The organism is Caminibacter profundus (genome assembly GCF_054657155.1).
Genome location: NZ_BAAHXC010000001.1, coordinates 1,100,001 through 1,157,671 on the forward strand (window position 1 = coordinate 1,100,001; position 57,671 = coordinate 1,157,671).

Genomic DNA, 57,671 nt, shown 5'->3' on the forward strand with positions numbered 1-57,671 from the left:
CTTGAATAGAAGTCTTTAGAAAATTATTTTGAAGTAAAGTGAAGTAAAGTATATATTTTAAGTAAAATAAAAAAGAAAGATTATTATTTATATCTATATGTAATTCTTCCTTTATCTAAACTATATGGATTAATTTCTACTTTTACTTTGTCTCCAGGTACTATTTTAATATAGTTCATTCTTATTTTACCACTAATGTGGCACAATACTTCTTTATCAAGTCCATCAAGTTTTACTTTAAACATTGCATTTGGCAATGCTTCTGTAACAGTTCCGTCAATTTCTAAAACGTCTTTTGCCATTATTCTTCCTCCGTTAAAATTTGTACTTTATTATCAATAATTGCAATTTGATGCTCATAATGAACACCTACTTCCATATCTTCACAATAAACATCCCAACCATTTTCAGCTAAAATTGGTTCTCCGCATTTATGACAAAGCATAGGTTCTAAACAGAAAACATGACCATTTTTAACTTTTTCTCCCTGATTAGCTTTACCTTCAACATAGTTTAATATCTGAGGCTCTTCGTGAGGTTTTCTACCTATACCATGACCACTATAACCTTTTAGTGGTACATATCCATGAGATGTTATATATTCCTCTAGAAGTTTACTAATTTGTTTATATCTCATTCCAGGTTTAATATTTTCTACTGCATAATAAATAGCATTTTTAGCAACTTCTATCATTTTCTTATAATCTTCTTTAATCTCACCTACACCTACCGTAATAGCTGCATCACCATACCAACCATTAATTTCCACCCCTACATCAAAACCTACAACATCACCTTCTTTTAAAGGTTCATTATCTGGAATTCCATGAATCACTACTCCATTACGACTAATACAAACACTATTTGGAAAATCATATAAACCTTTAAAAGCAGGTCTACCACCATTACTTCTTATAAAATCTTCAGCCATTTTATCAAGTTCAAGTGGAGTAATGCCTGGTTTGGTGTTAACTCTTAATAGCTTTAATGTCTTAGCAACAAGTTGTGCAGATTTTTTAATCTCTTCAATCTCTTTTGGTTTTCTGATAGCTATAGCCATATAAAAATTCTCCTCATAAAGATAAAGGGCTTAAAGCCCTGTAACTGATAAAGTATCATATTTTTGCATAGTAAGTTGAGCTTGTATTCTTCTCATAGTATCAATTGCAACTTGTACTACTATTAAAACGGCAGTCCCACCAAAATAAAAGTTAATTCCTATTAATTTCACAAGTAACCATGGTAAAACAGTAATTAGCCCTAAATATAATGAGCCCCAAAAAGTAAGTCTACTTGCAACTTCATTTAAAAATTTTGCAGTAGCTTCTCCTGGTCTAATTCCAGGAATGAATCCACCTTGTTTTTTAAGATTTTCAGAAATTTCTTTTGCATTAAATACAATTGAAGCATAAAAATATGCAAAGAAAATAACTAAGAAAAATTCTATAATATGAAACAAGTATCCATTTGGATTTAAAACATCTCTAATTTGTACTAATATAGGATTGCTAGTTCCACTAAGCACTGTTAATGGAAACATTAGAATAGCACTTGCAAAAATTGGAGGAATTACTCCACTAAGATTTAATTTTATAGGAATATAGTTCATTATTCTTTTAAATCTATTTTGCATTAATACCTTTTTTTGATAAGACACAGGAATACGTCTCTCAGCTAGCTCTACATAAATAATGAATGTAACTGTTGCAATAACAATTGCTAAAACTACTAATAGTCCTATTACACTAAGTTCTCCAACATCTACTAAATTTAAGATTCCTACAATTGCAGACGGAATTGCACTAACTATACCAGCAAAAATTATTAAACTAATACCATTACCAATGCCTCTTTCACTTATCTGCTCTCCTATCCACACAAGAAGCATTGTACCACCTAACATTGAGAATGCTGCTAATATTACAAAAGTAGTAGTATCAATCATTACAGCACTCTCACCCATCCTTCCAGTCATTGAAGTCAGACCCATTGCAATACCAATTGCTTGAATAAATGCAATAGCAACTGTAGCATATTTAATAATTTTCATATACTTTTGAAAACCTTGAGAGTCTTTTTTAAGCTCACCTAGTTTAGGAAAAGTTGCAGCAAGTAGTTCCATAATAATGGAGGCGGTAATATAAGGCATAACTCCTAGAGCAATAATACTCATTCTCTCAACCGCATTACCACTAAACATATTAAGTAAACCTAGCGCATCATTTTGATGGCCAGCAAAAAATTCTTTAATCACATCTATATTTACCCCAGGTACCGGTACATACGCAAGTACTCTATAAATAAGAAGGAAACCAAGGGTAATTAAGATTTTTTTAGCTATTGGATTCATACCCTTACTTTCCAGAAGTTGTTATGTTAGCGTCTTTTATTTTGTCTTTTAATTCTTTAGCTTTTGAACCAATTAATTTAATGTTTCTTGACTTAATTTTTACAATTTTACTTAAATTCTCAACAGTAATTTCATCTAGCTCTAAAATTGCACTAAATTTATCAACATTTATTGCTTGAGGTTTTTCTCTTTTACTTTTAAAACCTACTTTTGGTAATCTTCTTTGAAGTGGAGTTTGACCACCTTCAAAGCCTCTTTTTTTAGAAAATCCAGTTCTACTCTTTTGACCTTTTTGTCCACGAGTAGCAGTTTTTCCATAACCACTAGCAGGACCACGTCCTACTCTTTTTGTTTTATGAGTTGAACCACATGCCGGTTTTAAATTGTGTAATGCCATGATTAAGCCTTTTTACTTTTAATCATTTGCAGAGCTTTAATTGTTGCTCTAACAAGGTTATGAGGTTCATTTGAACCAAGTGATTTTGAAAGAATATCTTTAATACCAACAAGCTCTAGTACTGGTCTAACTGCACCACCAGCGATAAGTCCAGTACCCTCACTTGCTGGTTTTAATAAAATTTTTGATGCATTAAATTTTGCTTGAACATCATGGTTAATAGTATTCCCATGAATACCTTCAATTTTAACAAGGTTTTTAAATGCATCGTCAATTGCTTTTTTAATTGCATCTGGAACTTCTTTAGCTTTACCAGTTCCAACTCCAATTATTCCTTTTTTGTTACCAACAACTACTAAGGCGTTAAATCTAAATCTTCTACCACCTTTTACAACCTTAGTAATTCTTCCGATATTAACAACTACTTCTTCAAATTCTTCTCTGTTATAATCTCTTATTACTTGTTGTTTTTTAGCCATTTGCCTTTTCCTTTAAAGTTTTATACCATTTTCTCTTAGAGTATCTGCAAATGCTGCAACTACACCATGATATTTATATCCGTTTCTATCAAAAGCAACTTTTTCAATACCAGCTTCTTTTAGTTTTTGAGCAAAAATTGCTCCAGCTTTTTTAGCTCCTTCAATATTTGAAGGAAGTTTTTCTTCAAGATGAGCTGTATTTAAATGAGCTAATGTATGAGCTTTTGTGTCATCAATAGCTTGAGCAATAATATATCTATTTGATTTGTAAATTGTTACCCTTGGCATTTCAGCAGTACCGCTGATTCTCCCTCTTACTCTTCTTTTTCTTTTAAGTCTTCTTAAATCTCTCTTAGCTAATTCTTTACTTCTTCTCATCTCTCACCCTTATTTTTTAGCTGTTTTACCAGCTTTTCTAATAATATGCTCATCAACATATTTAACACCTTTACCTTTATAAGGCTCAGGTTTTCTAAAGCTTCTAATTTCAGCTGCTACTTGTCCTACTTGTTGCTTATCAGAACCTTTTACAGTAATAATATTTTTTTCAACAGTAATAGTGATGCCTTGAGGGATTTCATAATTAATTGGGTGTGAATATCCAAGTTGTAACTCTAATACATTACCTTTTACAGCTGCTCTATAACCAACCCCATTAATTTCAAGTTTTTTCTCAAAACCTTGAGTTAGTCCAATTACTGCATTATTTGCTAATGCTCTAACTGTACCCCACATTGCTTTTGCAAACTTAGTATTTACAGCTGGTTCAAATGTTAAAGTATCACCTTCAATGTTTACTTTAACAACACCTTTTGTATCAATTTCTTTTGTATCTTGGCCTTTTTTAATAATTAATTTATTCCCTTCAAGTTTAGCTTCAAGGCCAGAAGCTAACTTTACGGGTTGTTTTCCGATTCTACTCATTAAAGCTCCTTAAAAAATTTTACCAAATACTACAAATTACTTCGCCACCAACTTTAAGGCGATAAGCTTCATCATTAGGTAATACACCTTTATTTGTAGAAACAACTAAAGTACCAAATCCATTTTTGTAATTTTTAATATCTTGATATCCTTTATAAACCCTTCTACCAGGTTTAGAAATTCTTTTAACTTCATTAATAATAGAATTTCCATTTTCATCATATTTTAAAGTAACATTAATGAATTTTTTGTTTCCATCTTCAATAACTTTATAGCTTTCGATATAACCTTTGTTTTCGAAAACTTTTAATACATCTTCCATAAGTTTTGAATGGTTTAGTTTTGTAACTTCTAAACCTCTCATACTAGCGTTTCTAATTCTTGTTAATCCGTCTGCAATAATATCATTCATCATAGTGGCATCCTTTTACCAACTTGCTTTTTTAACACCAGGGAGTAATCCCTCGTTTGCCATTTTTCTAAGGCATATTCTACAAATTCCAAAATCTCTGTACACAGAGTGAACTCTACCACAAATAGAGCATCTAGTATATGCTCTAACTTTAAATTTTGGTTTTCTTTTAGCTTTAGCAATCATACTTTTTTTTGCCATTTTACTTTCCTTTTGTAAATGGGAATCCGATAAGTTCTAGCATTCTAAGAGCCATTTTATCGTCTTCAGTTGTAGTTGAAATATTAATATTCATACCATGAACTTTAATAATATCGTCATAATCAACTTCTGTAAATACTAATTGTTCGTTAAGTCCAAAGTTAAAGTTTCCTCTTCCATCAAAACCATTTTTATTTACACCTTTAAAGTCTCTAACTCTTGGAAGAGCAACAGAAATTAGTTTTTGTAAGAAATTCCACATCATATCGCCTCTTAGTGTAACTTTTACACCAACAGGCATACCTTCTCTAACCTTAAAACCTGCAACAGATTTTCTTGCAGGTGTAATTACAGCTTTTTGTCCTGTAATAATTGTTAAAGTATCAGCTACGCTTTGAAGGAATTTTTTATCTCTTGCACCTTCACCTACACCCGCACTTACTACAATTTTTTCAATATTTGGAATAAGCATAGGGTTTTTAATATCAAACTCTTCTACAAGTTTTGGTCTAACTTCTTTTAAATATTTCTCTTTTACCTCAAACATCGCATCAGCCTTCTACTTTTTTTACATTAGAGATGTGAATTGGTTTTTCAATATATTCAAACCCACCTTTTGGGTTTTGTTCAGTTGGCTTAACAGCCTTTTTAACAACATTCACACCTTTAACTATAACTTTAGCTTCTTTAGGAATAACTTTTAAAACTTCACCAATTTTACCTCTATCATCTCCAGCGATAACTTTTACAGTATCGCCTTTTTTAATCTTAAATTTAGGAGGTTGATTTTTTCTAGCAGCCATTATAGCACCTCCGGAGCAAGTGATGTAATTTTTTGGAAACCTTCATATCTAACTTCTCTAGCAATTGGACCAAAAATTCTTGTACCAATTGGTTCTTTTTTAGCATCAATAATAACTGCTGCGTTATCATCGAATCTAATTAAAGAACCGTTTTCTCTATGAATTTCTTTTTTAGTTCTAACAACAACAGCTTTTACAACTTGACCTTTTTTAATTTTTCCGTTTGGAAGGGCTTTTTTAACAGAGGCAACAATAATGTCACCTACTCTTGCATATCTTCTTTTTGACCCTCCCAAAACTTTAATACACATTATTTCTTTTGCACCGCTATTATCAGCGACTTTTAGTCTTGTAAATGGTTGAATCATTCTTATTCTCCTCTTTCAACAATTTCTTTAAGAACGAATGTTTTTCTTTTAGAAATTGGTCTATGCTCAATTGCTATTACAATATCACCAACTTGTGCTTCATTTTTTTCATCATGAACAAGATATTTTTTAAATTTTTTAACAATTTTGTGATATTTTGGGTGTAAAACTTTTCTTTCAACTAAAACGTTAATAGTTTTATCACCCGTTTTTTTTATAACTTTTCCTTGAATAACTCTTTTAGGCATTAGTTACCCCTTTTTTGTCTCATCGCAGTTTTAATTCTTGCGATGTCTTTTCTAATTTTAGAAACTAAAGATGTATCTTGTAGCTGCATAGTTTTAAGTTTCATTCTAGTTTCAAATAGTTCCATTTTTTTGTTTTTTAGAAGCTCTTGAAGTTCAGCTTCTGATTTTTGAACTAATTCTGCTACATTTAATTTAGTATAGCTCATTTTCACTCTCCATAGTTACAATTTTTGTTTTAAAAGGTAATTTTGCAGCTGCAAGCGTTAAAGCTCTAATAGCTGTGTCATTATCGACACCAGTAATTTCAAAAACAATTCTACCAGGCTTAATATTCATTACCCACTCTTCAACGCTACCTTTACCTTTACCCATTCTCACACCAACAGGTTTTGCAGTTAAAGGTTTGTCAGGGAATACTCTAATCCAAATTTTACCTGTTCTTTTCATAGTTCTAGATAGAGCTACCCTTCCTGCCTCAATTTGACGAGAATTAATTCTACCAAGCTCAATAGCTTTTAATCCATAAGTACCAAATGCAAGGCTATTACCTCTATAAGCCTTACCTCTATTTCTACCTTTTTGTTGCTTTCTATACTTAGTTCTTTTTGGCATTAACATTTCTGCGTCCTTTTCTTCTTCTTTGAGGCTTTGCCTCAGTTGAAGATTGTGCTTCTTTTTTTTGTAATACTTCACCTTTGAATATCCAAACTTTAACACCAATAATTCCATAAGTTGTTAAAGCTTCTGCAAATCCATAATCTATTTTTGCTCTTAAAGTATGAAGTGGAACTCTTCCTTCAAGATACCACTCAGTTCTTGCCATTTCGGCACCGTTAAGTCTTCCTGATACTTGAACTTTAATTCCTTTAGCTCCGGCTTTTAATGCATTTTGAATAACTTTTTTCATAGCTCTTCTAAATGCTACCCTTCTTTCAATTTGAGTAGCAACATTTTCAGCAGCAAGTTGTGCACTTAGTTGTGGTTTTCTCTCTTCTTTAATATTTAGAATAAGCTCTTTGTCTCCAACTAATTTTTGAAGTTCTTTTTTTAGAGCTTCAACTTCGCTACCACCTTTTCCAATAATAATACCAGGTTTAGCAGCGAAAATAGTAATTCTAACTTTCTTTGCAGTTCTTTCAATAATTATATCGCTTATACCTGCATAATAAAGTTTTTTCTTTAAGAATTTTCTAAGTTCATAGTCATTTAATACATTCTCAGGCATAGTATTATAGTTAATAAACCATCTACTTCTCCAGTTTCTATTAATCCCAAGTCTTAGTCCGATTGGATTCGTTTTTTGACCCATTAGCTTTCCTTTTCAACTTCTACGTAAATATGAGCTGTAGGTTTTTGGATTCTACTTGCCATACCTCTTGCTCTTGGTCTAAATCTTTTTAGATAAGGACCTCTATCAACTCTACAAGATTTAACTACAACCTCATTTGCATCAAAACCGCCATTTGCAACTGCACTTGCAATTACTTTTGCAATTACTCTTGCTGCTTTATTTGGCATAAACTCTAATTTTGCAAGTGCAACTTCTGCATTCATTCCTTGAATTTCTCTTGCAACAAGTCTTGCTTTTGTTGGGGATAGTCTTACAAATCTTAATACTGCTTTACTCATCACCTATCCTTACTTACCTATTTTCTTTTGAACAGAACCTTTATGGCCTCTAAAAGTTCTGGTAGGTGCAAATTCACCAAGTTTGAAACCAACATGTCTTTCAGTAATATATACTGGAATAAAATCTCTTCCATTATGTACGTTTATAGTAAGACCTATCATTTCAGGAACAATTGTACTTCTTCTTGACCAAGTTTTGATTGGTTTTGGGTTTTTTTCTTCTTTTGCTTTAAGAACTTTTTTCATTAAATGGTCATCTACAAAAGGACCTTTTTTTAAACTTCTAGCCATGAGCTATCCTTATTTCTTTCTTCTTGAAATTATATATTTATCAGATGGTTTTTTCTTTCTAGTTTTATAACCTTTAGTAGGCATACCCCAAGGTGTAACTGGATGATTACCTTTACTTCTACCTTCACCACCACCGTGTGGATGGTCAACTGGGTTCATAGCAATACCTCTTGTTTGAGGTCTAATTCCTAGCCATCTACTTCTACCAGCTTTACCAATAGTAATATTTTGGTAATCAGCATTACCAACAGTACCGATAGTTGCCATACATTCACCAAGAATTTTTCTCATTTCACCACTAGGAAGTCTTAAAATTACATATTTTCCTTCTCTACCCATAATTTGGCAGCTATTTCCTGCTGCTCTTGCAATTTGTCCACCTTTTCCAGGTTTCATTTCAACATTATGTACTACAGTCCCCACTGGGATATTTTTAAGTTTCATAGCGTTACCTGGTAAAATATCAAGTCCACCTTCTGCTGCCATAACAGTATCACCAACTTTTAGACCTTCTGGTTGAATAATATATCTTTTGTCTCCATCTGCATAAGAAATTAGACAAATTCTACAGTTTCTGTAAGGATCATATTCAATTGTCATAACTTTACCAGGTACACCGAATTTATTTCTTTTAAAATCAATAATTCTGTAAAGCTTTTTATGTCCAGCTTCTCTATGGCGAGAAGTAATTCTTCCCATGTTGTTTCTTCCAGCTTTTGCCGGAAGTTTAATTAATAATCTCCTAACCGTCGGTTTTGAAGTAATATCGCTATTATCAAGCGTTGTCATAAATCTTCTTGACGGTGTATACGGTTTATATGTTTTTACTGCCATCTTCTATCCTTATACACTTAGGCTTTCAAGTTTTGCATCTTCAGGTAATTTAACATAAAATTTTTTGTAATCTGGTCTTTTACCTTCAATACCTCTAAATCTTTTCACTTTACCTTTTTGTCTAAGTGAATTGATTTTGATAGGTGTAACACCGAAATACTCTTTAAAAATTTGTTTTAATTGATTTTTAGTAACTTTTGGCGTTGTTTGAACTACTAAAACGCCTTGCTCTTGTAAGTTTAGAGCTTTTTCTGTATAAACGATTGATTTAATATCTGTAATATCTGCCATAGCTTAGCCCTTTATAACTTTATCAAATGCAGCTTCATCAAATATAATTGATTTAAATACGCTTGCATAATATGCGTTTATTTCTTCCGGTGTAATAATATATACATTTGGAATGTTTCTAAATGCTAAAAATGTTTTTTCATCCATTTCATCAACTACAATTAAGTAGTCTCTTTCATTAAAATTATTTAGCCATTTTACAGCATCTTTTGTTTTACCAGATTCAATTTTGATATTTGGTACAACATAAATTTTTTCTTCATTAGCTTTTTCATTTAGTGCATATTTTAATGCAACTCTTTTTTGTTTTTTATTTAGTTTTTGTGACCAATCTCTATCATTTCTTGGTCCATGAGCTACACCACCACCTACAAAATGAGGTGCTCTAATACTACCTTGTCTAGCTCTACCTAAACCTTTTTGTCTAAATGGCTTTTTACCACCACCGCTTACTTCACCTCTTGTTTTTGTGTGAGCTGTACCTGCTCTTTGGTTTGCAAGATAAGCTTTTACATAAAGATAAAGGTTATGTGGATTAATTCCTTGAAAATCTTCCGGTAATTGATTAATTTTTTTAAATTCTACGCTCATTTCACAATCCTTACTTTCCCTAAGCTTCCATTTGCTCCAGGTACACTTCCTTTAATTACTAAAACACCCATATCTGGATCAAATTCAACTACTTCAGCATTAACTGTTACATTTTTATTTCCATAGTGTCCTGGCATTTTTTTACCAGGCATTACACGTCCTGGAAATTCACAGTTACCAATTGAACCAGGTGCTCTATGAAATCTACTACCGTGGCTTCCAGGTCCACCACCAAATCCATATCTTTTTACAACACCAGTAAAACCTCTTCCTTTTGATTTAAATGTAATTTTTACTTTTTTAGCTTCTTTTAGAGGTTCTACACTTAAATCTCCTGGCTCAGTATTTGCAACTTTAAGTTCAACAAATCTATTATATTCTTTGTCAAGCCCATATTTTTTTTGCATACCTTCAATAGGCTTATTGAATTTTTTACCTTGAGGATAAGCTACTAGAGCTTTTTCTCCTTTAATTTCACACACTTTTGCTGGTACTATTTTTAGTAGTGTAACAGGGATACTTTTTTCTCCTACTGTCCTACTCATTCCGATTTTTTCAACTATAAATTCCATTCAATTCTCCTTAACTTAATGCCCTAACTTCTACATCCACCTCTGGTGCCAACTCTAATTTCATTAGTTGGTCAACAGTATCAGGCGATGCGTTAACAACATCAATAAGACGTCTGTGAATTCTAATTTCAAACTGCTCTCTTGAATCTTTATTGATGTGAGGTGATCTTAATACTGTATATCTTCTGATTTTAGTAGGTAGAGGAATAGGTCCCTTTACTTCTGCACCAGTTCTTTTAATTGCATCTGTAATAATTAAAACCGCTTTATCAAGCACTCTGTGGTCATATGCTTGTAATTTGATTCTGATTTTTTCCATACTCTTTCCTTTTTAAAGATCTCGTGGATTTCCACGCTTTTGGAGTTGAAATTATAAGTGATTTTTAAGTTTTTTGCAAGAGAAAAATAAGGAATTTTTTCCTTCTAAAAAGGAAAATCAAAAGATATAAAGTAATTAAAAAAGCTTAATTTTTGGGTAAAGCAGATTCTTATGCATATATTCAACTGCCTCATTTACATCATCTGTAACGATAAATAATCTTTTATCTTTTTCATCAATATATTTATGTTCAAGCATTTTGTCAAAAAACTTCAAAAGTGGTTCATAAAACTCTTTTCCAAAAAAGACTACTGGTATTTTAGTCATTTTTTTTGTTTGTATTAAAACCAATACTTCACTAAGCTCATCTAAAGTTCCAAATCCTCCTGGCATCATTACAACACCTACACTATATTTAAGAAAAGTTACTTTTCTTGTAAAAAAATATCTAAACTTAATAGAAGTTTTTACATAAGGATTAATGTGTTGCTCGTAAGGCAAATCTATATTAAGCCCTATGCTAATTTTAGCACCCTTATTTGCAGCTTCCATAATCCCAGGGCCACCTCCTGTAATAATGGCAAATCCTTTAAAGCTCAGAGCTTTTGAAATTTCATAAGCTTTTTCGTAATAAAAGCTTCCTGGCTTCTCCCTAGAACTTCCAAAAATAGAAATTGCAGGTGGAATATCATCAAGTTCTTCAAAAGCATCTGTAAAATCACTCAAAACCCGAAACATCCTCCACATATCTTTTGTTAAATCCCTATTATCTAAAAACTCTTTTTGAATATCTTTCATTTGTTTCCTTTTGTTTAGTATATTTGTATATTGGTTATTGGTATATTGGTTGTATAAAAGGTTATAGAGGTTGTAGGTGTTAGTAGAAGTATTAGAGGTATAACTTTTATTAATACTAATTCTAATATGATTAGAAACTTAATCGGACAAGTTTTTCCATTTTTAATTGGCATAACCTCTACTACCTTTATTACCCCTACTACCCCTAATAACCTCTAATAACCTCATCTCCTCCATCAAGATTTGCTTTTAGGGTATAAAAGAAAATCTGTGAATCAATATAGTCTTTTTTGGCTTTAGATTCAGCTAACTTTGCAATAGCTTCACTCAAATCAACACTATCAACTAATCCTTCATTAAATTTTGATTTTATTTTTTCATAAAACTCAAGTCTTGCTTCAACTTCTTTAATTGCCGCTTTAAACTGATATTTTAGAGAAACTAAAGTATTAATGTCGTTTTGCAACTCTACTTTTGCTTGATTTAGATAATTTTTGTAATAAATTAATGCATTAAGTTTTGATATTTTTGCCATTTCAAGTTTAGCCCTGTCAGCTCCTCCATTAAATAAATTCCAATTAATCCCAACTCCAGCATAAGACTTATCAATATTTTGATAATCGTTTTTATTTAAAATAAAATTATCTGCTTCTCTTTTTAATCCTAATTCAAATCCTATTTTAGGATAAAAAGAAGACTTTGCGAGTTTTTTACTAATTTCTGCAATATCAAGATTTTTAGCAATTTCTTTGACATCTGGTCTATTTTTTGGGTTTAAGTTTTTTTTGAGTTTAATACTAGGAAGTAAACCTATACTAACTACCTTTTGATTTAAAAGAGATGAGAGAGTGTTTATTAAATTATTTCTTTTTGAGATACTTTGTTTTATTTTTGCCAAAATTTCATAGTATTTTGCATCAATTTCGTATACTTGAGATTTATCAACAAGTCCTTCATTAAAAAACGCCCTTACCTTTTCTCTTGCTGAATTTAAAGCACTCTTTGCAAAATTAAGTGCTTTTATTTCTTGGTTTAGTGCATAAATTCCTGCATACAATTTTGCAGTATTTAAAATAAGCACTCTTTTTGTATTTTTCAATTTAAGCTTTGTTTTTATTAGATTTATTTTTGCTTTTTCTATTGAGTTTACAATAGCAAATCCACTAAATAAAGGATATGAATATTTTATCTCACCAATATAATGGTTCTTATCACTCATAGGAAGGTCAGTATTAAATGTTTGATAGATAAGATGCGTACCATCTGGTGCCACTTCTACTGGTGTAGTAGTTGTCAATTTCATAGTAGGTCTCTCAAATGTATGAATAGCCATATAGCTTAAGTCTACTTTACCATAGTTTAAAGATTTTGCAACTTCAAGTGATTTTTTTGAAAGCTCAACCTCATTTTTAGATAGCTTATAAAGATATGAATTTGATATTTTTTTTACTATTTCATCAAAACTCTCAGCACTCAAAAAAATTGGCAACATCAACAAACAGAAAAATTGCAAAAACATACTTACTTTATTTCTTAATCCTACATTCTTCATCCTAAATCCTCCGTTATTAGTTATTAGTTTTTGGTAATTTTTTCAATTCTCCACTCTCCACTTGGAACTTGGCAACTTTTATATTCTAAATCGTATTATTTTTTGCTTTTAATAAACAACAACGAAAAAATAAAAACACTTCCAATAGCTCCCCATAATGCTGCATCAAGCCACACATACTTAAATCCATAGTTAAATGCCATAAACTCTTCTAAATTTCTAAAAATAACTTCACTAGCTTTTCCAAAAATATGTTCTAAATAGACTAAAATATCTTCTGTCATTCTATAATTTTGTAAGTTAGTCATCCCCTCAAACTCTTGTGTTTTATAAAACATCATATTATTCGTAGCTATTGCAGTCCCAAAACTTCCACCAATAAATCGCACATAGTCCATTGTCATAATACCTTGTTCGGTTTTTCCATTACTATTATTCATAACTAATACTGTAATAGGTGCGAAAAAAAGTCCCATTGCAATACCAAAAGGCATTGTTTTAAGAACGGCTTCATAAAAAGGAGTATAATAATTAATACTTGGAAATAAAACAAATCCACTCCATAAATAAATTATAGCAGCTACAATAAGAACTGGAACTGGAGAAAATTTATCACTAAGCATACCTGCAATAATACTAAATATACCAATCCAAATACCAAAACCTAGCACCCCTAAACCTGCTTGAATTGAACTTAAGCCCTTCAGATGCTCATAATACATAGGAATCAAATAAAAATACTGATACATAGAAAATCCAAGTAGTATAAAATAGACCAAAATTCCTATAGTGTAATAAGGGTTTTTAAAAAGTGTGTAATCAAATAAAGAATTCTTACTAAAATATTCACTAATTACAAAAAACAAAAAACTAACCCAAGCCAAAAATCCTAAATAAACAATAAAATTACTATTAAACCATCCATATTGCTGACCTTTTGATAATAATATTAGCAGCGAAACCGTAGCAACAGTTAAAAAAAACAAAGAAACAAAATTAAGTTTATACTCTTGCCTTTTTGAATTATCCGGCAATAACAAACTACCAAAAATAACCAAAACAATACCAATAGGTACATTTACAAAAAACACTGCCCTCCAACTAAACCATTCAGTCAAATACCCCCCAAGTGTTGGTCCAACAGCTGGAGCAAATGCAACTCCAAGAGCAAAAATACCCATAGCAATTCCCTTTTTGTCTTCAGGGAAAAAACTAAATATCATCATATGAGCAGTTACCATAATTAACGCTTCTGCAAACCCTTGAAAACTTCTAGCAATAACAATAGAAAATAACGAATTTGAAATTCCACACATAAAAGAAGAAAGTGTAAAAATAGCAACACTCGCAATATATACCCACTTATTTCCAAATCTCTTAATAAGCCATTCTGTAACAAGCAAACCAACTGCTGCTGCCGTCATATACGCAGTAATTACCCATTGAACGCCATATATATCAGTCGATAAAGGCCCTTTGAGTCTTGGGACAATAATATCAACTACCGTAGTATCTAAAACGGCCATAAAGGCACCAACTATTACTAATAGAATGGATAATGTAAAATGGAAAATAGAAAATGATTTAATTTGCATTTTTTACAATCTTTGATAGAATTTTTATAATTTCTTCTAAATCATCTAATAAACTTTTTGCTTGTTTTTGAGTTAAATATTCACTATCTTTTAACAATTTAATCCAATATCTACTCTCTACTGCTTCTTTTAGAACAATTGACATTTTATTTTTAAACTCCTTTTTTGATATAGCTTCTTGTGCTTCAGCTACATTTGCACCAATAGATGTCCCACTTTTTAATAACTGCTTTGATAAAACAAAATCTTTTTTCGCAGATAAATACTTATAAACTTTTACAATTCTCAATGCAAACTGATAACTTTTATCTACTATTACATTTTCCATTTTCCACTTTCCATTTTCCATTAGTGCAAATTGCACTTAGCAATTTGCACTTCTCCGCTCATTCCAACTTTTACTCCTTTTGGAACTTCTTTAAATTTGATTCTTACATAAAATCTTTGAGCAAGTTTTGTAAATTCACCACTGCTAATATCTCTTGGAACTAGTGCAAAAGTAGCAACACTTACTGGAAGAATTTTATCAACCACCCCATCAAAATCTTTATCTAATGCATCTATATGAATTTTTACTTTGCAACCAAGCTTAATACCTTTCATTTTGGTCTCTTCAAGCAAGTTTAAAACATACAAATCTTTTAAATTTACAATACTCAAAATTTTCTGACCTGCATTTACAACCTCGTGCGTTTTTGCAAACTTTTTAGCAATACTTCCACTAAAAGGAGCATAAATATATGAATCTTTTAAATTCTCTTCAATTAAAGCTAATTTTTCTTTTAGAGATTTTTCCTGAGATTTCATTGAACTAATAAGGAATGAAAGTCTATTTATTTCTTTTTTAGAATTTTTCGCTAATTTAAGTTTAATAAATAAAGCATTTTTATCTTCTAACATACTCTCAAGCGTTTTTTCATCTGCTTTTATTTCATCGTTTAAGGCAAAAAAAGCTGTTTTAATTTTTTCATATTTTTCACGAGAAATTTTTTTCTCTTTGAATAATTTACTAAATCTTTTATAATCATTTTCTAATTTTTTAAGCTGATACTTTTTAGCATTAATTGCATATGATTTTGCCTCTATAAGTTTTTCACTTTTTTTAATTTGGGTTTTTATTAAATTTATATTTTCATTTATATCAAAAGTTAGCTTTTCTTTTTGCAAAATAGTAGCTTCAATTTTTTTGCTTAAAGCATTAATATTAGCTTTTAATTCATTTCTTTGAATTTCAAGACTTTTGGTATCAAGCTTAGCAAGAAGCTCTCCTTTTTTTACCTCATCACCCTCATTTACATAAACTTTCTCTATTTTACCTGGTAGTTTGAATGAAAGGAAAGTGAGTGAATCTGATTTTACAAATACGGCATTGCTTGAAACAAAGTTTTTATTAAACTCAATATATTTATAAAGACCAACTCCACTAACAACCAATAATACAATAAAAATAATTAAAGCAATCTTTTTCATAAATTCTCCTATTTTTTAAACTATTTTATCACAGGAGAATTGATATGTCAACCAGCACTAACTAAATAAGCTTTTAACCTTTATGATTAAATTCAACAACTATTTCTTTTAATTTTTTAACAATTTCTTTTTTGTCTGTTAATTTAACTAATTCTTCAATATCTTTATTTAATTCTTCAATATCAATAATAGTTGGTTTTGCTATAAAGATTGATTCATATTTAGTTTTCTTTTCTGCTTCATTAATTAATAATTCTTCATAAAGTTTCTCTCCAGGTCTAAGTCCGATAAACTCGATATTGTTTTCATCTCTTCCTGATAACTTTAACATTTTTTTAGCTAAATCAACAATTTTAACAGGCTCACCCATATCCAAAATAAAAATTTCACCATTCTCAGCCATACTTCCAGCCTGCAGCACCAACTGACACGCTTCAGGAATTAGCATAAAATATCTTGTAATTTCCAGATGAGTTACAGGCAGTGGCTTATTTTCTTTTATAAGTTTTTTGAATTTTGGTATAACACTTCCACTACTACCAAGCACATTTCCAAATCTAACAGCAGAAATTTTTGTATTCTCAGCATCAACATTTTTAGAAGAAATTACGTTTTGAGCATACAACTCACATACTCTTTTAGTAGCACCCATAATATTTGTAGGTCTAACTGCCTTATCGGTAGAAATTAGAATAAAATTTTTGACTTTACATTCAATTGCCAAGTCAATTACATTTTTTGTCCCAATTATATTATTTAAAACAGCACTTCTTGGATCTTCTTCACACAAAGGCACATGCTTATATGCTGCCGCATGAATTACAATATCAGGTAGTTCTTTTTCAAACACTCTCTTAATCTCTTCAAATTTACTTACATCAACTAAATAAGGGTTTCTTTTTATTTTTAACTCTTCATTTATTGCATAAAGATTATATTCACTGCTATCAACTAAAACAAGCTCTTTTGCTAAATATCTCTCGCAAAGTCTGCATATTTCACTTCCTATACTACCACCTGCTCCTGTTATTAAAATTTTTTTACTCTTAACAAAATTTCTAATAGCATTTTGGTCTAAATCTTTTGCTTTTCTTGCAAGCAAATCTTCAATTGAAATATCTTTTAACCTCTCTTCAAAAGGATTATAAATTTTAATATCTTCAATTCCTTTTTCCTGTAAAAACTCAACAAGTTTATCAAGGTCATTTTGAGATAAATCTTTTGTTATTATTGCCGTTTTTATTTTCCCATCAATACTTGAAATATCTTCAACCTTATACCCATATAAATAAGTTCCAACTAAGTTTTTTTCATTATCATATATTTCTAGTATAGAATAAGGAATATTTTGCTTAAGAAGCGAAATTGTTTTTTCATTAGCTCCAATAATTAAAGCTTCGGTTTTATCAGTTGAGAGTTTTTCATAAAGTAATCTTTTTGAGATTCTAAAAAATCCTATAAAAAGAAGTGAGAGAAAATAATCAATTATAATTACACTACGAGGGAAAGGAACAAAAAAATCTCTAAAAAGTAAAAGCACTCCCCCACCCAAAATATAAGCTAAACTGGTCGCAAAAATAAGTGATTTCAATTCTTTAAGAGAAAAAAACCTCCAACTGACAAAATATAATTTGAAAAAATAATAAAAAGAAACTTTTGATAGTATTAAAACTAATGCAACCTCAAAAAATTTTCCTAAATAGTCTGAAGGAATTGCAAAATTAAATCTAAGTAAATAAGCCAAAAATAAAGTTATTATTGAAATTAAAACATCTCCTACAATAAAAAACAAAGCTCTTTTTATATTAGTAGGTCTAAACAGATTTGATAATTTCACAAATCTCCTTTACTTGATTTTTGTTAAGAGTTGTGCCACTTGGAAGACAAAGTCCTTTTTTAAATAAATTTTCACTTCTTCCGTTTAGATATGCTTTTGCTCCATTAAATAAAGGTTGCAAGTGCATTGGATTCCAAAGAGGCCTACTTTCTATTCTTTTTTCTCTTAATCTCTTCATTACTTCAAAAGGATTTTTATTTTTAAAAACGACAGTTGTGAGCCACCTTGTACCTCTTGTGTGAGGGAGTTCAGGCATAAACTCTTCATCTAAAAATTCTTGATACCACTCAAAAATTTCTCTTTTTTTAGCAATTCTCTCTTCAATAACTTCCATCTGACCAACACCAATAGCAGCAAGGATATTGCTCATTCTATAATTAAATCCAACTTCTTTATGCACATATTCTATAAACTCACTCTCCTTTGCTTGAGTTGAGAGATGTTTTACTTTTTTTATATATTCTTCATTGTTACTAACTAAAACTCCTCCACTGCTTGTAGTTAAAAGCTTATTTCCGTTAAAACTATAAACTCCTATATCCCCTATTGTCCCAGAATACCTCACTCGGAACTTAGAACCTGGAACTTGGCTACTCTTTTCAATTTCAACATTTTCCACTTGAAACCTAGAACTTGGAATTTGGCTACTTATATAATACGCCCCAAGACTTTCCGCCGCATCTTCAATTAAATAAATCCCGTTTTTCTTACAAATTTCTAAAATAGGCTCAATATCAGCAACTTGCCCATATATATGAGGTAAAACTACAGCTTTTATATTATTTTCTTTTATTGCTTTTTCTAGTAATTCTACGTCCATATGCCAATACTCATCTACATCTATAAAAATAGGCTCGTTTCTTTCATACAAAATAGGATTAACCGAACCAATAAAAGTAAAAGTAGAAACAGCCACTTGTGAATCTTTTATTCCTAAAACCCTAAGAGCTAAATGAAGTCCACTTGTAGCATTACAAAGAGCCACTGCTGCTTTTGCTTTTGTATAATTCCTAACTACTTCTTCAAATATATCTATAAATTCTCCTACCGGTGCTATAAAATTAGATTCAAACGCTTTTTTTACATACTCAATTTCTTTTCCTCTCATATGAGGAGGTGAGAGATAAATCATTTTCTAAATCTTTTAAATACTTCGTTAAAATCTATTTTTGTAGGACATTTAATATCTTTAATTTCTAATATTTCATTAGTAAAATCTCCTATTTTTTGATATAGATTATCCTTTAATCTATAAACCTTAGCTTTTAAAAAATCTGGATAAACTAACATATAATACTTTACTCCTTCATTTTTGTAAATTTCAAATTTTATAGTTTCATCTCTTTTTGCAGTTGAAGAGCTTACAACCTCTACTATTACTTCTGGGGCTTTTGTTATGAATTTATTAGTTTCATTACAAATTAAAGAAACATCTGGTTTTAAAACAGTATCTTCACTTATAATATAATCTTCTTCTAAAACAACTAAACACTCTTCACATTCTAAATTTTTTTTAATTTCAAATGCTATATTAAAAGCAACAGCTTGATGGATAATGACTGGACTTGGTGCCATTGCAATAGGAAAACCTTCTATTAATTCCCATTTACCTTCCCAATTTTTATAATCTTTATAGGTATAATATTCTACATATGCAAGTGGCATTTTAACTCCTTATAGTCTTAATAATATACTCAATATCCTTTTTTAAAGACCAATTTTTAATATATTCTTTATTAATTCTTACTTTATCTGGCCAAATAACTTCATTATTATACTTAATTGGATCAGAAACACCTGCTAAAATCTCTTCTTCATTTTTGTATTTTAAACTAGCAGGTCCTGTAATTCCAGGCTTAACTGATAAAATTATTCTGTCTTCCCCTTGTAACTTATCTGCATATCCCGGTACATCAGGCCTAGGACCTACAAAAGACATATCACCTTTTAAGACATTTATAAACTGAGGTAACTCATCAATTTTATATTTTCTAAAAATTTTGCCGCTTTTTGTTATTCTATTATCATTAGCAGTTGTAACAGTACTGCCATTATTAGGATACATCGTTTTTATTTTTATAATGCTAAATTGTTTTCCATTTTCACCTACTCTTTTTTGTAAAAAAAATCCATTCGATTTCGTCTCAATACTTGCAATAAGCCAGGCAATCAAAATTATTGGCCAGGTAATTATAAGCCCTACTAATGCTAAAGTAAAATCAAAAAATCTTTTAATTAGTTTGTCTTTTTTAGTCATTTTAAATTTTTACTTTATCTTATATATTTTCATTATAGGATTTAAAATAACCGGTTCAAAAAGGTCTTTATTATAATTTTCAAACACAAACATTTGAACGAAACTTGAATTATAATAATAATCATCTAAAAGCAATGCTTCGCCGTAACTTTGAAGAATAATCAAATTAAGGCCTCTATTTCTTATTTTTTGCTTTCTAACAAGCAATTTTCCAGACTTATCATATCCTACTAAATCAATCTCTTTAATAGGAATTCTATTACTAAGAACCATCTCAGCACTTCTTAAGTCTATTGAAATATTTCCTATAAATAAATAGTTACCTTGCTTTTTTATTCTGTTTTTATAAAAGAAATGATCTACATATACTTCGCCAGTATTCAAGTTTCTATTACTAAACATAGCAACAGTTGGAAAAATATTAAACATTCTATATGGAAGCATTAAATAAATATTTCTATCAAGTTTTGGAGCTTTGTAATTTTCACTTCCAACTTTCATTAAAAATTCTTCTACATTAATAGGTTTATTATTTTTAACAAAAATTTGAGGTGCTACTGTTTTATTTGTATCTACATAAGTTTTGATTGAAAGTTTTGAAAGACTTGCTGCTAAATAAGGATTTGATGTAGTTAAAATTTTTGAGACCAAAAAGTTATCTTGATTATGTTTACCACCATCAATTAGAGTATTTACATTTGCATAATACCAAATAGGATATCCATAATCCCACCAAGTAATTACATAATCTTTTGGATTTGATTTTTTTCTTAGTTCATCCAACACCGCAACTTCTGATTTTTTAAATGTAGTAGGCACTAAATAAGGATAACTTCTTAATGGATATATCTTTTCAATAGAAGCTAAAAATTCATTTTTTTCACAACACCCTACGATATGTGTAATGTTTGGTGCAATTAAAAATAAACTTCCTCCAATAGGAATTAACATTTTCCATTTTCCATTTTCCATTTTCCATTTTTCTTTTACCCAAAAGAAAAAATACACTCCACTAATAGCAGCAATAGCTACAGCATATACAGTAAATCTAAGCCCACCAATAAATGCAAAAAAACCTATTCCCCAAAGAGGCAGAGCTATTATAAATTCTTTATATCTTTTGACAAGTAAAACATACCCTATTAGCGCAATTATAATTCCTAATGTACTTCCAATAATTCTATCAAATACAACAAACCAAGGAATTTGACCTGCTTCTCTTACAGTTTTGTTTACATTTAAAAACTGCAGGCCTTCTGCTTTTTGAGTAAAAGTAGAGTATGATAAAACCTTAGCCAAAATAATTCCAAAAACATTCCCTGTTATAAAAAATCCTAAAAATAAAATTCCACTTAATAATTGCAAATGTTTAGTTTCAAATTCTTTTTTTCTAAATAGATAATAAAGTCCAACAACTCCTATTACCCTAACCTCCCAATAAATATTCATAAGAGCAAGTGAAAAAATAGCAATAAATCTATAAGTAAATTCATCTTTATAATGAAAAACAATTAAATATAAAAATGACATTATTCCAATTGCGTAAACAATTGAGAGACCCTGATCATAAGCCCAAGGATATATAATTGCAGTAAATGAAGCTAAAAGCACATAAAATAACGATCTATTCTTTATAGAAGCTAAAATAAAATACAAAATAAACATAGGAAGACTTGCACTAAACATATCAGTATCATAATACCCTGCAAGTGTTCTATTATAGTAACTCCATCCAATACTTCCTATAAGTGCCGCTAAAAATCCCCAAGTTAAATTATTATAAAGTCTTCCTATAAGTATTATTGGGATAACAACAATCGAAGATATTATAGCTGGAAGATATAGCATCAATGTATCAATACTTATATGTAAAAACTTAGCTAAATATGCAGTAATTACAGCTGTCCCAAACCTAAAAACATCCACAAGTCTTGGATTATCTATATGAAGTCCATCAAGAATTTTCTGGGCTCCACTACCATAAAAATATCCATCAACATTGTTTATCATAAGTTGACCATGCCATAAAAACTCTGGATACTTACTTGCCCAACTTATCCAGTATAAATGCATTAAATAACTAAAAGCATATGCTAAAACTATTAAAAAAAATGTTAATTTATTTTCCTTTAACATACTTTTCCTTTATTACTTTTTCAGTTTTTTAAACACACTATTAAAATCAACCATAACTCCACACATTTCAAAATCAAATACTCCCCTGCTAAAATCTCCTATTTTTTTAAATTCACCATCAATATTTTTATAAATTTTTGCAAATAATCCATCAGGGTATACCAATATTAAAAATTTAACTCCTTCTTTTTCATAAATTTTAAATTTATATATTTCATTTCTTCTTGCAGTAGATGGTGAAATTACCTCAAAAACTATTTCAGGTGCTTTTATCAAATATTCAACCCCCTCATCATCACAAGTTAAAACTACATCCGGTCTTAAAACGGTATTTTCACTTACTTTATAATCAACTTCGACTAATACTTCACAATTCTCACAATTTAAAGTTTTTTTAAGTTCAAAAATAATATTACTTGCCAAATATTGATGTTTTTTTAACAGGTTCAGGGACCATGCATAAGGAATTCCTTCTATTAACTCCCAATCCCCTTCCCATTTTTTGTAATCTTCATATGTATAATACTATGTATAATGTTCAATATAAATAGCTGCCATACTCACTCCTCAATAAAGATTCCAAGCTTTTCAGCTTCTTTTTTAAATTTTTTAATATCTTTTACTATAATTTTATTATCTTCTGCAATTAAAAACAAATCTTTAATCTCTTTTAATGCTTTTAAACTTTCTTCATCTACCTCTAAAACCGTAAAATCTACTTTTTTAATTTCTTTAAATTTTTTTAAAAGACTATTTAAATGATTTTTAAAATTTTTAGGAAGTTTCAATTTTTCAATTTCTTTTATTTTTTCTTTAAGCTCTTTTTTAGAAATTATGTTTTTTAATATTTTTTCATCATCTAAAAAGTAAAAATTTCCTTTTTTAGTAAAATATTTTTCAATTTTTGTTTTTAATACTAAATCATTTGCATCAAACATAATAGCTAAAATTTTATTAAATGCTTTTATTGTGGATTTTTTAATTGATGGTAGTTTTAAATGATTTGTATATCCACTATACCACAAGCCAATATTAGAAAGTTTTACTGCATAAATATTATCATAAAAAATCTCTACAACTAAATTACTTTTTCTTTTTTCAATTTCTACAAATCCTAATATTGACAATAAATTCAAATATCCCTTTAAAAAACAATAATTAAATTCTTCATAAAAATCAAATCTTCTAATATGACGATATATTCCATTTATTTTTCTTACTTCAAACTCATCTACTTTTAAATAATAATCCTTAAATTCAAGCTTATCAAAATCTCTTTCATTAAAGTAAAATAAAAAATCTCTTCTATATGCAATTGCCTCTTTTAGATTATAAATAGTTACACACTTTTCTAATTGTTCTACTAATTCATACAACTCATTATGCAAACTATAAAAACTATAATTTACCCTTACATTTTTTATATAAGGCATAATTAATCTAAAAAGTTCAATTTGATAATCATCTAACATATTTTTAAAAAAGAATTTATAAAACTCTTTTATATTTACTTTTTTATTATCTTCAAAATACCTAAAAGCCACATATAAAAGCCATTCAATTTCAGTATCGCTATAATGAGTGTTTGTTATTTCTTTAAACTTTTTTATATAAGTTTTTTTTACTTTTGATTGTGAAGTAAGTTCTACATTTAAATTTTGAATAATTTCTAAATGCTCTTTAATTAAATAATTACACTCTAAATTACTACACTCTATAATTTTTTGGCAGCGGCAAAATATCTTCTAAAAAGTCTATAACATCAACATTAATAGCATAATTATCAAAATAACTATTCTCTATTAACAAACAACATTCATCATATTTATCAATAATTTCCTTATCCTCCTCTGTTATTTTTTCTTTTAAAATAGCATTTTGATAAACTCTTATAATATCTCCATTTTTAAATAAATTTTTCTCTAAAATATTTTTATCAATCTTTTTAAACTCCTCTTCTAACTCTTCTTTTTTCTTTCTATAAAGTGAATTTTTAAATTTAGAGCTAAAATTATTGTTATAAACCATCAAAATTTTTACTAAATCTTCTTTTCTCATCTTAATCCCCTAAAATAAATTCTAAATCTTTTTCATCAAGATTAATTTCGGCTTGTGAATCAATTATATTTGAGAGGTCTTTTTTTATTTTTTGAAGTTCAAGGATTTTTTCTTCAATAGTGCCTTTTGTAATGAGTTTATAACTAAAAACTTTATTTTTTTGTCCTATTCTATAAACCCTATCAATCGCTTGATTTTCAGCCGCTACATTCCACCAAGGCTCAAACACAAAAACATAATCGGCTTTTGTGAGATTTAGTCCCACTCCCCCGGTTTTTAGTGTCATTATAAATAGATCAATATCTTCATTTAAAAACTTATCAACTACTGCCTTTCTATTTTGAGTGCTTCCACTCATTGTTACATAACTAAAACCTCTTTTTTCAGCCTCTTTTGCAATTAAGTCAATTGAATATAAAAAGTTTGTAAAGATTAAGACTTTGTGTTTATTGCTTATTATATCTTCAAGTTGTTCAAACATTACATCAAGTTTTGATGATCGGATATTTTCTTCTTCAATTTCAGGGATTGATGCAATTTGACGAAGTTTTGTAAGAGCTTGGAAAATGACCATTTTGCTTTTATTAAAGCCTTTTAGTTTAATGTTTTCTAAAATCAAGTTTTTATAATACTCTTTTTTAGATTCATAAACTTTTTTATGCTTTTCATTCATTTCAACTAAAATAGTAGCTTCTTGTTTTGGTGGAAGTTCGTCTAATACCAATTCTTAATTAGTTAGTTACTTTATAAATGTTTAAAATTTTCTTAATTTCAATACTTTTCATCATTTTCCATTGTCCATTTTCCATTGTCAATTGGTATTACATGATAACTATTCCCACTCTCCCACCAATAATTATCAAATATTTTGCTATCAAACAGTCTTAATATGTCAAAAGGATTATATATTCTATCTTTCAAAAAATAATACCAATTCTAATATAGTCATAGTTTTTAAATAGAAGTATATGCTTTAATTGGTTGTATTTGATTAACTAAGTTTTATTATACTGAAGTGTCTAAACATCTTGGAATTTGTATAAACATTTTAGGGTATCTAAAGATAGACTCTTTCCAAATCTTCTTGGTCTGCTTAAAAAAATATATCTGTATGAATTGATTAAATTATATATTTCTTTTGTCTTGTCAATATAAATATAATTTTCTTTTCTTATATCTTCAAATGTCTGAATTCCTATTGGCAGTTTCATTTTTTGTCCTTGCTTATTTCATCTTAAAAACTTATAAGCTAATTTTTTTAAACTTGGAGGTAAAAGATTTATAAAAAGCATTCCAACAGCATAAAAATAAGCTTCAAATCCGTAATCTAATTCTCTATTCACTAATAACCTATTTTTAAAATCATACCAAACTTTTTTTAAACTTCTTCTTCTATTAAAAAAATCTCTGCCAACTCTAACCTTAACTCCTATATAATCGATATTTGCAAATTTACATCCGTTTTTAAATCCTTTAAGCCACATTAATGTATCTTCATTTGTAATATGTCCGCTTTCAGGATAAAGTCTTGCCTTTTCAAAAAAACTTCTTCTAAAACAAACGCTCACATGAGCTAAAGACACCCTTTTTTTGAAAAAATCAAACATTTTTTGATGAGTTAGAGGATATTTTACTATTTTTTTATATTCAATCCCTTCTCCAAATTCTTCTATAAAAGTCCCGCATATATCAATATCCCTATTTCTTTCCATAAATTCAATCTGTTTTTTAAATCTATCAACATTACTTATATCATCAGCATCCATCCTAAAAAAATATTCATACTCTTTTTCTAATCCTACTTTAATTAGTTCATTCAAAGAAACCGCTAATCCCTTATTTTCTTTTCTTTTATCAAGATATTTAATATTGCCTTTTTCTTTTTCAGAAAAAAGAAACTCTTGTAAGTTTTTATCTATTTCTCCATCAATTTTTATAAAAATATCTGCACTTAAAGTTTGATTATATAAACTATTTAATGCTTCTTTTACATATTCTAATTTATCATTTTTATAAACAGACATAATTACACATCTCATTTTATTACCTCAAACTTATCATAAATTAAATTTTTAGGAGGTTTTAAATGATGCCATACACTCCTTAAAACTTTAGCCCATTCTTTTAAAGTAAGTTTAGGAAAACTTATTTTTGAATGAGTATCTAAAGATGTTAAAAATTCTGAATATATAAAAGAAGGCTTAATATTTAAATATTCAACATTTTCTTTTCGTGAAAGTTTTTTTTCATCAAATTCATTAATATTTTTAAAATTAACTATTTGGTTATTCCACCATACATTGAGCCATTCAGGTCTTTTATAAGGAGTAAATAAAAAAACTTTTTTACCTATATTATACGCATCCCATACAGATGTACTCCAACTGCTTCCAATTATATCGCTTGCTATTATCCATTCTCTAACCGAAAAATCTTTGTTTATTAAAATTTCAGGAACAAACCCTACTGTTTGTATAAAAACTTTTTTATAATCATCTTCACTAATACTTGGATGAGGTCTTAAAATAATTTCATAATCAAATCTCTTTTTTAATCCATTTACAAAAGCAATAAATTCATTAAGACATTTTTTAGAGTATTCCCTATATTCCCAAGCTTCCTTCTCAGGATATCCGTCTGCTATTTTTCTTTTGATTAAAGAATCTGTACTAAAAGCCCATCCGTAATTCATTGGTAAAAAAAGCCATTTTTTATTTAAATCCAAATGATACTTTTTTGAAAAATTTTCCCTCAAATTTTCTCTTTTATGAAGCTTGCTATAAAGCAGTTCATTTGCAACATTTCCACCTACTATTATATTTTTTTCAACAACCCCATTTCTCACTAAAAAATCCTTAAAACTCTTATTCCAACAAAACTGATAAACTTTTTTTTTCGTAAAGTTGTCTTTTGGTTTTTTATACCTTAAATTCACAGGGGCTAAAAGCTGTTCCCAATTCATATTGACATATGCCACACTTTCTTTATACATTCCATAGACTAGACTTACAGGCCAATCACTTTGTGATAAAAGATAAGGGAAAACAAATATATTTGCCTTGTATTTAAAAAGATAATTTAAATGATAATAAATAGATAAAATTAAAACTTTTTTTCCTTTTTCTTTTAGATGTGAAGCTATTAACTTAATACTTTCAAGTTCTCTATCTTTATGTTCTACAAAAAAAATTACATCGACTTCTTTCACTCAATTCCTTCTAATTTTATTTTATTTTCATTTATCAGTGTTTTTAGAAACAGATAATCCCATTCACTATCAATATTAATTAAAGGCTGTGGCATTATTAAAGGCTTTGTATTTTCAGGGAAAAAAGTTTTTTCTTTTAACAAGACTTCAGTTTTTATAAAATATATCGCTCCATTTAGAGCATAAACTTTTGGTAACTGTTGTCTTGGTATTTCTGAAGTTGTATTTTTTATAAAAGGTTTGAGTTTACTATTTTCTATAACTTTTAATTTATAAGGATGAGGCTCGTCAAATTCTACTACACTTACGACACTATCTGCCGTTTGTAAAACATCAAATGCATTTTTTATATCTTGCGAAGTTCTAAGAGGAGAAGTGGGCTGCAACAGCATCAAATATTTAGGTTTATTTTCAAATTTATTTAAAAAATCAATGACTACATCGATACTTTTTGCATTATCAGTTGCCAATTTCTTATCTCTTAATCCAAAACTTTTTGCTCCTGCTTTCAATGCAATATCTTCATAATTTTTACAATCCGTTGAAATATAAACATCATCTACAATATTGCTATTTTTAGCTACACTAATAGCAAGTTCTATTAATGTTTTACCTTTTATTTTAGCTATATTTTTATCTTTAAAACCTTTACTTCCACATCTTGCTGGAATTAATGCTATTATACCCATTTTAGTCCTAATACATAATTTTTTTATGAAATCTAAGTTTTACTTTACTTAAAATATCAGCAATTCTCTCTCCTGCTCTTCCATCTCCATAAATATATTCTCTTTCATATTTTCCATGTACTAATTGTTTATTTATTGCTTCTTTAATTAATTCCTTATTATATTCTCTCACATCAATAACATTTTTTCCTCTAACTCTTCCATCTTGTCTACTTCCAATATTTACTACAGGAACACCTAAAAATGAACATTCTCTAATCCCTACACTCGAATTTCCAATTAAACATAAAGAGTTATATAATAACTTTAAAAAATCTTGTGGCTCCATATTTTTCATAAATCTAATATTTTTAGGATTATACTTTTCCCTAAACTGTCTAATTCCTCTGCTTGTTCCATCGCTTCCTGCATCTACATTTGGCCAAAACCAAAAAGTTGGGATGTCTAAATCATTTACTGCATGTAATGTCTCTAATACATGCTCTCTTGCTTTTTCGTATTCGGTTGTAACAGGATGCTGCATTACAACTAAATATCCATTTTTATAATCAATTTCCGCTCCAACTCCCCCATATTTTTCAATAGGATCAAAATCAAGTCTTGAATTGTCTAAAATTTCTCTTGCTAAATCAATGGAAGGACATCCTGTATTAAATACATATTCCAGATCTTCTCCCATTTTTATGACTCTATTTCTTGCATCCTCACTTGCAACTAAATGAATATCAGCAAGCTTTGTATTTGCATGACGCACTTTTTCATCAATATTTCCAGTTACTTCTCCTCCTTGAATATGCACAAGTGGGATATTTTGATAAGCCGCTGCAATTGAAGTAGCAATAGTTTCAAATCTATCAGCAATAGTAACAACCATATCTGGTTTTAAATTATAAAAAGTAGTAGCAAGTTCAGTAATAGCAATTCCTGTAGTTTTTGCCATAGCGGCAGGAAATTCTCCTTCAATTATATTATAAATCTTTTCATCCACATTAAACCCATCCTTTTCTATTATTTTACTTACATTTCCATATTTATCTAAAAGAGCACTTCCTGCTAATACAAGTTGAAGATGTAAATTAGGATGATTTTTAATAGCTTTAAGAGCTGTTTTTACTCTACTATAACTTGGTCTTGCTGTTATTACTACACAAACTTTTCTCATTCTATATCTTCCTTTCTTAAAAAGTCCCATTTTTTCTTATCAACTTTTAATTTTTTTCCAATTACTTCTTTATAATCTTGCGCTGGAATCCCATATCCAAAAGGTTTTTTAGATTCTAAATCATCAAAAGTAATTACATTCCCTTTTTTTAAATCTTTATTTACTGCTAAACTTTTGCCAAAAATTTTTTTAAGTTCCTTAAACTCTTTTGAGAATTCATTTTTATCAATAAGATTACTTAATGACTCTTCTATAAATCTAATACCCTCTACAGCTTCTTTTATCTCATCAATTTCTAATGAAGCTCTACTATCAGGACCAAACATTCTTCTATCAAATACTGCATGAAATTCTAAAATCTCAGCACCAAGCGCAACTGCCGCTATAAGAGGCCATATTTTACCGGAATGATCAGATAGTCCAACTTTTACATCATATCTTTTTTTAAGTTCACTCAAAACATTTAACCCTATATCTCTTGAAGGTGTCGGATATTTTGTAGTACATTGAAGAATTGACACTTCATTTTTAAAAGGCTTTAAAAACTCTATCGCTCTGTCAATTTCTTCAAATCCGCTCATACCGGTTGACAGAATTATATCTTTTCCTGTTTTTGCTATTTTTTCAAGCATTAAAAAGTTATTTATTTCACCTGAGGCTATTTTATATCTTTTAACTCCAATCTCTTCTAACCAATCCACCGCTAAATTAGAAAAAGGTGAACTTATAAACTCAACTCCTACATCATCACAGTGTTTTTTTATCTCTTTCCACTGTTCTAAACTAAATTCCATTCTTTTCCAATAATCAAACCTTGTTTTGTCTTCATAACTAAAATTAACTCTAAAAGGCTCATACTCACTACTCTCAGCTTCTGCAATATGAGTTTGAAATTTTATTGCATCTACTCCTGTATCAGCTAATGCATCTATATACGAATGTAAAATACCTAAACTTCCATCATGGGCTTGTGCTATTTCTACTATTATAAAAGCCATTGTTTTTCCTTTATTTTTTTAGCAATATATTCTCCTATAATTTGTGTCCCATTTACCCATGGATGACAATAATCTATAAAAATAGTCTCCTTTACTACTTTTACGCTCTCTCTTGCATCAATATATTTAATTTTTTCTTTTTCAAAAAAGTTAATTAACTCATGATAAACTATCTTAAAACTTTTTCTAAGATTAGGAACAGTCAAATCTTTATTTAAAATTAGTTTCCTTTCATATTCACTTAAGTTTTCTTTATCAAATAAAGATGGTTCAAGTATAAAAATAGTATCACTTAACGAATTTATTTCTCTAATAATATTTTTAATAAAACCTAAGTTTTTATTTAATAAATTTTTATCAATATCAATTGGTTTCACTTTTTTAGAAATTCTTTTTACAAAATCTTTTTTTATAGCGTGCTTAATATAAAGTATATTTAAAGCCACAGATTTTGCAAAAAGATAGCTAATAGTTTTTAAAGACAAAGGTAAATTTCTATAATATTTTTCAAATTCTAATATATTTTTTCTGATCCTTCTATCTCTATTTGAAAAAGCAATATCAATATTATTTGAAATATCATAGCTTTCGTTTATTCCGAAATAAAAAATATTTTTTTCATGAAGAGTATCTTTTAAAGAAAACTGTTTATATATATTAAATATTTTATATATATTAGAACCTACATTAGAAAAGTTAATTATATTTTTTTGTAAATTCTTACCTATAAAATAATCTATCATTAAAGATTTTTTATAAATTCCCCATCCCCAACCAGTTGAACCACTAAAAAAACCTATAGTTTCGTAATCTTTATCAAAAATATGATGTTGAAAATAATCTTCCTCTATTTTTCTATCAATATTGAATTTTTGATTTTTTTTATACACATATCCCATTGGAGTATGATATTCCATTTTTAACATATATTGTTCTAAAAAAAACTTTTCTATTTTTTTGTATTCTTCTTTATTTAAATTTATAAAAATATCACTCTCCATCTCTCCGACCCAAATTTTATTAGCTTTTAACTTAAGAGTAAAATTGGAAAACATAAAATCCCCCTATTAAAAAAATAAAAAATAATACCCAATAATATAATTTAATTTTTTTTAAAAATTCACTTTTTACAAAAAAAGTCAGCAATCCTACACTTAAAAAATAAGAAAGAGAATAAACATACGCAATATCGGTTAAAGTTTTTTTAATAAAAAACAGAAAACACAGAAAAATATTGTTATTAAGCAACATTATATTATAAATTATCCTTTTAGATTGTAAAAAAAGATAATTATAAAATATAAAATAAAAAAATTGTAAATTCATAAAACTTATCAATATAAAATATAACAAATAAAAATTACTCCCCAAATAATACACCCATTTATTATAAAAAAAGGCAATTAAAAATGCCAAAATATTTACCAATAAAATACTTAAAATAAGCTTATTTTCTTTTTTTTCAAATTCTGCCTCTGTTGTTTTATTTGATGAAATCTTACTTAGAATTACTGCTATTTCATTATTTAATGATTTTGTAAACATATATACAATAGAAGTTATTTTATATAAAATAGAATAAATTCCTAAAGCTGCATCCCCTAAAAAAAACTTCACAGCATATTTGTCAATGTTTTCACTGACAGTTTTTAACACTTTGTGAGGAAATAGTTTTAAAGAAAGTAAAACATTTTTCTTTATCAATTTTTTATTTATTTTTAATTTAAATCCAAGTTTGTACAAATAAAAATATAAAACAACAAAACTTAATATCTCCCACACAAATATAAGCAAGATCAGATTATAAACATCAAATTTATTTAACAAAAATAAAAAAGGCAATATCACACCCCATCCAACTCTGTAAAAAACAGAAAAAAACATATAACAAAAAGAAAGCTCTTTCAGTCTGAAAACAACAAACGGAGTAGAATTAAATGCTTTTAATATTGCAAAAAAAATTAAAGTATCCAATAAAACGGTATTTATATAATGATAAAAAACCAAAAAAACTGCAACACTTATAAATGAAAAAAACACCATAGTCACATTGACACTTGATATAATTTCTTTGAAATCTTCTATATAAAAATATTTCATTAAAAAACTGTTAGCTGCTCCTTGTGCAAAAGAAGAAAAAAGCCCCGCAAGTAAAAAATAAAAAACAAATTTTCCAAGGTCGACAGAACCTAGTTTTACAAGTATAAAGGTAGAAATTAAAAAAGAAATACCTATACTTAAGAAATCCCCTATAACATATCTGAATATATTACTTTTTATAAGTTTATTTGCTTTCGATAACATATTTTATATCTTCTAAAACTTTTTCTGTTTTTACAAAATATTCTATGTTTTTTGGAAGGTCCATTTTATCACTATTAGCAAGTAAATCACTTAATTCTTCAATATTTTTTGCTTCTTTAGCTAAATTATATTTTGCGTAATTGAATCCAATAATTTGATTTGAGTTATTATAAACTAAAAGTCTACTACCAGCTACTAATGCCTCTAACCCTACCGTAGACCTAATTACAATAGTCAAATATATGTCTTTTAACAAATCTTCCATTAGTTCATTCGTTTTAACTTCTATATTTTTAAATTTTTTACTCATATTTAAAATATCATTTGTATATTGATCTCTTGGATGTATTTTATGAATAAGCTTTCTATTAATATTGCTTTTTTCAAATGCTAAATATACTTCTTCAATGTCTTTTAAATGTTTTTCTTTATTATAACCATATAATAAAGAACCCGCCCCTGTTACAAAAAGAATATTTTTTTTTTCCAAAACTTTTCAAAGTAGTAAGTTTTAAGAACCTTGGATTACCTGTTGCTATAAATTTATATGGATAATTATGATATTTTAGAAATTGTTTAGTCCAAAATTCACCCATAGTTAATAAATAATCAGCATTCCCATCACCTAAATATTTCATTGTAGGATAATCTATCATCAAAAATTTCCTTATCACTTTTTTTATTACTTGTTTTATAAAAGTTATATTTTTATTTCTAAGTTTATCATAGTAAGATGGTTCCCATGTTATAGCCCATTGTAATACAATAGTTTTAATATTGTTTTCTTTTAAAACTCCTATAACTAACCAATCAATATATCCTCCCTCAATAAATTGAATAGAGGATATAATATTTTTTTCTTTTAGCCATTTGAGTAATATTTTTTTTATTTTTAAATAATTAGTAATATGCTTAGTAAAAAAATTATTATCTTTAATTAAAAATATTTCTTCAAATAAATTTTCATATTTTTCTAAATATTTTTCTAATCCTTTTGAGTATTTAGTATCAATAAAGTTGAATATACCTAAAAATTTATATTTATCCTTTAAAAAGTTCAAAATAGGCAATGCAGTCTCAAAATGAGTCTTATTAGAAAAAACAAATAGAATTTTTTGCATTAAAGCCTTCCATCCACTAAACTTTTATCAAAAAAACCTTTGATGTCGTAAACAACAGTACGTAGTTTGTAGTTTGTAGTGCGTAGCTGTTTTTCTATTTCTTTAAATTCCTTGTGAGCTACTGCTAAAACAATACAATCGTAATTGGTTATTGGTAATTGGCCATTGACTACTTGTAATAAATCAATATCATATTCTAATTTAACTTCTTTTGGATCAGCCCAAGGGTCATATACATCAACTTCTACTCCAAACTCTTGTAGCTCTCTTATTACATCTATAACCCTGCTGTTTCTAATATCAGGACAATTTTCTTTAAATGTTATTCCAAGTATTAATACCTTACTTCCTTTAATAGTGTGTCCTTTTTGTATCATTAGCTTAATCACTTTATTCGCTACAAATATTCCCATATTATCATTCATTCTTCTACCGGCAAGAATTATTTGAGGATGATAACCTATCTCTTTTGCTTTGTATGCTAAGTAATATGGATCAACTCCAATACAGTGTCCTCCTACTAATCCTGGTCTAAATGGTAAAAAGTTCCATTTTGTCCCTGCTGCTTCTAATACATCTAATGTATCAATATTTAATTTATCAAATATAAGTGCAAGTTCATTTACAAATGCTATATTTATATCTCTTTGTGCATTTTCTATTACTTTTGCTGCTTCTGCTACTTTTATTGATGGAGCAAGATGAGTACCTGCTTCTATAATGCTTTTGTAAAGTTCATCTATTTCTTTTGCTATTTCTGGAGTTGATCCGCTTGTTACTTTTTTTATTTTTGTTACGGTATGTTCTTTATCTCCCGGATTAATTCTCTCTGGACTATACCCTACAAAAAAGTCTTCATTAAACTTTAGTCCACTTTCTTTTTCAAGCTCTGGTACACAAACTTCTTCTGTACATCCTGGATATACTGTGCTTTCATATATTACAATATCACCTTTTTTTAATATCCCACCTATACTTCTACTTGCCATAATAAGTGGTCTTAAGTCAGGATTTTTATGTTTATCTATTGGAGTTGGAACTGTCACTATATGAATAGAAGCTTCTTTTAAATCCTCTAAAAAAGGTGTATATCTTACATTATTCTTTACTTCCTCTAATTTTTCCTTACTTACTTCAAAAGTTCTATCATAACTATTTTTTAACTCTTCAATTCTTGTATTATTTATATCAAATCCTATGACTTTATATTTCTTTGCAAATGCTACTGCCAATGGCAAGCCTACATAGCCTAGGCCTATTATACTTATTATTTTATTCATTTTTATCACCTTTTTCAATTTATCTTATAAAACTCCCTATACCACTCAATAAATTTTGAAACTCCTTCTTTTATTGGAGTATATGGCTTATATCCTAAGTCCTTTTCAAGGTCTGTTGTATCTGCATATGTACTTGGAACGTCACCTGGTTGCATTGGTAGAAGAGTCTTTTTAGCTTCTTTTCCAAGAATTTCTTCAATTGCACTTATAAAATCCATGAGATTAACTGGACTCCCATTTCCAATGTTATATATTTTATATGGCGCTATACTTTCACTTGGACGTCCGTCCCAGTTTGGATTTGCTTTTGGAGGATTGTCTATTACTCTCACTATTCCTTCAACTATATCATCAATATATGTAAAATCTCTTTGCATCTGGCCATAATTATACACATCAATCGGCTTATCTTCAATTATGTTTTTAACAAATTTAAAAAGTGCCATATCCGGTCTTCCCCAAGGACCATATACTGTAAAGAATCTAAGCCCTGTCGTTGGAATATTATAAAGGTATGAATATGTATGACTCATAAGCTCATTACTTTTTTTTGTAGCAGCGTATAGACTTATTGGATGGTCTACATTATCATTAGTTGAAAATGGTTGTTTTTTATTAAGTCCATAAACTGATGAACTACTTGCATAACTTAGAGCTTTTACATCATTATGTCTTACTGCTTCAAGGATATTCATATGACCTACAATATTGCTTTGAATATAAGCATCTGGATTTGTTAAAGAGTATCTAACACCTGCTTGTGCTGCAAGATGACACACTTTATCAAACTTTTCTTGCTTGAATAACTTATCTAGATTTTCTTTATCTTCTAAGTTTAATTTTATGAATTTGTAATTTGGATATTTGTTACTGATTATTAGTTTGTTGTATTCTATTTTTTCTCTATCTATTCCTGTCTCAGCTAGTCTTCCGTATTTTAAATTTACATCATAATAATCATTTATACTATCAAGCCCTACTACCTCATCACCTCGCTTAATTAGCTTATTTGCTAAATGATATCCTATAAATCCCGCACTACCTGTTATTAGTATTTTCATTTTCACCTTCTTTTGAATTTTTTATAAACTCAATAAAAAACACCAAAAATATAGCCAAAATAAATGAAGTAACAAATGCAACTATTACAATAAGACCTCTTTTTGGTTTTGCTTTGTCTTTTACATCAGGAATGTATGGGTCGGTTACTACTTTTACTTTGTAATATTTGCTTGAATTTATATATACTTTTTGTTTGATTAGTGAGCTTATAAGCTTTGCAAGCTCAGACTTTAACTCAATATTATTAGTGTTTTCAAGTTCTTTTTGATATTTTTTTATTTGTGCATTTATATCTTGAAGGTTTTTATTTACTAGAAATTTAGTCCCATCTTCTAAAAAAGCCACCAAAATATCATAAGCAAAATGCCTGCTTGGATGAATAAAGCTTATAGTAATAAGACCTGTTTTTTTATCAGTACTAATACTAAAAGAATTTTTGATCTGTTTATATATGTCAAAAAGTTCTTTGTCTTCTTTGTTTTCACTATCACCTTTTAAAAATTTGTATATTCCATTATAATTAAATGCAAATACATAATCTTTTTCAAGCTCATTGCTTTTTAATTTTTTATCCAATCCCCTTTTAATGATAAACTCTTTCATAAAAGCATAATCATTAAGTAACTCTTGAAAAGCAACTTCGGGAGTCAATCCACCACTACCTCCGCCAATATTTACCCCTGCCATACTTGCAAGTGCTCCAAGACCTCCAAGATTTATACTTTTTGATTGTTCTTGAGGTGATAATACTGTATATACTTTGTACTCATTTGGTTTGGAAAGTACATAAAAAATAGTCAAACTAGTTACAATAAACACAAAAACAGCTATAAAAACTTTATGCTTCCAAATAGTCGCAAACAGTTCTCTTAAGTCAATTTCATCTTCTTCATAACAAACAGGAGGTTGATAATAATTTTCCATTTTCAATTTTCCATTTTCCATTGTTAAAACGCTCCTACTGTTTTCAAACTAGCTGCTGTGATTGCAAGCTGATAAAGAATTGATGTTAAGTCTTTTGTAATACCATACCAAGTAGATGTTTTAATTTTAATAGGCACAGTAATAGCATCTCCTGGCTTAACTTTTATATTATCATAAAATAAAGTCCCAAACTCACCTTTATCAGTAAATCCATTTGCATGTACTACAAAATATATATCATCAGCTAAACTAGTCCTTCCTCCTGCTTTTTTGATATATTTAAGCGAACTATCAGTAGTATAAACAAATGCTGTTGGGGTTAATACTTCTCCCATTACAATAACACTATCTTTTTTGGACGGGATATATAAAGTATCATTATTTTCCAGTACTATATTATAAGGAGATTTTTCAAATTTTGTCAGATTTTTATCTAAAATAATTGCTATTCTTCCAATAGGTTTTAGTTGTTCAGCTTGAATAGCCACTGAATCAATAGCTTCTATTAAGTTTTTAGCATCTAAATTACCCTCACCAGCTCCCTTAGCACTTGCTGCTAAAATAGCCACTTTTTTCTTAAGTTTATAAATCATCTCTTTTAATCTTTTCTCTTGCATTTTACGAACACTCTCTCTTGTAAATACAGCCGCATAAAGATATGCATTTTTTGTAAATCCACCAGCTCTTTTGATTACATCAACTAATCTATCGCCTTTTTGAATCACATAAACACCTGGATATTTTACTTCACCTTTTATAGTTACTGTCTCTCTTTCATTCCAGTTTGGTATAGTTTTTACATCTATTTCATCGTAAGGTTTAAGTTCAAAGTTCAAATCTTTTATTGAGAGCTTTTTGATTTCTCTTATCCTTTGACCATTTATTACTTTGTATCGTATTAGCTCTATATAATTTTTATCAGCTTTATCCTCAAGCCATCCAGCCATTGTTAAAGCATCTTTTAGAGTCATACCTTTAGCATACACATAATTTCCTGCTTTATTCACAGCACCTAAAACATTAATATATTTTAATGGCTCAAAATTATAATAATCAAACAGAGTTATTTCATCAAAAGGCTTTAATTTATAATCAGGGTTTTTTGTAAAATCCACGTATTTTAAAACTGGCCTAAAGTTTTTGTCATAACTTATTACCTGTACTTTTTTAAGATTTGCATTTTCTAAAATTCCTGCATTATTTATAACATCTTTTAAAGTAGTGCCTTCAAACCATCTATATTTACCTGGTTCTTTAACACTTCCCTTTACTATTACATATTCTGCTGGTAATACCTCGTATTTGTTAAAAATAAATATCTCATCTTTTTTACTTAAAGTAATATCCCCTGGATTTTTGAGAGAAAAAGAAATTATTTTATTATCAAATTTTCTAATCACTCCATAATCATAATAAGTGTCTTTCAGATATGAAAGATGTTTTAAAAGAGTAGATAACTTTTTATCTTTTGGTATCTCATAAGTTCCTGGTTTTTCAATGTTTCCATACACTTTTACATAATCTTGATTTAGTTCACTTATCTTATAAACATAAACTTCATCTCCGTTTTTAAACACAAACTTATCATCTAAATTTCTAAAAAACACCTTTACATAAGCGTTATTTACATACCTAGTAATTTTTATGGATTTATCACTTGCTTCAGGCAAAAGCCCTCCGCTAATAGCTATCAAATCTTTTAAGCTTTCTTCTTTTTTCATCTCATAAATAGCTGGGGTAGAAACTGCTCCTCTTAGACTAACAAGAGTCTTTGCCCTTGGGACATATATAATATCTCCATTTCTAAGTAAAGTAGTATCTACTAATTTCCCATCTTTTATCAGTTTATAAAAATCTATTATTTTTAATACTTTTCCATTTCTTTTTAAGTATACTTCTCTCATACTGCCAAGCTCACCAAAACCATTCGCTACTATTAGCAAATCTTTTACAGTTGATAGAGAGTTTAGATTATAAACACCTGGTGCTTTTACATACCCGGTAAGAGCTACCTGAATAAAAGAGTTTACTTTTACATCTACTACTATCTTTGAATTTTGATATGTTGGTTTTAATTTTCTTTTGATGAGATCTTTAACTTCTGCTACGCTAAGCCCTGCGACATATACAGGACCAATAACTGGCAAATAAATATTTCCATTGTTATCTACTGTAAGATTTAAGGTTTTATCATTTCCTCCAAAAACCTGCACTACAATAATATCTCCAACATTTATTTGATAATACTCAGGCACTGCTAAAATCTGCTTGTTTAAGCTATTTCTATTATAAAAAAACTTTTCTCCAAATCTTTTTAAAGGAATATCTTCTATTTTTTGTTGTTTTGACTGGATAAGGTCTATAAGTTTTTTTTCTGGAATAAACGCAAGAGGTTTTCTCAAACTTATATTTGTCTCATTTGTTTCATTTACTTCCACAACTGTTTGATTGATATCATAAGAAGCATTAGTTTCATTAGTATCTAAATATATATCATTTTTTATTGACTGTAAAGAAAGTTTGACGTTTTTTTTATCATTATTTATTAAATTTAATATTTGCTCTTTATCTATACCCTTTTCTTTTAAAATTTGTTGGACCTGAGGAGTATCAAGAAGAGAAGGATTCTGTTTTACTGCTTCTAGAAGAGTATTTATGTCAACTTCTATTGCAAAGAGGATATTTATAAAAATAAATAAAAAAACTAATATCTTTTTCATTCATTCAGCCTTTTTTAGATAAAATTTTATCATAAAAACATAAATCGGGAGAATGGATGATAGTAATTGGAGAAAAATATAAATTTATTCCATTGGAAATCGAAAAAATAAAGGATAATATAATTTATATAAAAGAAAATGAAAAAAATCTAATCTCACAAATAGACAATCTAAAAAATAATTCTTTAGTCATACTAAATACAAAAAAATTTCCTCCAAAAGAATTGATAAATTATCTAAAGTCTAAAAACATAAAATATCTCACAATCGAAGAATATTTAGAAAAATATCTACAAAAACTTTATATCCCAAAAGATAACAGTAATCTTGACTTTTTAGATAAAATAAAACCTTTCTCAAAATGGCAATATTTTCAAAAAAGAACAATTGATTTTGCAATAGCTATTTCTCTTGGGATTCTGACACTCCCTGTCATGATTTATTCAGCCTATAGAATCAAAAAAGAATCTCCTGATGGACCTGTACTTTTCAAACAAACAAGAATAGGAAAAAACAAAAAACTTTTTACTTGCTATAAATTTCGCTCTATGAGGACTGATGTTGATTTTTTTGATCACTATACCCAAGAAAATGACCCTAGAATTTTTCCCTGGGGTGCCATTATGAGAAAAACAAGAATAGATGAATTGCCTCAGCTTTGGAATGTAATAAGAGGAGACTTACATATAATAGGTCCTAGGGCCGAATGGGATGAGCTTGTTAAAAAATACGAAAAAGAGTGGCCATTTTACCATATCCGCCACCTAAACGCTCCTGGAATTACAGGCTGGGCTCAAGTAAATTATCCTTACGGTAGAAATCTTGAAGATACATATCAAAAACTTATGTATGATTTATACTACATCAAAAACTGGTCAATTTGGCTTGAAATTAAGACTATATTTAAAACTATTTGGGTGATGGTGGGGAGAAAGGGGTTATAGATACTGAAACAATTTAAAAAAAGGCTTTTTAATTATAATAAATGGATTTATATTTAGATTATTTACTCTCCAAGCTTTATAACATTCAATATTTGCTTTTATAATATTTTTTATACTTCTATTGCTTTCACCACCTAATCTCATTTTAACTAAAACTTCAGAAATATAACTAGAAGTAATTTTATATTTTTCTAAAAATCTAAGCATTATTTCATAATCTGCTGCTATTTTAAAATCTAAATTAAAAAGTCCATATTGATCATAAATCTCTTTTTTTACAAAAAAAGTTGGATGGGCTGGATGCCATCCTTTTTTAAATAATCCTTCTTGGTATCCTCTTGATTTCCAATATCTTACAATTCTATTAGTATTATCTTTATCTACATACACTAAATCTCCATAAACACTATCTACATTTTTATTCTTAAAAACTTCAACAACTTTTTCAATAACTCTATTATCTACATAAAAATCATCACTATTTAAAATTCCTACTATATCACCACTTGCTAATTTTATACCTTTATTCATTGCATCATAAATACCGTTATCTTTTTCACTTATAAACTTGTCTATTTTATTTCCGTAACTTTTAATAATATCTATAGTTCCATCATTACTATTACCATCAATTATTATATATTCTATATTTTGATATGTTTGATTTAAGACGCTTTCTATTGCATCTTTTATTGTATCTTTGTTGTTATAAACTACTGTTATTATTGAAACTTTCACCTACCTCTCCGTAACTACAATATTCCCCATTACCAACATATCCATCTTAGTTCTGGCGAAACAAGCATAAGCTTCTTGAGGAGTATTTACAATTGGTTCATTTTCATTAAATGATGTATTTAGAATAATTGGTACTCCTGTTTTTTTATAAAAAGTTTCTATTAAAGCATAATATTTTGGCTCTACTTCTTTATCTACAGTTTGTAATCTTCCTGTTCCATCAATATGTACTACTGCTGGCACTAAATCTCTTTTTTCTTTTTTAAATTTAAAAACTTTTTCCATAAATGGAACATAATCTACTTTTTCAAACCAATCAGCAGTATGTTCTTTTAAAATTGATGGAGCAAATGGTCTAAAAGGTTCTCTTCTTTTTATTTTTAGATTTAAAATCTCTTTTGCATCTGCTCTTCTTGGATCTGCTATAATACTTCTATGCCCTAATGCTCTTGGTCCAAATTCCGCTCTTCCTTGAAACCAACCAACAACTCCACCATTTATTAAACAATCTGTAACTAAATCAAAAAGCTCTTCATCTCTATATTTTTTATAAGAAATATTATTATATTTGCAAAACTTTTCTATTTCTTCATCATTAAATTTACTTCCAAAATAACTATGCTTTTGTGGCTTAATTCTTGGATTATCTTTTATATGATTATAAAGCCATAATGCACTTCCTATTGCAGTACCCGCATCGTGTCCTGCTGGTGGTATATAAAGATTTTTAAATGGAGTGTTATCAGTTATTTTTCCATTAGCTACTGAATTTTGAGCAACTCCTCCTGCTATACATACATTTTCAAGATTTGTCTTTTTGTATAAATGATTTAGTATATGAAAAATAGTTTCTTCTGTTATTTTTTGAATTCCATAAGCTAAGTTTTTATGATATTGAGTTAATTCTTCTCCTTTTAGTCTTGGTTTTCCAAACATTTCAATTAAATATTCACTATAAAGAGGCTCAATATAAGGAACACCATTTTCCCAACTCATACTAACTCCCTCTTTTGGATGTCTAAAATATTTTTTATTTATTTCAAAAAGCCCATTATCTTTTAAAATGATTACATCTCTTAATTTTTTCATAATCTCTTTATCTTCTTTTCCATATGGTGAAAGTCCCATAACTTTATATTCATCACCATAATTCATAAATCCTAAAAACTGAGTGAATGTAGTATAAAAAACTCCTAAAGAATGGGGATAAATTACACTATCAAAAACCTCTATTTTATTCCCTTTTCCAACACCTATCATTGTAGAAGTAAAATCTCCAAAACCATCAATAGACAATATAGCACTCTCTTCATATGGGCTTGCAAAAAATGCACTTGCCATATGAGCTCTATGATGTTCAACATTTACAACTTTTGCTTTAATTTTTTCTTTATTGATTCCAAAAACCTTTGATAACTCTTCCTTAATAGAACCAACTTTTTTAGTATTTGCTAATCTATCTTTTATAGCTTTAAAACTCACAATATTTCTTACACTATGAGTTATTTTATTGTATAAATTTGCTGATGGATCTCTTGAAATTGTAATATAATCAACATCCTCTATACCAATACCTGCTTCATTTAAACAAAATTTAATAGATTCACTTGGAAATCCAGACCAATGCTTAATTCTTCTAATTCTTTCTTCTTCTATTGCAGCTATTAATTCACCATCTTTAAATATACAAGCACTACTATCACCATGATATGCATTTAATCCTAATATTATCATTGTTTAACTCCTTTTTGTTTTTAATTTAGAGAAAAGTTGTAAATATTTTTCTGCTCTACTTCTTGCTGTTTCAAAATTTTTTAATTTCTTAAGTCCTTTTTGAATCAACGTTTCTCTTAAAACTTTATTTTCTTTTAACTCTATTATTTTATTAACTATATCTTCTGGATTTAAAGGATCAAAATAAAAAGCTGCATCACCACATATATCCTTTGCAAAAGAGTAATTTGAAGTTAGTATTGGCTTTTTCATTTTCATTGCTTCTGGATAAATTGCACTAAAAGTTTCTAAAAGAGTTGGAGCAAATAATGCATCTACTTGCAAATATAAAGATGGACAAGAATATATAGGAACTTTACCAACATTTATGACATACCTATTATTTTTTCCAAAAAATTTTAAATTCTCATTTTTATCTAAGGTAAGAACAAATTTTATATTTAATTTTTTTTGTTCTATTAATGGTATTAAATCATTTATAATTTCTATATTTTTATTAGGATGAGGATGAGCAATATATAACAACCTAAATTCATTTTCCTCTTTTTCAGGTAACTTTATAAAATAACTATTTTCATCATTATAAAATGCCTTATTATCAAATATTTGATGATAAGTATTTCCTATTACAAATATAGGTTTTGTTATAAATTTAGACAACTTGCTTTTTGCATCATTTGTTTCTACTACCAACACATCTGCATCTCTTTTCAAATAATAAAGTTTATAATAATTAATCATTCTTCTTTTTATTCTATTAAAAAAATTTATCCTCTTATATACAATAGAATCAGGATTATATACCCAACCATCAGCAAATCCTACAACATGCAAAGATTTTGGTCTCCAATAGCTTGGACCAAATACAGTAAAAACAATATCAGGCATTACAAGGTTTTCTATTTCTCTAAGCTTTTTAACGATATCTGTTCTACTTATAATTTGTGCAGGAGAGTTTTTTATAACAAAAATTTTAAAATTAGAAGGAAATTTCTCTGCTTGTAAAAGTTTGTTTAATATAGGAGACAATATAAAAATATATTCATTTTCTCTATCTATTTCTTTAAAAGATTTAATTAAAGATAATGCAACTTGGACTCCCCCTCCAACATATAAATTAGATGTATTAATCAAAATTTTCATTATGCACCTTTATAACTTCTTTACATCTATCTATTACTTCATGACCATCTCTCATTAGTCTATTATATCCATTTTCTCCTATCTCTTTAATCTTATTCGGATTATTTAGATAATATTTTATTTTTCTTAACAATTCTTCTTTATTTCTAAAATATTCAGCTTCTTTTCCTTCTTTAAATAAATTATTAGCTAAATCATCCGTATATTCTGCCATCATCATAGTTTTAGTAGCCGGTATTTCAAAACACCTTCTTGTGTAAGTATCATTATTAAGTTTGGATAAAAAAACAAGAGCTATTTTTGCACTATTAATAGCCAAATTATAGTCTTTTGACAAATAAGTAATTTTATTCATTTTCATTTTTGATAAAAAATATTTATAATATTTTGAATTTTCCCATAAAGTACCATATATTTTTAAATCTATATCATTATCCATTAATAACTTCAAATATTCATCTCTTCCATCATTCTCCCAATGACCAACAAATATTACATCACATTTATATCTATCATTTTTTATATTTGGAATATAAAAATTTTTTTCTTTAATATAATAAGCTCTTAACAAACTTACATTTTTATATCCTAATTTTTTTACATCTATAATATTTTTTTGTCTATATACAAAAACATGATCATACAGATTTAAAGAATTAAAATAGTTTCTCCACTTATATTTTGGATATTTTAAAGAAAAAGGATCGTCATTATTATAATCAAATACCTTTACTCCTAATTTTTTTAATTTTTCAATCGTAACAGGCCAGATATGATAGTTTCTATAAATAAATACTAAATCTATTTTATATTTATTCACAAACTTTATAATATCTCTGTTTATTTTATATATAACTGGTCCTATACTGTATTTATTTTGAAATTTATAATAAACTTTTTTAATAAAATTGTTATCAACGTTTAACACTTTATCATATGGATAATTCTTAAAATAAGTATGCAAATACATTCCATATACTTCATATCCTAATTCTCTAAACCTTTTTTCAAAAATTTTTCCATAAATATCTTTATGTCCTTCTTCAACAATTAAAACTCTTACCACTTAAGATCCTTCTCATAACCTAGCTTTATCAACTCTTTTCCAGCATATTTTTTAAAAACTTTTTTTGATTCTTCGTTAAAATAATTTTTCCAATCTCCTACTATTCCTTTTCTTAAAAAACTATTTTTATTTTCTTCTCCCTCTTTTCTTCCAGATAACTTTTTAAAAGAATATCTATCTACAATTATTTCAGCCTCCTCCTTAGATAAATTCTGACCCAATAAACTACTAACTTTAATTAATTCATTAACAGGATTTGAACGAAACTTTTCATAACTTGTAAATATAATATTTTCTTTATTTATCCAACTATTAACAAATTCACTCCAAGTAAAATGGTGATATTTTGTATTATTCACATATTCTATAAATTTTGGAAGATTTTCTACAACATTCTCATAATCTTCTACTTTAAAATATTTTCTATGTTTATCAACAAGAGATTTATTTTTTTCATTATATATAAGGTAATGAAAATATTGAGAAACTACAATATCTCTACCATCTCTAAAAACAACAATTGGTTTTTTTATATTCCAAGTTAATTTATAATGCCCATGAAGTAACTGTTTTTTTCTAAATAAAGGCAATCTATTTCTAGGAAAAGGTATCTTTAAAGCATCAGAAACCATTTGTCCAATCCATGTACCTCCTGATTTAGGATATTCAGTTAAAACTATATTATCGTTTGGTAAAACCCTGTGAACTAAACACCATCTTAACAATCCATTTAATTTAAACCACCACCAACTTTCAATTTGAAATTTCATTATAATACCTTTCTTTATAAATTAAGCCTAATATAAAACCTATCAAGCCCCAATATATTAATATATTTGAATAATCTTGAGTAATACCAGAAAACACTAAATAGTCAAATAACAAGATAGTTTTTATTGTATTTTTATTTCTTGTAGTTACTAGGATAAAATTTACATAAAAAAGAAATAGAATAAAAAAAAGATAAAAAAACCAACCATATCTAACACTCCACAATATAACATCACTTTCAGCTATTGAATACCAACCATGGATATCAAGATTATTATCAAATGTAACAGCACTAATATCACTATAAATATTATATATATTTTTTAAGGCAGCTTCCACATAATTACCTGCCCCAATACCTAAAGGATTATACCAATAATTAGAATTAGTAAAAATAGGTCCAAAATATCTACCTTCATAAATTAATATTTCATTAATTATCTCTTTATAATTAAAGACAACACAAACTAAAAAAAATAAAATAATAACTAATAAAAACACTTTATATATACGAGTCTTTATTTTTGTAATTAGATACAAAATATAAATTCCAAACAAAGCTAATAAAACAGACTTGTTTCCAATTAATAAGTTATATGTAACAACATACAATGATAAATATATCTTTGTCTTATTTTTTTTAGAAATCATAATAACAAAAAATGGAAGCAAAAAACCTATTGTCATCTTGAATAAGCCTAAATCTTCATAAGAAGGTGTTAAAAAAACATATACCATTGGAGAAAACCAAACCCGATAATCAAATATACTAATATTAGTAACATAAAACCCATAGCATAACTGAATCAAAGTAACTATAACTAACAACCAAATTATATTCATTAATATTTTATCAAAGTTAATAAAATGAGTTTTGTAAAAATAAAAAAAAGTCATAATAATGAAACAATAGAATATTATCTGAAAAAACCATTTAATATTAAAACTTAAATCATATATATAATAGCCATTTATCATTGAATAAAAGTCTATAATAAAAAATATAGCTAAAATTATCAGCACATAAACATTAATTTTTTTAAAAAAAGAAAATCTAAAAAAAAAATAAAACAAACTCCATCCAAATAAAATATAATTACCTATAACTATGGTATACCTACTTAACATAGTAAGTACTGTAATATAAAATAAAAACTTATTTAAAACCATTTTTCCCTCCACATCTGAAACATCAAAATAAGCCATAGTTTATGAGGATTACCATATCCATTAAAATAACTTTTTTTCAGCATATCGATATATTTATAATTAAAAATTCCGCTTTCATGTATAGCTTTTTGACTTAAATACTCTTCAAAATAGATTTTTAATTCATCTCTAAACCACTCAAAAACAGGAATAGAAAATCCCTTTTTTGGTCGCTCCATTAGCTCTTTTGGTATATACTTATGCACTATCTCTTTTAAAATATATTTTGTTTGACTATCTTTTTGTTTGTATTCAACAGGTAATTGAGCGACAAACTCTATAAGATTAAAATCTAACATTGGTTCTCTTCCTTCTAAACTTACACTCATTGTGGCTCTATCAACCTTTGTTAAGATATCATCATTTAGATAAGTTTTAAAACTGTGTGACAACATATTATCAATACTATTTTCAAAAAAAGTTTCTTTTGAGCTTAATTTTAAATTCAACAGCTTTTCTATCTCTACATCATAAAAATATTTAGTGTTAGTTTCGTAAAATTTTGATGGAGAATTGCTATTTTTCAATAGTTCACAAAATTTGTAAAACTTTCCTTCTAAATTATAAATTTTTAAATATTTTGATATTTGAAATGGATTAATTATCTTGTTTAAAATACTTAATGAATGAAACATACAAAATTTATGAAATCTATTATATAAATCATAAGAATTTTTATATGAAGGATACCCGCTAAAAAGTTCATCTCCACCATCTGCACTTAGACTTACTGTAACATATTGTTTTGCAAACCGTGAGACCATAATAGTAGGAATACCACTACTGTCTCCAAAAGGTTCATCATATATTTCTGGCAGTCTTGGCAAAATTTTTAAAGCATCTTTTTGGCTAAGATAGTGTTCATAATGATCAGTACCAAGATATTTTGCTACTTGTTTAGCGTGTATTGCCTCATTATATTTTTCTTCTTTAAAACCAATAGTAAAAGTTTTGATTTTTTGAAAACTATGTTTTTGTAAGATTGCAGCTACTGCACTGCTATCATATCCACCACTTAAAAATACTCCAACTGGAACATCTGAAACCATTCTGTATTTAAAAGCTTTTATCAATAACTCCTCAGTTTCTTTTCTTGCTTCATCAAAAGAGATGTCTAATTTATCTTTTTGATAAAAATCATCAATATTCCAATATTTATGAATTTTGTATTTTAAATTTTTAATATCAAATATTAGATAATGTCCAGCTTCTAGTTTATAAACATTCTGAAATATGCTTAATGGTTGTGGTATATATCCAAATTGTAAATATTTCACAATAGCTTTTTTATTTAAATCTTTTTTAAAATAATGATTTTGATGAAATGATTTTAACTCACTTGCAAACATAAAAAGTCCATCTTTATAATAATAGTAAAGTGGTTTAACTCCTGCTCTATCTCTTATTAATATAAGCTCATCTTTCTTTTTATCATAAATTGATATTGCAAACATTCCATTAAATTTGTGAACTGCATCAATTCCCCATTTATGATAAGCTTTTAATATAACTTCTGTATCAGAATTGGATTCAAAACCATACCCGTATTTTTCAAGTTCATTTCTAATTTCTTTAAAATTATAGACTTCTCCATTATAAACTATTTCTAAATTGTCAAATTTCATAGGTTGATGCCCATGAGAACTTAAGTCTAATATAGAAAGCCTCCTATGACCAAGACCAATATTACATTTACTCAAACTATAAAAACTATATCCACTATCATCAGGACCACGATGATGTAAAACATCTGTCATATTTTTTAAAGTCTCGTAATCACTTTTTTTATTAAAATCCACAAATCCTGCTATTCCACACATTATATTTTAATCCATTCTCTACAAGCTAAATTTAAATCTTTCCATTCATCTTTAAAGAACCATTGTTTTGGAGCTATTACTATTTTATCTTCATTTTCATTCAGCCAAGCTCCCCACCAACTAAAAGTGCTATTTGCAATAATATTATGATCACAATTTTTCATAAGTTCTAAATCTTCAATAGCACTTTTTGTATTTTCTACAAACACTTTATTATCTAAAAAATCAAAATTTTCTTTACACCATTCAATATCATCTGAAAATATAAAAAATACAGGATGTTCCATTTTTTGTAACATATAAGAAATAGTTTTTTTATAATAATCTATTCCACATATTCCATGAACTTGATTAGTATGCTTATTTTGAACATAATCACCTCTTCTTATATGAAGAGATATGCTATTGGTATTTTTTATTTGATCTAAATATTCTTTTGCTTCTTTACTTATTTTTTGTTTTAAAGTGAAATCTTTTAATAATTCATCTCTTATGCCCTTAAAATATTTTTCGTTTTGCCAATATCCATCAAGATATATATTACCCTTTAGTTTAAATATATTTTCATCAAACTTTACTATTTCCTTCTCGTTATAGTAACTTTTCGGTCTATTTATTTTAATACCTAATTTATTTTTAATTTTAAATATTAAATCTTCTTTTCCTCTTAACCTATTACATTCCTCATAAGTTGCTATATTTTCTTCTATATTAAAATAATGCAATTCATATTTTCGTAAAGTCTGCTTTGGATAAAAAGATATGTCTAATTTAAAAGTATCATTATTTTTTATTGCCAAACTTTTTGCAATGGCATATTGAAACATTTGATTTCCAAGACCGCCTGTTATTCTAGTTATTATCATTAAGTAGTCCTTTTTTTAATTAACTTTGCAGGAACACCTGCATATATTCCATATTCTTTTGTAGATTTTACGACTACACTACCAGCAGCGATCACACATCCTTTGCTTACTTTTACACCATCTAAAATCACACTATTTGCCCCTATCCATACATCATCTTCTATTATTATAGGACCTTTTGTAGTACATTCTTGATCTATCATTGGAATTCCACTCATTTTAATACCATGATTTCCACTTGCAATCATACAATTAGGTGCTATCATTACATTATTACCGATAATCACTTTCCCATATATTACTGTATTAGGATTGATCTGGACATTATTCCCTATATCTAACTCACACCATAAAACACAATTTCTATGTATTAGAACATTATTTCCTATTACAATTTTTTTAGGATTTTTGATGCTTACTAATGGATGTATAAATACATTATGACCGTATTTTTTTAAAAATATTTTTTTAAAAAAAAATATATTATATAAATATCTGTATTTTAAAATTTGCCAATACTCACTAAAATGTAATAATACATTCAGTAATTTAATCATTATCATAACCTAAAATTTCAATAAATTCTCCAATTTCATCATATATTAACTTATAGATATCTTCATCAAGATAATTTTTCCAATCACCTATTTGACCTTTTCTAAAAGTAGATGATTTTTCAAAAAAAATACTATCCTTCCTATTAACTAAATAATTTTCATCTATTTCTAAAAATCTTTCTAATTTTTTCAAAGTATAAAGTTGTTTTTCTTTGTCACCACCTCCTTTTTCTCCAATAATATCTTCAAATTTTAAAGAGAAAACAAAAGGTGATTTAATAAAATACCATGGTATACTATTCTTTAATCTTTTTTTTAAAGGTGCAGTTTCAAATTGGGTTCCTTGATTAAATCCATGTAATGAAGCTATTATCCTATCTTTATCACTTTTTAACTTTTTCATTAAATAGTGGCCCTCATAACCTTTGTCTCTTAAATGATGATGAAAATGTGAAACCAATACATCTCTCGGATCTCTTATTATATAAATCATTTTTATATTATACTTTTCTAAATATTTAATAATTTTATCATCAAAAGGCATATGTGCCTGAGAGAAAGTGTTTTCTGGAAAATTTATCAATAATTTTTCAAAATATTTAGTTTTTATACAATGTTCTATATCTAAATCAATTTTAACACCTTGATTACAATTAATTACTTTTAAATATTTAATTAAATTTTTTAAAGGATTAGATGATGTCCTTCTGATTAAAGAACCAGAAAAATGTATCTTATTAGCTTTCAATCCAATTAATTCTAATATTCTAACTAAAACATGAGTTCCTGATTTAGGTAAAGAATTAGCAATAATTTTCATTCCATCCCCTTACTAATATATAGCATTACTTTTAAAAAATATATTCCCCATCCTGTAAACCATAAAATTGAAACAATTAAAATTATTGATACTATACTTATGTGTATTATTCCTCCAACAAATAAAGTTAAAATCATTAAAATAGATATAAATAAATTGAATATATTGATACTTTTCATGTTGTTTTCATGCATTGCTATCATTGTGGATACTCCTTTTATTATATCTCCAACTGCAAAAATCGCTAAAGGCTTTATAAATAATGATGCCTCTTGCCACTTATCTCCTAACCAAAACAAAATAATGTTATCTCCCCATAAAAACAATATTAAGGGAAATATAGACGAAATAACTAATATAATAAAATAATATTTAATATAATTCTGTTTTTTTTCTGGATTTTTTTCAAGATGACTAAATATCACACTACTAAGAGATGTCCTAATAACTGAATCTGATATAGATACTAAATTTTTTGCATTATTATAATTACCTAATATTGAAATACTATAAAATTTTGCTATTATTAACCTATCTAAAGAGTTGAAAAGACCATTCATAACTCTATTGATAAATATTTCAAAACCAAATCTAATTTCGTTCATATATCTTTTTATGATTTTCAATTTCACTAATGTAATTTTTAACTCTCTATTGTAAAAATACAATAACAATAAGTTAAAAAAATTAACACTTACTGCTTTTAAAATTAATGCTAAAACTCCATAACCATAATATGCTACTCCTATTGCAATAACTAAACTTAAAATATTTGAAATAACATTCACAAAAAAAATTTTATCAAAATTTTCTCCTCTAACTAAATGAAATTGATATATTAATCCTAATGATAAAAAAACAACCGAAAATGAAAATAAAATTATATACTTTGCAAAATTTATATTCTCATATAAATAGTCCAAAATAAAAATAGAACCTAATAGATAAATAACATTTAATAATCCTAAAATAACATTTATAGTAAAAAAAGAACTAACAAATGCAGTAGTAATAGTTCTACTCTTTACATAAACAGGTCCTAAACCCATATCTAAAACTGCTTGAAAAAGCATTTGCACACTTAAAATTATAGCAAATACACCAAACTCTTCAGGTGATATTAGCCTTGCCAATATTGCCATACCACCAAAATTTACTATCATATTGACAACTTTACCACCTAATGAGTAAATACTATTTTTAAATAACTTTCTATTATTTATCATTTCACCACTAACCAAGGATTTAGTAAGTTTTCTTTATTATAAAACAAATAGTCAATAGTCGATAGACTATAGTCACTAGTATTTATTTTATATACTTTTTTTCCGGCTTTTCTAACAACAGCATCAGCTGCTGCTGTATCCCATTCCATTGTTGGAGCAAGTCTTGGATAAATATCTGCTTTTCCTTCTGCTACTAAACAAAGCTTTAAGCTACTTCCTATTGAAATAAAATCATAGACGATAGACGATAGTTGATGGTCATAGGTAGTTAAGGATTTAATGAATTTTTTTGTCTCTTCGTTTAAATGGCTTCTGCTTGCTACTATAATAAACTTATCATCACTTCTTTTTATTGGAAGTTTTATTAGTTTATCTTTTTCAATTTTATATGCACTTTCATTATCATTAAAATAAATCCAATCTAAAACTGGTGCATAAACAACTCCAAAAATTGGTTCATTTTTATAAATCAAAGCAATATTTATTGTAAATTCGCCATTTTTTTTGACAAATTCTTTTGTCCCATCAAGCGGGTCTATCATCCAAAAATATTCCCAATTTTTTCGCTCTTCGTATGGAATATCGTTTCCTTCTTCAGATAAAATTGGAAAAATAGAATCAATGTTTTTAATAGATAAATTATTTAACCCATCAAGTATCATTAGATGAGATTTTTTATCCGCTTCTGTAAGCGGAGATTTATCATCTTTATATTCAACCTCAAAGTCTTTATTATATATTTTTAAAACTTCTTCTCCTGCTTTTCTTGCAATTTCTAAAACATCATCTATATTAAACTCAAACTTATCTGTTTTAAATTTTTTATTATACACTTAAAAACCTTTTGTATAGTTTTTAGACAATCGACAATAGTCGATAGTTTTTTAATATGCTATTTTTTTGCTGCGACTAAAGTCGCAGTTCCAGTTTGTAAATACGGCTTTAGCCATATCTTTTTTTGTAATTATGCAAAAATACAATATTGTATCTTATTAACTTTTTGCTATATTTTATCGAACAGACTTCACTACTATTGACTATAGTCTATTGTCTAATATCTAAATATTTTTTATCTTTTAAATAATTTATAATTAAATTTACTGATGAGATTATATCATATTCTGTAGTATCAACTATAATTTCTGGATTTAATGGTTTTTCATAAGGTGAATCAATTCCTGTAAAGTTTTTAATCTCTCCATTTAATGCTTTTTTATAAAGACCTTTTGGGTCTCTTTGTATACAAACTTCAAGTGGAGTATCTATAAAAACTTCTATAAAATTTTCATCTCCTATAATCTCTCTTGCTTTTTTTCTATCTTCAATAAAAGGAGAAATAAATGCTGTAATTGTAATAATCCCTGCATATACAAAAAGTTTTGCAACTTCGCTTATTCTTCTAATATTCTCTTTTCTATCTAAATCACTAAATCCAAGATCCTTATTTAATCTATGCCTTATATTATCTCCATCAAGTAAATATGTATGATATCTCATTTTATTCAGCTCATATTCTAATTCATTTGCAATAGTGCTCTTACCACTTCCACTTAGACCTGTAAACCAAATGACACATCCTTTTTGATTTTTAATTTTTTCCCTGTCATTTCTTGTAACTTTATTAGGATGCCATACAATGTTTTTCATAAAAATCCTTTCCAGTATCCAGACTATAGACTCCAGACAATAGTCAATAAAAGCAATGCTTTGCAGTGCTATTTTTAAATCTTTAACCTATTAAAAAGACTATCGTCTATTGACTATCGTCTATCGTCTTATTTAATATAATTCTTTTTAACATATTTTACTATCAAATCCGCTGCTTCTTCTGGACTCATTTTTTCCGTATCAATTACAATTTCAGCATGTTTTGGTTCTTCATATACATCACTAATTCCTGTGAAGTTTTTTATTTCACCTTTTAATGCTTTTTCATATACTCCTTTATAATCTCTTTTTTTACAAGTCTCAATACTTGCTTTTACATACACTACGATATTATTTTTTACCATTTCTCTTATCATTTTTCTACTTTCTCTATATGGAGATACAAAACTGCAAACAGTAGAAACTGAGTTTTTCTGAAGTGTTTGAATTAAATGGCCTATTCTTTTTATATGTCTATTTCTCTCTTCTCTTGAAAAACCGACATCCGGAAAAAGCTCTCGGACATCTTTAGAATCAATCCTTTCAATAGGAATATCAAGTTTTTGAAGCTTTTCATACACTTTATCAGCAATAGTTGTTTTGCCGGAAAGTGGAAGACCCGTAAACCAGAGATTAAAAGGTTCTATTCTTTTTCTTCCCCATCTAATTTTATGCCATACTTTTTCATGCCCCCAATAGAGCCCAACTTTAGCTACTGTTTCTAAAATACCAGTTGCAATAGCAAGCTCAACATTACCAAAAAAAGCATATACTATTCCCATAGTAGTACCAGTTGCAACAACTCTCCAACTAATCCCTTTTACAATCGACCTTAAATTAGTCTCTTTATACAAGGTTAGACTCCAGACGATAGACTATAGACAATAGACTACAGACGATAGTCATTTTAGTCCTTTTTTAAGTGAACTTATAAAAGAAGTTATCATTTTTGATATTTCTTCATATTCATCTATCCATTTAAGACCTATGTTATTTTCTATATACTCAATTTTTATTCCAATATAAATTTGTGTTTGAACTTCTGCAATAGAACCTCTTGCAATATCTAAGAATTTTATAGTGTCTTTATCAGATATTTTCTCGACTCCTTCAGCAATATTACTTGGAATCGACAATGCACTTCTTGTAATTTGGTCTTTAAATCCATAATCTTTACAATCTCTAAAATATAAATAAATTTCACTACAAATTTTACTAGACCTTTTCCAAATATCTAAACTCTTCGCCTTCATTACCATCCCTTCATCTATCATATATCGTCTATTGTCTCTTTACTATAGTCTATCGTCTATTGTCTATAGATTACTAATATCTTTACATCCCCACTCAGGAAAATGCTCTCTTATAAATTTATTAAGTGCAATTTCAGCTTCTGTATAAACTCTTTTTTTAGCTGTTTTTGTAGATTCTCCTACTATCATTCCAGCAGCTACAGTATTATTTGTGATTTTATCTATTAATATAAATGCTCCTGTCTCTTTATTTTCTTCATAAAAATCAAATGCTATTTTTTCATTCAAATCAATTTTTACTCTTGCAATGTCATTCAGTTCAAGTGTTTTTGCTTCAAGTTTCTCCCAAGTATTTACATCTTTTTTAAATAATATTTTAGAAACTAATGCATTTGTCTCTTTTGTGTAAATTTTTAGTATATATTCTCTATTTTTCAAAGGTTCTTCATCCATCCACACAATCATTGCTTCAAAAGAGTCATTAAATTTAGGTTCTATTTCTCCAACTTTAACTATCAAATCACCTCTACTTATATCTATTTCATCATTTAATGTTAATGTTATAGAGACTCCAGCCCCCAAACTATAGACTCCAGATTCTCCTTTTTGACTATTGTCTATCGTCTCTTGTCTATTGTCTATTGGATTTATTGGATAAATAATATTTTTAATAGTTGATACTTTTTTAGATGGATAAACTATTATTTTATCGCCTACTTTTATTTCACCACTGCTAATAGTACCTGCAAAGCCTCTAAAATCAAGATTTGGTCTATTTACATATTGGATTGGATATCTAAATGGAATAGACGATAGACTATAGTCGATAGACGATAGTTTAATAGTATCTAAATATTTAAGAAGAGTAAGACCTTGATACCAAGGAGTATTTTTTGAGTTTTCTACTACATTGTCCCCTTTTAATGCACTTATAGGAATAAAGTCTATTTTAAAGTCCATATTCTTATATGGAAGAGATAATCTTAATTTCTCAAACATTTTTTTATAATCATTAACTATTTCATTAAATCTTTCCTCACTATAATCAACCAAATCCATTTTATTTATCGCAACTACAATATTTCTAATCCCAAGCAATGTCACTAAAAACGAATGTCTTCTTGTCTGGGTAAGTACTCCTTTTCTAGCATCAATTAAAATAATAGCCAAATCAGCAGTGCTGGCACCTGTTACCATATTTCTTGTATATTGTTCATGCCCTGGTGTATCTGCTATTATATATTTTCTCTTATCAGTTGAGAAAAATCTATATGCTACATCAATGGTAATACCTTGTTCTCTTTCACTCTGAAGCCCATCAACTAAAAGTGCAAAATCAATTTCTCCATCTACTGTCCCGTATTTTTTTGTTTCGTTTTTAGCTTGTGCTATCTGATCTTCAAAAAGCATTTTGGAATCATACAAAAGTCTCCCTATAAGTGTTGATTTACCATCATCTACACTACCACAAGTTATAAATCTTAATAACTCTTTGTTTTCATGCTTTTTTAAATAATCTTTGATATCAACATACTTACTCATAAATCTCCCTTTCTCTTGTCTATCGTCTATTGTCTATTGTCTATCGTCTAAAAATACCCCTCAATCTTTTTCTTTTCCATACTACCTTCTTGGTCTTTATCTATAAGTCTCCCTTGTCTCTCACTTGTTTTGCTTAAAAGCATCTCTTCAATTATTTTTTCAAGAGTATCAGCATTTGAATTTATTGCTCCTGTTAGAGGATAACATCCAAGAGTCCTAAATCTTACCATCTCCATTTTTGCTTTACGTCTTAAATCTTCTGGCATTCTGTCATCATCCACCATAATTTTTGCGCCTTCATACTCAACTACTGGTCTTTCTTTTGCAAAATAAAGAGGTACTATTGGTATATTTTCAAGATATATATATTGCCAAATATCAAGTTCTGTCCAATTGCTAAGAGGAAATACTCTTACACTCTCTCCTTTATTTATATGAGTATTATATAAATTCCA

68 protein-coding genes and 2 pseudogenes (1 of these 70 only partly in view) are annotated in these 57,671 nt (G+C 27.9%); 1 reads left to right on the top strand and 69 read right to left on the bottom strand.

Annotation, left to right across the window (positions count from 1 at the left end; translation table 11 throughout):
- Positions 1–83: 83 nt before the first annotated feature.
- The 52 genes and pseudogenes from infA to ACYQ1U_RS06125 all read right to left on the bottom strand — a co-directional run bounded on the left by infA (position 84) and on the right by ACYQ1U_RS06125 (position 39,880).
- On the bottom strand, positions 84–302 hold the full coding sequence (gene infA, locus ACYQ1U_RS05870) for a translation initiation factor IF-1 (protein ID WP_456470144.1): 219 nt from the start codon (positions 300–302) through the stop codon (positions 84–86).
- Positions 302–1,060, bottom strand: coding sequence for a type I methionyl aminopeptidase (gene map / locus ACYQ1U_RS05875; protein ID WP_459885298.1), 759 nt, complete (start codon positions 1,058–1,060; stop codon positions 302–304). Before map ends, infA begins: the two co-directional genes overlap by 1 nt.
- A gap of 30 nt (positions 1,061–1,090) precedes the next feature.
- The gene (secY, locus tag ACYQ1U_RS05880) at positions 1,091–2,350 is read right to left on the bottom strand and encodes a preprotein translocase subunit SecY (protein ID WP_459885301.1); all 1,260 of its coding nucleotides are present in this window, start codon (positions 2,348–2,350) and stop codon (positions 1,091–1,093) included.
- A 4-nt stretch (positions 2,351–2,354) separates the two neighbouring features.
- Positions 2,355–2,747 (bottom strand): 50S ribosomal protein L15, encoded by a 393-nt coding sequence (gene rplO, locus ACYQ1U_RS05885; protein ID WP_459885304.1) that lies wholly within the window; start codon positions 2,745–2,747, stop codon positions 2,355–2,357.
- 2 nt (positions 2,748–2,749) lie between these two features.
- Complete coding sequence (rpsE, locus tag ACYQ1U_RS05890; protein ID WP_459885308.1) at positions 2,750–3,226, bottom strand: 30S ribosomal protein S5; 477 nt, start codon at positions 3,224–3,226, stop codon at positions 2,750–2,752.
- A gap of 12 nt (positions 3,227–3,238) precedes the next feature.
- Positions 3,239–3,604, bottom strand: coding sequence for a 50S ribosomal protein L18 (rplR, locus tag ACYQ1U_RS05895; protein WP_459885311.1), 366 nt, complete (start codon positions 3,602–3,604; stop codon positions 3,239–3,241).
- 9 nt (positions 3,605–3,613) lie between these two features.
- Positions 3,614–4,150 (bottom strand): 50S ribosomal protein L6, encoded by a 537-nt coding sequence (gene rplF, locus ACYQ1U_RS05900; protein ID WP_459885314.1) that lies wholly within the window; start codon positions 4,148–4,150, stop codon positions 3,614–3,616.
- Positions 4,151–4,169: 19 nt separating this feature from the next.
- Positions 4,170–4,565 (bottom strand): 30S ribosomal protein S8, encoded by a 396-nt coding sequence (gene rpsH, locus ACYQ1U_RS05905; RefSeq protein ID WP_459885317.1) that lies wholly within the window; start codon positions 4,563–4,565, stop codon positions 4,170–4,172.
- 12 nt (positions 4,566–4,577) lie between these two features.
- Positions 4,578–4,763: a type Z 30S ribosomal protein S14 gene (locus tag ACYQ1U_RS05910; RefSeq protein ID WP_007475795.1), complete on the bottom strand. Its 186-nt coding sequence runs from the start codon at positions 4,761–4,763 to the stop codon at positions 4,578–4,580.
- Position 4,764: 1 nt separating this feature from the next.
- Entirely contained in the window at positions 4,765–5,310 is a 546-nt protein-coding gene (gene rplE, locus ACYQ1U_RS05915; RefSeq protein ID WP_459885321.1) for a 50S ribosomal protein L5, read from the bottom strand.
- A 4-nt stretch (positions 5,311–5,314) separates the two neighbouring features.
- Positions 5,315–5,566: a 50S ribosomal protein L24 gene (gene rplX, locus ACYQ1U_RS05920; protein WP_459885324.1), complete on the bottom strand. Its 252-nt coding sequence runs from the start codon at positions 5,564–5,566 to the stop codon at positions 5,315–5,317.
- Positions 5,566–5,934, bottom strand: coding sequence for a 50S ribosomal protein L14 (gene rplN, locus ACYQ1U_RS05925; protein WP_459885327.1), 369 nt, complete (start codon positions 5,932–5,934; stop codon positions 5,566–5,568). Before rplN ends, rplX begins: the two co-directional genes overlap by 1 nt.
- 2 nt (positions 5,935–5,936) lie before the next feature.
- Positions 5,937–6,182, bottom strand: a complete 246-nt coding sequence (rpsQ, locus tag ACYQ1U_RS05930; RefSeq protein WP_459885330.1) for a 30S ribosomal protein S17 — start codon at positions 6,180–6,182, stop codon at positions 5,937–5,939.
- Entirely contained in the window at positions 6,182–6,388 is a 207-nt protein-coding gene (gene rpmC / locus ACYQ1U_RS05935; protein WP_007475800.1) for a 50S ribosomal protein L29, read from the bottom strand. The genes rpsQ and rpmC overlap by 1 nt, the downstream gene beginning before the upstream one ends.
- The gene (gene rplP, locus ACYQ1U_RS05940) at positions 6,375–6,800 is read right to left on the bottom strand and encodes a 50S ribosomal protein L16 (protein WP_459885333.1); all 426 of its coding nucleotides are present in this window, start codon (positions 6,798–6,800) and stop codon (positions 6,375–6,377) included. Before rplP ends, rpmC begins: the two co-directional genes overlap by 14 nt.
- Positions 6,778–7,491, bottom strand: a complete 714-nt coding sequence (gene rpsC / locus ACYQ1U_RS05945; protein WP_459885336.1) for a 30S ribosomal protein S3 — start codon at positions 7,489–7,491, stop codon at positions 6,778–6,780. Before rpsC ends, rplP begins: the two co-directional genes overlap by 23 nt.
- Positions 7,491–7,811: a 50S ribosomal protein L22 gene (rplV, locus tag ACYQ1U_RS05950; protein WP_459885339.1), complete on the bottom strand. Its 321-nt coding sequence runs from the start codon at positions 7,809–7,811 to the stop codon at positions 7,491–7,493. Before rplV ends, rpsC begins: the two co-directional genes overlap by 1 nt.
- Before the next feature lie 9 nt (positions 7,812–7,820).
- A complete protein-coding gene (gene rpsS, locus ACYQ1U_RS05955) occupies positions 7,821–8,102 on the bottom strand; it encodes a 30S ribosomal protein S19 (protein ID WP_459885342.1) in 282 nt (93 codons plus the stop codon).
- 9 nt (positions 8,103–8,111) lie between these two features.
- Positions 8,112–8,936, bottom strand: a complete 825-nt coding sequence (gene rplB / locus ACYQ1U_RS05960) for a 50S ribosomal protein L2 (RefSeq protein WP_459885345.1) — start codon at positions 8,934–8,936, stop codon at positions 8,112–8,114.
- Between the two features lie 9 nt (positions 8,937–8,945).
- A complete protein-coding gene (locus ACYQ1U_RS05965; protein WP_459885348.1) occupies positions 8,946–9,227 on the bottom strand; it encodes a 50S ribosomal protein L23 in 282 nt (93 codons plus the stop codon).
- 3 nt (positions 9,228–9,230) lie between these two features.
- Positions 9,231–9,818 carry a 50S ribosomal protein L4 gene (rplD, locus tag ACYQ1U_RS05970; protein WP_459885351.1) on the bottom strand — a complete coding sequence of 196 codons (588 nt, stop codon included), beginning with the start codon at positions 9,816–9,818 and terminating at the stop codon, positions 9,231–9,233.
- A complete protein-coding gene (gene rplC / locus ACYQ1U_RS05975; protein ID WP_459885354.1) occupies positions 9,815–10,390 on the bottom strand; it encodes a 50S ribosomal protein L3 in 576 nt (191 codons plus the stop codon). Before rplC ends, rplD begins: the two co-directional genes overlap by 4 nt.
- 10 nt (positions 10,391–10,400) lie before the next feature.
- Complete coding sequence (rpsJ, locus tag ACYQ1U_RS05980; RefSeq protein ID WP_459885357.1) at positions 10,401–10,709, bottom strand: 30S ribosomal protein S10; 309 nt, start codon at positions 10,707–10,709, stop codon at positions 10,401–10,403.
- Between the two features lie 135 nt (positions 10,710–10,844).
- On the bottom strand, positions 10,845–11,507 hold the full coding sequence (locus tag ACYQ1U_RS05985) for an LOG family protein (RefSeq protein WP_459885360.1): 663 nt from the start codon (positions 11,505–11,507) through the stop codon (positions 10,845–10,847).
- Positions 11,508–11,712: 205 nt separating this feature from the next.
- A complete protein-coding gene (locus ACYQ1U_RS05990; protein ID WP_459885363.1) occupies positions 11,713–13,059 on the bottom strand; it encodes a TolC family protein in 1,347 nt (448 codons plus the stop codon).
- A 95-nt stretch (positions 13,060–13,154) separates the two neighbouring features.
- On the bottom strand, positions 13,155–14,654 hold the full coding sequence (locus tag ACYQ1U_RS05995; RefSeq protein WP_459885366.1) for a DHA2 family efflux MFS transporter permease subunit: 1,500 nt from the start codon (positions 14,652–14,654) through the stop codon (positions 13,155–13,157).
- Positions 14,644–14,982 (bottom strand): four helix bundle protein, encoded by a 339-nt coding sequence (locus tag ACYQ1U_RS06000; protein ID WP_459885369.1) that lies wholly within the window; start codon positions 14,980–14,982, stop codon positions 14,644–14,646. The genes ACYQ1U_RS05995 and ACYQ1U_RS06000 overlap by 11 nt, the downstream gene beginning before the upstream one ends.
- Before the next feature lie 20 nt (positions 14,983–15,002).
- Entirely contained in the window at positions 15,003–16,124 is a 1,122-nt protein-coding gene (locus ACYQ1U_RS06005; RefSeq protein WP_459885372.1) for an HlyD family secretion protein, read from the bottom strand.
- A gap of 73 nt (positions 16,125–16,197) precedes the next feature.
- Positions 16,198–17,961: a nucleoside-diphosphate sugar epimerase/dehydratase gene (locus tag ACYQ1U_RS06010; protein ID WP_459885375.1), complete on the bottom strand. Its 1,764-nt coding sequence runs from the start codon at positions 17,959–17,961 to the stop codon at positions 16,198–16,200.
- On the bottom strand, positions 17,939–19,093 hold the full coding sequence (locus ACYQ1U_RS06015) for a DegT/DnrJ/EryC1/StrS family aminotransferase (RefSeq protein WP_459885378.1): 1,155 nt from the start codon (positions 19,091–19,093) through the stop codon (positions 17,939–17,941). Before ACYQ1U_RS06015 ends, ACYQ1U_RS06010 begins: the two co-directional genes overlap by 23 nt.
- Positions 19,090–19,626 carry a Uma2 family endonuclease gene (locus ACYQ1U_RS06020; RefSeq protein WP_459885381.1) on the bottom strand — a complete coding sequence of 179 codons (537 nt, stop codon included), beginning with the start codon at positions 19,624–19,626 and terminating at the stop codon, positions 19,090–19,092. Before ACYQ1U_RS06020 ends, ACYQ1U_RS06015 begins: the two co-directional genes overlap by 4 nt.
- Position 19,627: 1 nt before the next feature.
- Entirely contained in the window at positions 19,628–20,218 is a 591-nt protein-coding gene (locus ACYQ1U_RS06025; protein WP_459885384.1) for a sugar transferase, read from the bottom strand.
- Between the two features lie 9 nt (positions 20,219–20,227).
- Positions 20,228–22,354 carry an STT3 domain-containing protein gene (locus ACYQ1U_RS06030; protein ID WP_459885387.1) on the bottom strand — a complete coding sequence of 709 codons (2,127 nt, stop codon included), beginning with the start codon at positions 22,352–22,354 and terminating at the stop codon, positions 20,228–20,230.
- Between the two features lie 12 nt (positions 22,355–22,366).
- A pseudogene (locus tag ACYQ1U_RS06035) lies at positions 22,367–22,855 on the bottom strand (Uma2 family endonuclease); the annotation flags it as partial.
- A 59-nt stretch (positions 22,856–22,914) separates the two neighbouring features.
- Positions 22,915–23,898 (bottom strand): hypothetical protein, encoded by a 984-nt coding sequence (locus ACYQ1U_RS06040; RefSeq protein WP_459885390.1) that lies wholly within the window; start codon positions 23,896–23,898, stop codon positions 22,915–22,917.
- A gap of 163 nt (positions 23,899–24,061) precedes the next feature.
- Positions 24,062–24,412: a hypothetical protein gene (locus ACYQ1U_RS06045; RefSeq protein WP_459885393.1), complete on the bottom strand. Its 351-nt coding sequence runs from the start codon at positions 24,410–24,412 to the stop codon at positions 24,062–24,064.
- Position 24,413: 1 nt separating this feature from the next.
- Complete coding sequence (locus tag ACYQ1U_RS06050; RefSeq protein ID WP_459885396.1) at positions 24,414–25,136, bottom strand: DEAD/DEAH box helicase; 723 nt, start codon at positions 25,134–25,136, stop codon at positions 24,414–24,416.
- A gap of 47 nt (positions 25,137–25,183) precedes the next feature.
- Entirely contained in the window at positions 25,184–25,333 is a 150-nt protein-coding gene (locus ACYQ1U_RS06055; protein WP_459885399.1) for a hypothetical protein, read from the bottom strand.
- 113 nt (positions 25,334–25,446) lie between these two features.
- A pseudogene (locus ACYQ1U_RS06060) lies at positions 25,447–25,623 on the bottom strand (AAA family ATPase); the annotation flags it as partial.
- An 18-nt stretch (positions 25,624–25,641) separates the two neighbouring features.
- Complete coding sequence (locus ACYQ1U_RS06065) at positions 25,642–26,451, bottom strand: glycosyltransferase (RefSeq protein ID WP_459885402.1); 810 nt, start codon at positions 26,449–26,451, stop codon at positions 25,642–25,644.
- Complete coding sequence (locus ACYQ1U_RS06070; protein WP_459885405.1) at positions 26,448–27,620, bottom strand: glycosyltransferase family protein; 1,173 nt, start codon at positions 27,618–27,620, stop codon at positions 26,448–26,450. Before ACYQ1U_RS06070 ends, ACYQ1U_RS06065 begins: the two co-directional genes overlap by 4 nt.
- A complete protein-coding gene (locus ACYQ1U_RS06075) occupies positions 27,617–28,309 on the bottom strand; it encodes an acylneuraminate cytidylyltransferase family protein (RefSeq protein WP_459885408.1) in 693 nt (230 codons plus the stop codon). Before ACYQ1U_RS06075 ends, ACYQ1U_RS06070 begins: the two co-directional genes overlap by 4 nt.
- Positions 28,310–28,316: 7 nt before the next feature.
- Positions 28,317–29,471: a UDP-N-acetylglucosamine 2-epimerase gene (neuC, locus tag ACYQ1U_RS06080; RefSeq protein WP_459885411.1), complete on the bottom strand. Its 1,155-nt coding sequence runs from the start codon at positions 29,469–29,471 to the stop codon at positions 28,317–28,319.
- Positions 29,468–30,469 (bottom strand): N-acetylneuraminate synthase family protein, encoded by a 1,002-nt coding sequence (locus tag ACYQ1U_RS06085; protein WP_459885414.1) that lies wholly within the window; start codon positions 30,467–30,469, stop codon positions 29,468–29,470. Before ACYQ1U_RS06085 ends, neuC begins: the two co-directional genes overlap by 4 nt.
- Positions 30,457–31,524 carry a hypothetical protein gene (locus ACYQ1U_RS06090; RefSeq protein WP_459885417.1) on the bottom strand — a complete coding sequence of 356 codons (1,068 nt, stop codon included), beginning with the start codon at positions 31,522–31,524 and terminating at the stop codon, positions 30,457–30,459. Before ACYQ1U_RS06090 ends, ACYQ1U_RS06085 begins: the two co-directional genes overlap by 13 nt.
- Positions 31,502–32,773, bottom strand: coding sequence for an oligosaccharide flippase family protein (locus tag ACYQ1U_RS06095; protein WP_459885420.1), 1,272 nt, complete (start codon positions 32,771–32,773; stop codon positions 31,502–31,504). The genes ACYQ1U_RS06090 and ACYQ1U_RS06095 overlap by 23 nt, the downstream gene beginning before the upstream one ends.
- A complete protein-coding gene (locus tag ACYQ1U_RS06100; RefSeq protein ID WP_459885423.1) occupies positions 32,754–33,263 on the bottom strand; it encodes a hypothetical protein in 510 nt (169 codons plus the stop codon). The genes ACYQ1U_RS06095 and ACYQ1U_RS06100 overlap by 20 nt, the downstream gene beginning before the upstream one ends.
- Entirely contained in the window at positions 33,205–33,894 is a 690-nt protein-coding gene (locus ACYQ1U_RS06105; protein WP_459885426.1) for a hypothetical protein, read from the bottom strand. The genes ACYQ1U_RS06100 and ACYQ1U_RS06105 overlap by 59 nt, the downstream gene beginning before the upstream one ends.
- A complete protein-coding gene (locus ACYQ1U_RS06110) occupies positions 33,894–35,174 on the bottom strand; it encodes a nucleotide sugar dehydrogenase (RefSeq protein ID WP_459885429.1) in 1,281 nt (426 codons plus the stop codon). The genes ACYQ1U_RS06105 and ACYQ1U_RS06110 overlap by 1 nt, the downstream gene beginning before the upstream one ends.
- Positions 35,175–35,188: 14 nt before the next feature.
- A complete protein-coding gene (locus ACYQ1U_RS06115; RefSeq protein WP_459885432.1) occupies positions 35,189–36,235 on the bottom strand; it encodes an NAD-dependent epimerase in 1,047 nt (348 codons plus the stop codon).
- Positions 36,213–37,181 carry a Wzz/FepE/Etk N-terminal domain-containing protein gene (locus ACYQ1U_RS06120; protein WP_459885435.1) on the bottom strand — a complete coding sequence of 323 codons (969 nt, stop codon included), beginning with the start codon at positions 37,179–37,181 and terminating at the stop codon, positions 36,213–36,215. Before ACYQ1U_RS06120 ends, ACYQ1U_RS06115 begins: the two co-directional genes overlap by 23 nt.
- A 2-nt stretch (positions 37,182–37,183) precedes the next feature.
- Positions 37,184–39,880 (bottom strand): SLBB domain-containing protein, encoded by a 2,697-nt coding sequence (locus ACYQ1U_RS06125; protein WP_459885439.1) that lies wholly within the window; start codon positions 39,878–39,880, stop codon positions 37,184–37,186.
- Positions 39,881–39,936: 56 nt separating this feature from the next.
- On the opposite strand from ACYQ1U_RS06125, the gene ACYQ1U_RS06130 reads away from it, so the two are divergent.
- Entirely contained in the window at positions 39,937–40,824 is an 888-nt protein-coding gene (locus ACYQ1U_RS06130) for a sugar transferase (protein ID WP_459885442.1), read from the top strand.
- Here ACYQ1U_RS06130 and ACYQ1U_RS06135 read toward each other — a convergent pair.
- From ACYQ1U_RS06135 to cysD, 17 genes are all read right to left on the bottom strand, one after another.
- Positions 40,819–41,562, bottom strand: coding sequence for a glycosyltransferase family 2 protein (locus tag ACYQ1U_RS06135; RefSeq protein WP_459885445.1), 744 nt, complete (start codon positions 41,560–41,562; stop codon positions 40,819–40,821). The two genes, ACYQ1U_RS06130 and ACYQ1U_RS06135, sit on opposite strands and share 6 nt — an antisense overlap.
- Positions 41,563–43,296 carry a carbamoyltransferase family protein gene (locus ACYQ1U_RS06140; protein WP_459885448.1) on the bottom strand — a complete coding sequence of 578 codons (1,734 nt, stop codon included), beginning with the start codon at positions 43,294–43,296 and terminating at the stop codon, positions 41,563–41,565.
- Positions 43,297–43,299: 3 nt separating this feature from the next.
- A complete protein-coding gene (locus ACYQ1U_RS06145) occupies positions 43,300–44,439 on the bottom strand; it encodes a glycosyltransferase (RefSeq protein ID WP_459885451.1) in 1,140 nt (379 codons plus the stop codon).
- Entirely contained in the window at positions 44,423–45,505 is a 1,083-nt protein-coding gene (locus ACYQ1U_RS06150) for a CgeB family protein (protein WP_459885454.1), read from the bottom strand. Before ACYQ1U_RS06150 ends, ACYQ1U_RS06145 begins: the two co-directional genes overlap by 17 nt.
- Positions 45,499–46,275: a sulfotransferase domain-containing protein gene (locus ACYQ1U_RS06155; protein ID WP_459885457.1), complete on the bottom strand. Its 777-nt coding sequence runs from the start codon at positions 46,273–46,275 to the stop codon at positions 45,499–45,501. Before ACYQ1U_RS06155 ends, ACYQ1U_RS06150 begins: the two co-directional genes overlap by 7 nt.
- Positions 46,259–46,963 (bottom strand): hypothetical protein, encoded by a 705-nt coding sequence (locus tag ACYQ1U_RS06160; RefSeq protein ID WP_459885460.1) that lies wholly within the window; start codon positions 46,961–46,963, stop codon positions 46,259–46,261. Before ACYQ1U_RS06160 ends, ACYQ1U_RS06155 begins: the two co-directional genes overlap by 17 nt.
- Positions 46,964–47,436: 473 nt before the next feature.
- Positions 47,437–49,305: an asparagine synthase (glutamine-hydrolyzing) gene (gene asnB / locus ACYQ1U_RS06165; protein WP_459885463.1), complete on the bottom strand. Its 1,869-nt coding sequence runs from the start codon at positions 49,303–49,305 to the stop codon at positions 47,437–47,439.
- Complete coding sequence (locus ACYQ1U_RS06170; RefSeq protein ID WP_459885466.1) at positions 49,305–50,171, bottom strand: alpha-1,2-fucosyltransferase; 867 nt, start codon at positions 50,169–50,171, stop codon at positions 49,305–49,307. Before ACYQ1U_RS06170 ends, asnB begins: the two co-directional genes overlap by 1 nt.
- Complete coding sequence (locus ACYQ1U_RS06175; RefSeq protein WP_459885470.1) at positions 50,171–50,728, bottom strand: acyltransferase; 558 nt, start codon at positions 50,726–50,728, stop codon at positions 50,171–50,173. Before ACYQ1U_RS06175 ends, ACYQ1U_RS06170 begins: the two co-directional genes overlap by 1 nt.
- Positions 50,721–51,548: a sulfotransferase domain-containing protein gene (locus ACYQ1U_RS06180; protein WP_459885473.1), complete on the bottom strand. Its 828-nt coding sequence runs from the start codon at positions 51,546–51,548 to the stop codon at positions 50,721–50,723. The genes ACYQ1U_RS06175 and ACYQ1U_RS06180 overlap by 8 nt, the downstream gene beginning before the upstream one ends.
- Positions 51,545–52,774: an oligosaccharide flippase family protein gene (locus tag ACYQ1U_RS06185; RefSeq protein ID WP_459885475.1), complete on the bottom strand. Its 1,230-nt coding sequence runs from the start codon at positions 52,772–52,774 to the stop codon at positions 51,545–51,547. Before ACYQ1U_RS06185 ends, ACYQ1U_RS06180 begins: the two co-directional genes overlap by 4 nt.
- Positions 52,771–53,607: a 3'(2'),5'-bisphosphate nucleotidase CysQ gene (gene cysQ, locus ACYQ1U_RS06190; protein WP_459885477.1), complete on the bottom strand. Its 837-nt coding sequence runs from the start codon at positions 53,605–53,607 to the stop codon at positions 52,771–52,773. Before cysQ ends, ACYQ1U_RS06185 begins: the two co-directional genes overlap by 4 nt.
- Positions 53,608–53,818: 211 nt before the next feature.
- Complete coding sequence (gene cysC, locus ACYQ1U_RS06195; protein ID WP_459885480.1) at positions 53,819–54,421, bottom strand: adenylyl-sulfate kinase; 603 nt, start codon at positions 54,419–54,421, stop codon at positions 53,819–53,821.
- Between the two features lie 128 nt (positions 54,422–54,549).
- The gene (gene cysC, locus ACYQ1U_RS06200) at positions 54,550–55,275 is read right to left on the bottom strand and encodes an adenylyl-sulfate kinase (RefSeq protein WP_459885483.1); all 726 of its coding nucleotides are present in this window, start codon (positions 55,273–55,275) and stop codon (positions 54,550–54,552) included.
- A gap of 48 nt (positions 55,276–55,323) precedes the next feature.
- Positions 55,324–55,674: a four helix bundle protein gene (locus ACYQ1U_RS06205; protein ID WP_459885485.1), complete on the bottom strand. Its 351-nt coding sequence runs from the start codon at positions 55,672–55,674 to the stop codon at positions 55,324–55,326.
- A 63-nt stretch (positions 55,675–55,737) separates the two neighbouring features.
- Positions 55,738–57,216, bottom strand: a complete 1,479-nt coding sequence (gene cysN / locus ACYQ1U_RS06210; RefSeq protein ID WP_459885488.1) for a sulfate adenylyltransferase subunit CysN — start codon at positions 57,214–57,216, stop codon at positions 55,738–55,740.
- A 47-nt stretch (positions 57,217–57,263) separates the two neighbouring features.
- Positions 57,264–57,671 carry the final stretch of a sulfate adenylyltransferase subunit CysD gene (gene cysD, locus ACYQ1U_RS06215; protein ID WP_459885491.1) on the bottom strand. Its footprint extends 504 nt past the window's final position, so 408 of the gene's 912 nt are visible here — the last part of the coding sequence; its start codon lies beyond the right edge, outside the window; its stop codon occupies positions 57,264–57,266.

Coding starts and splice junctions, on each gene's coding strand:
- infA (WP_456470144.1), bottom strand. CDS start 302: ATGGCAAAAGACGTTTTAGAAATTGACGGAACTGTTACAGAAGCATTG.
- map (WP_459885298.1), bottom strand. CDS start 1,060: ATGGCTATAGCTATCAGAAAACCAAAAGAGATTGAAGAGATTAAAAAA.
- secY (WP_459885301.1), bottom strand. CDS start 2,350: ATGAATCCAATAGCTAAAAAAATCTTAATTACCCTTGGTTTCCTTCTT.
- rplO (WP_459885304.1), bottom strand. CDS start 2,747: ATGGCATTACACAATTTAAAACCGGCATGTGGTTCAACTCATAAAACA.
- rpsE (WP_459885308.1), bottom strand. CDS start 3,226: ATGGCTAAAAAACAACAAGTAATAAGAGATTATAACAGAGAAGAATTT.
- rplR (WP_459885311.1), bottom strand. CDS start 3,604: ATGAGAAGAAGTAAAGAATTAGCTAAGAGAGATTTAAGAAGACTTAAA.
- rplF (WP_459885314.1), bottom strand. CDS start 4,150: ATGAGTAGAATCGGAAAACAACCCGTAAAGTTAGCTTCTGGCCTTGAA.
- rpsH (WP_459885317.1), bottom strand. CDS start 4,565: ATGATGAATGATATTATTGCAGACGGATTAACAAGAATTAGAAACGCT.
- ACYQ1U_RS05910 (WP_007475795.1), bottom strand. CDS start 4,763: ATGGCAAAAAAAAGTATGATTGCTAAAGCTAAAAGAAAACCAAAATTT.
- rplE (WP_459885321.1), bottom strand. CDS start 5,310: ATGTTTGAGGTAAAAGAGAAATATTTAAAAGAAGTTAGACCAAAACTT.
- rplX (WP_459885324.1), bottom strand. CDS start 5,566: ATGGCTGCTAGAAAAAATCAACCTCCTAAATTTAAGATTAAAAAAGGC.
- rplN (WP_459885327.1), bottom strand. CDS start 5,934: ATGATTCAACCATTTACAAGACTAAAAGTCGCTGATAATAGCGGTGCA.
- rpsQ (WP_459885330.1), bottom strand. CDS start 6,182: ATGCCTAAAAGAGTTATTCAAGGAAAAGTTATAAAAAAAACGGGTGAT.
- rpmC (WP_007475800.1), bottom strand. CDS start 6,388: ATGAGCTATACTAAATTAAATGTAGCAGAATTAGTTCAAAAATCAGAA.
- rplP (WP_459885333.1), bottom strand. CDS start 6,800: ATGTTAATGCCAAAAAGAACTAAGTATAGAAAGCAACAAAAAGGTAGA.
- rpsC (WP_459885336.1), bottom strand. CDS start 7,491: ATGGGTCAAAAAACGAATCCAATCGGACTAAGACTTGGGATTAATAGA.
- rplV (WP_459885339.1), bottom strand. CDS start 7,811: ATGAGTAAAGCAGTATTAAGATTTGTAAGACTATCCCCAACAAAAGCA.
- rpsS (WP_459885342.1), bottom strand. CDS start 8,102: ATGGCTAGAAGTTTAAAAAAAGGTCCTTTTGTAGATGACCATTTAATG.
- rplB (WP_459885345.1), bottom strand. CDS start 8,936: ATGGCAGTAAAAACATATAAACCGTATACACCGTCAAGAAGATTTATG.
- ACYQ1U_RS05965 (WP_459885348.1), bottom strand. CDS start 9,227: ATGGCAGATATTACAGATATTAAATCAATCGTTTATACAGAAAAAGCT.
- rplD (WP_459885351.1), bottom strand. CDS start 9,818: ATGAGCGTAGAATTTAAAAAAATTAATCAATTACCGGAAGATTTTCAA.
- rplC (WP_459885354.1), bottom strand. CDS start 10,390: ATGGAATTTATAGTTGAAAAAATCGGAATGAGTAGGACAGTAGGAGAA.
- rpsJ (WP_459885357.1), bottom strand. CDS start 10,709: ATGGAAAAAATCAGAATCAAATTACAAGCATATGACCACAGAGTGCTT.
- ACYQ1U_RS05985 (WP_459885360.1), bottom strand. CDS start 11,507: ATGAAAGATATTCAAAAAGAGTTTTTAGATAATAGGGATTTAACAAAA.
- ACYQ1U_RS05990 (WP_459885363.1), bottom strand. CDS start 13,059: ATGAAGAATGTAGGATTAAGAAATAAAGTAAGTATGTTTTTGCAATTT.
- ACYQ1U_RS05995 (WP_459885366.1), bottom strand. CDS start 14,654: ATGCAAATTAAATCATTTTCTATTTTCCATTTTACATTATCCATTCTA.
- ACYQ1U_RS06000 (WP_459885369.1), bottom strand. CDS start 14,982: ATGGAAAATGTAATAGTAGATAAAAGTTATCAGTTTGCATTGAGAATT.
- ACYQ1U_RS06005 (WP_459885372.1), bottom strand. CDS start 16,124: ATGAAAAAGATTGCTTTAATTATTTTTATTGTATTATTGGTTGTTAGT.
- ACYQ1U_RS06015 (WP_459885378.1), bottom strand. CDS start 19,093: ATGATTTATCTCTCACCTCCTCATATGAGAGGAAAAGAAATTGAGTAT.
- ACYQ1U_RS06020 (WP_459885381.1), bottom strand. CDS start 19,626: ATGCCACTTGCATATGTAGAATATTATACCTATAAAGATTATAAAAAT.
- ACYQ1U_RS06025 (WP_459885384.1), bottom strand. CDS start 20,218: ATGACTAAAAAAGACAAACTAATTAAAAGATTTTTTGATTTTACTTTA.
- ACYQ1U_RS06030 (WP_459885387.1), bottom strand. CDS start 22,354: ATGTTAAAGGAAAATAAATTAACATTTTTTTTAATAGTTTTAGCATAT.
- ACYQ1U_RS06045 (WP_459885393.1), bottom strand. CDS start 24,412: ATGAGAAAAGAAGATTTAGTAAAAATTTTGATGGTTTATAACAATAAT.
- ACYQ1U_RS06065 (WP_459885402.1), bottom strand. CDS start 26,451: ATGAGATGTGTAATTATGTCTGTTTATAAAAATGATAAATTAGAATAT.
- ACYQ1U_RS06075 (WP_459885408.1), bottom strand. CDS start 28,309: ATGGGTATAATAGCATTAATTCCAGCAAGATGTGGAAGTAAAGGTTTT.
- neuC (WP_459885411.1), bottom strand. CDS start 29,471: ATGAGAAAAGTTTGTGTAGTAATAACAGCAAGACCAAGTTATAGTAGA.
- ACYQ1U_RS06085 (WP_459885414.1), bottom strand. CDS start 30,469: ATGGCTTTTATAATAGTAGAAATAGCACAAGCCCATGATGGAAGTTTA.
- ACYQ1U_RS06090 (WP_459885417.1), bottom strand. CDS start 31,524: ATGTTTTCCAATTTTACTCTTAAGTTAAAAGCTAATAAAATTTGGGTC.
- ACYQ1U_RS06095 (WP_459885420.1), bottom strand. CDS start 32,773: ATGTTATCGAAAGCAAATAAACTTATAAAAAGTAATATATTCAGATAT.
- ACYQ1U_RS06105 (WP_459885426.1), bottom strand. CDS start 33,894: ATGCAAAAAATTCTATTTGTTTTTTCTAATAAGACTCATTTTGAGACT.
- ACYQ1U_RS06110 (WP_459885429.1), bottom strand. CDS start 35,174: ATGAATAAAATAATAAGTATAATAGGCCTAGGCTATGTAGGCTTGCCA.
- ACYQ1U_RS06115 (WP_459885432.1), bottom strand. CDS start 36,235: ATGAAAATACTAATAACAGGTAGTGCGGGATTTATAGGATATCATTTA.
- ACYQ1U_RS06120 (WP_459885435.1), bottom strand. CDS start 37,181: ATGGAAAATGGAAAATTGAAAATGGAAAATTATTATCAACCTCCTGTT.
- ACYQ1U_RS06125 (WP_459885439.1), bottom strand. CDS start 39,880: ATGAAAAAGATATTAGTTTTTTTATTTATTTTTATAAATATCCTCTTT.
- ACYQ1U_RS06130 (WP_459885442.1), top strand. CDS start 39,937: ATGATAGTAATTGGAGAAAAATATAAATTTATTCCATTGGAAATCGAA.
- ACYQ1U_RS06140 (WP_459885448.1), bottom strand. CDS start 43,296: ATGATAATATTAGGATTAAATGCATATCATGGTGATAGTAGTGCTTGT.
- ACYQ1U_RS06145 (WP_459885451.1), bottom strand. CDS start 44,439: ATGAAAATTTTGATTAATACATCTAATTTATATGTTGGAGGGGGAGTC.
- ACYQ1U_RS06155 (WP_459885457.1), bottom strand. CDS start 46,275: ATGAAATTTCAAATTGAAAGTTGGTGGTGGTTTAAATTAAATGGATTG.
- ACYQ1U_RS06160 (WP_459885460.1), bottom strand. CDS start 46,963: ATGACAATAGGTTTTTTGCTTCCATTTTTTGTTATTATGATTTCTAAA.
- asnB (WP_459885463.1), bottom strand. CDS start 49,305: ATGTGTGGAATAGCAGGATTTGTGGATTTTAATAAAAAAAGTGATTAC.
- ACYQ1U_RS06170 (WP_459885466.1), bottom strand. CDS start 50,171: ATGATAATAACTAGAATAACAGGCGGTCTTGGAAATCAAATGTTTCAA.
- ACYQ1U_RS06175 (WP_459885470.1), bottom strand. CDS start 50,728: ATGATTAAATTACTGAATGTATTATTACATTTTAGTGAGTATTGGCAA.
- ACYQ1U_RS06180 (WP_459885473.1), bottom strand. CDS start 51,548: ATGAAAATTATTGCTAATTCTTTACCTAAATCAGGAACTCATGTTTTA.
- ACYQ1U_RS06185 (WP_459885475.1), bottom strand. CDS start 52,774: ATGATAAATAATAGAAAGTTATTTAAAAATAGTATTTACTCATTAGGT.
- cysC (WP_459885480.1), bottom strand. CDS start 54,421: ATGAAAAACATTGTATGGCATCCTAATAAAGTTACAAGAAATGACAGG.
- ACYQ1U_RS06205 (WP_459885485.1), bottom strand. CDS start 55,674: ATGAAGGCGAAGAGTTTAGATATTTGGAAAAGGTCTAGTAAAATTTGT.
- cysN (WP_459885488.1), bottom strand. CDS start 57,216: ATGAGTAAGTATGTTGATATCAAAGATTATTTAAAAAAGCATGAAAAC.